Raw genomic sequence first — 40,909 nt, 5'->3', positions numbered from 1 at the left:
TATATCATTATTTTCACTGTTTTAAATGACTACTTTTAGTATACAAGTTTCCTCTTCACTTTTCTCTTTTACTTCTTAATTAACTCTTCTTCCTTCTTAATTCCTATAGTCAAAGTTATTCCATTAACCTTTTCTACTTCTCTTATAATCTTTCCATTTAAAAGATCAATAACAGGACTGCTTACACATCTTACTCCTGTAATTTTTTCTACAAAATCACTACCTTCATATTTATTGTGGTAAAGACTTATTTCTTCTTTTGTGAAAAATTTAAGTTCTGCATTAAGAGTTTCTCCTAAATTTAAAATAGCTTTTTCACCTTTTTTTAAATCTATTGAACCTATAGTTTCTACACTTAATGGATTTATATTTAAGCTTTCTAATCTATCTAAGACTATTTTTTCTAGCTTTTCTGGTTCTGTATCTCGTCTGCAACCTATACCTAGTATAATGTTTTTTCTTATAAGACATAAAACATCATCTCTATTTATATCTCTATTAGTTACAGCTAGTGTCCAAGGTTTTATTTCTTTAGTTTCTATATAGCCTTTAGGAAGATTTATCTTTTCTTTTTTATCATAAAAATAAACTTCTTCCTCATTTACAAGACGGCTTGCAAATACTTTAGCCTTTTTTAATGAGTCTATAGTCAAATTATTTTCTAAAGCTATTATGTCTGGTGCATCTTTGCCCATATTATCTGTAGCTGTAGTTATAACCGGTGTATTATTTAAGAATTTAGCAATTTTAGATGTTAAATAATTTCCGCCTCCTAGGTGTCCTGAAAGAAGGCTTATTGTAAAGGTATTACAAACATCTACTACAATTACACAAGGATCTTTATCTTTGCTTTCCATAAGACCATTTATAGCTCTAACTGCAATTCCTGTAGACGAGACAAAAACTATTCTTTCATAATTTTTAAAAGCTTTTTTTGCCTCTTCTCCAAGTTTAAAACTTTCCATTTCTGATTTTAAAACTAAATCTCCATTAAATTCTTTAGCTAAAGATTTTGCTATACTATCACCCTTTTTAGTTACACTTATAATACAAAGCATTACTCTATTCCTTTTCTAAACATATGAGTAAATTTCTTATCATATAGAAGACTTTTTTCATATTCACAGTCTATAAAGTCTCCAACTAAAATTTGAGCACATTTAGTTATTCCACAAGCTTTAACTTTTTCACTTATATCATCTAATGTTCCAATTAGTATTCTCTCATCTTCCCAAGTTGCTCTTTCTACAACTGCTATAGGAACATTTCTTCCATATCCACGTCTAAGCTTTTCTACAACTTTATCTATCATACTTATAGATAAGAATAATGCCATTGAAGCTCCAATACTTGCAAGTCTTTCTAAATCTTCAGTTTCTGGTACTGGCGTTCTTCCTTCAACTCTTGTTAAAATAACTGTTTGAGTTACTGATGGAAGAGTAAATTCTTTTTTTATAGTTGATGCTGCTGCTACAAAAGAACTAACTCCTGGTACTACTTCATAAGAAATTTCAAGTTTATCTAGTTCATCCATTTGCTCTTTTATAGCACCATATATTGATGGATCTCCTGTATGAAGCCTTACAATAATTTTATCTCTGTTTTTCTCCATAACATCTATAACTTCTTCTAAAGTCATTTTTGCTGAATTATAAATTTCTGCTTCATCTTTGCAAAAATCCATATGTTCTTTCGCTACTAATGAACCTGCATATATAACAATATCTGCTTTAGAAATTATATCTCTTCCTTTAACAGTAATTAAATCTACATCTCCTGGACCTGCTCCTATAAAATAAACCATTTTAATCTACTCCTTACTAGCTAAAATTAATGACATATAGTCTCTACATTTTAGTATTTCCTCTTTATCTTCTAAAATAAGCTGACCTTCACGTCCTGCACGACTTACATAAACATAATTAAATCCTTTTTCTTCTAAAAGATTTAAGACTTCTTCTTCACGCTTGTACACTTTCATTATAACTACGTATTTTTCATCAGTTATTTCATGTACCTTAGTAGCTGGCATTACAGTTAATCTATTATCTCCAACAACTAAAGTTCTTCCTACAATACTAGCTGATGCACAAAAAGAAGTTATTCCTGGTACTGTTTCTACAGTAAAATTTTTTTCTTCCATTTGCTTTAAAAGATGAATATATGTGCTATATACAAAAGGATCTCCTATTGTTAAAAAGCTTACATTCTTTCCTTCTCTAAGCTTTTCTTCAACTAAATCATAGGCTTCCTTTACTTTCACTTCTTTGTTTTTTCCACCCATAGGAAAATGTTTTATAAAAACTTCTGTTCCTTCTTTTATATACTCTTTAACTGTATTTAAAGCTATACTTTCTCCACCTTCAGTTCCTGTTGGTGCAACTATAACCTGACTATTTTCTATAGCACGAACTCCTTTTACAGTAATAAGTTCGCTATCTCCAGGTCCTACACCTATTCCATATAATTTTGCCATAATCCTATTCTCCTTTAACGCATTTAACTATATAAATTGGATTTAATCCAATCATCATATAGCTTTGTCCTCTATTTTTACTTATATTTACTAAAGATACATCTATTTTATATCCTAAAGATTTTACCTTCTCCATTGCTATATAGGAGTTATTTAATGTTATAAAATTCATAACAAGAGTTCCTGAAGGTTTTAAAATATTATGGCATCTTTCAATGATTCCTTCTAAGTCTCCACCAGAACCTCCTATAAAAATAGAATCGAAAGTATTCTCTTCATTTTTATATCTATCTAAAATTTCTATAGCTTCTCCTTTATCTAAAACTATATTTTTGCAATTAAACTTTTCTATATTTTTTTCTGTAGTTTCTATTGCAGGTAAATCTCTCTCAATAGAATATACAGTTCCTTTGTTTGCTATAAGAGCAGCTTGAACAGTTATAGTTCCAGTTCCTGCTCCAACATCTAAAACCTTTGAGTCTTCTCTAAGGTCCATTTTCCATATAGCTAAAGCTCTTATATCCTCTTTAGTCATAGGACAATCTCCTCTTAGAAATTCATTATCCTTTATTAAAATCATATTTTTTTCCTTTCATAGCTTAATTTATTGGGTAGCTCAGGGCATATTCACCCCACGGGCACAGATTCAAGCATTCTTCGAACGTTTGGACTTGTCAGAGGTGAACAAGCCCTTTACCTCTTCTCTCTTACTTCTTCTCTATTAACTCAATCATAAGAATACTCATATCACTAAACTCTTTATCTATAAAATCTTGTGGTTTCCCAAAGACTAATTTTTCATTTTCATAAGAAAGATTCTCTCCGATATAGATATTACATTCTAAATCTAAAAGACTTTCACATAACTTGTTTGGTGTGTTCTTCTTGTCACAAAGCCAAATACTTAGTTTATTTTCCTTTATTTTGTCTATAAAAGAATCTTCTCTTGCATGCATACTTCCTGTATAAGCAAAGCTCCAAGGTTTGTTTAATTTACTTGTCATATACTGAAAAGCACTAAGTCCTGGAATAACTTCCACTTCTTTTGTTGTCTTTTTATTTATATAAGAAGATACTCCAAAAAATGTAGGATCACCTGACGCAACTACTGCAATATCTCCATTAAATTCTTCTACTCTCTTTATTATTTCTAAAAGACTTTCTATTTTTTCTTTTTTATTATCTATAAAATCCACTGCATCTATAGCCCTAGAAAAACCTATAATCTTGTCTACTTTTTCTAAAGTTTTTATAGCTTTTCCTAATATATAGTCCCTATGCCCTGGACCTATTCCAACAACATAAATCATACTTTTCTTTCCTTTTCGATAAACTTATTTTTATATTGAAATTATATCTTTTAATTAGCATTTTATTTTAATTACTTTTAAGTAATTTTATTTTTCTATATCTAATTATCCACTAAATCTAAAGAATTATATAAAATGTTATACGCTGAATATCCACTATACATTACTGCATGACATTTCACTTCATCATATATATAAATAGTCATTCTCTTTTTAATTTTTTCACCTATATTAAAATATAATTCTTCAAAACCTTCTCCTAAAAGTTTTACAGCACCTTCACTTGTTTTTTCTTCCATTACTTTAGATACAAAATTTTTATCATAACCTAAAAGAAATAATTCAAGAGCTATAACTTCGAGTCTTACATCTGCTACACGACTATGGGTATTAAAACATCCATAAGCTACTTTACTAAGTTTTCCTATATGTCCAACTAAAATTATCTCTGAAACTTCCATAGCTTTTGCTTTTTCTAAAGAAAAGCCCACAAAATTTGAAATAATAACAATTTCCTCTTCTTTAAATCCTAAATCTATAGCACACTTTTCACCTATATTTCCAAAGGTTAAAACTATTCTTTTATTCTTTTTTGCTTTTTGTTTTATTTCTATATTAATAGATTCCTTTATTGCATCTTCAGACATTGGAACTACTATACCTGTTGTTCCAAGTATTGATATTCCACCTTCTATTCCTAGCCTTGGATTAAAAGTTTTTTTAGCTATTTCACGTCCTTCTGGTACAGATATCTTTATAGAAATTCCTTTATCTTTTGGTAAGACTTCTAGAACTTCCTTCTGTATCATCTTTCTTGGAACAGGATTTATAGCATATTCTCCTTTTCCTATAGATAATCCATCTCTAGTTACAAACCCAACTCCTTCTCCACCGGTTAAAAAGTATCCTCTCTCTTCTTTTTTTGCAGTAGAAAAAATAGCTATTCCATCTGTAGCATCTATGTCATCTCCTCCATCCTTTAAGATAGATACAGACACATAATCATGGCCTCTTTCTATAGAATTTATCTTAAGATTTAATCTAATTCCTTTTGGTGTATCTATTTCTATAAACTCTAAATCTATATCAGGATTAAAAAGCATAAATGTAGCAGCTTTTGAAGCTCCTGCTGCTGTTGAACCAGTAGTATACCCACATCTTAATTTTTTCCCATCAGCTTCAATATATAAATCTAACATTTTATCTATCTACGCACATATACATTAGAGCATTTACAATAGCTGCTGCCACTGTGCTTCCACCTTTTCTTCCATTTATAGTTATATAAGGTATATTTAATTCTTCTAAATTTTCCTTACTTTCTGCTGCTCCTACAAATCCTACTGGAACTCCAATTATAAGTTTTGGATTAGCTTTTCCTTCTTTTATAAGTTCTTTAAGTTTAAAAAGAGCTGTTGGTGCATTACCAAAAACAAAAATATCTACATCTTCCTTTGCTGCCATCTCAACAGCTGCCATAGAACGAGTTATTTCTCTCTCCTTAGCTTCCTTATGAACTCTATCTTCATTTACATAGCAAATTACATTACTATCTAACTTTTTAAGAGCCATTTTATTAATACCAGAAAGAGCCATATTAGTATCAGTATAGATTTTAGCTCCTCTTTTTAAAGCTTCTTTTCCCGCTTCAATAGCTTTAGGACTTATATCAACCAAAGTCTTATACTCAAAATCAGCAGTTGTATGAATAACTCTCTTTACAATCTTTAATTCCTCTTCTGAAAAATTATGTTCTCCCATTTCCTCTCCAATAATTTGGAAACTTCTATTTTCAATATCCATTGGATTTTTTATATAACTCATTTTTTTACCTCTTCTCTAATCTTAAAATATATTTTAAAAACTCCATATTACTAAAGAAATGAATATGTGGATACCCAGCTAAAGTATTCTTTTTTTCATATCCACATTTCCAAGTTTTCAATGTTCCTGTATAATTTTCTTTACTTATATTAAATACAGGTTCTTCATGCGTTTCAGTTTTTGATTTATGAAACTCATGACACTTTATCTTCATATCATTAAAATCTATTTCTGCATAACCAAAATTATTTAATTTTTCTGTCATATATGATTTTCCATTAAAGAATCCAACCATTTCAAAATCTTCTATTTCCTCAGTTAAATACATAAGACCACCACATTCTCCATAGCAAGGAAGTCCCTTCTCTAACTCTTTTTTTATAGAATTTAACATAGTTTTATTTTTTGATAATTCTTCTTTAAAAACTTCAGGATAACCTCCACCTATATAAAGAAAATCTAAATCTTTTGGAATGCTTTTATCTTTTAATGGACTAAAGTAAGTTACTTTACCTAAAGCTTCTAAACACTCTAAGTTTTCTTTATAGTAAAAATTAAATGCTTTATCTAAAGCTACACCTATTTTAAGTCCCAAGTTTGGAACTTCAAAGCTCTCATTTTTTTCTTTCCATTTAATATCTTTAAATGCTTTATTGTAATCTTCTTTTTCATTTAACTCTTTAAAATTTTTAAATGCATTATTATCTATTTCATTTGACTCTTCTTTTAAATCAACTTCTTCAAACGCTTCTATTAAACTATTCATATCTATATTTTCTTCTATAAGCTTTGCACAAAGCTCTATTTTCTCATCTAAATCTAAAACCTCAACACTTTGAACTAATCCTAAATGTCTAGATTTTAAACTTAAATCTTCTGTAGATGGAATAAATCCAAAAACTTTTATATTTAAATTTTCTTCAACTAATTTTTTCAATAAAATATAATACATTTTATTTACATTATTTAAAACTATACCTTTAATATTTGCATTTCTAAACTCTATTAAACCTTTAAGTTCTGCACAAAAAGTTAAGCTTTGTGCCTTTGGTGAAAGAACTAAAATAATTGGAGCATTATTTAAAGCCTTTGATGTACTATAGGTAGAAAAATCATCACTTATCCCTTTTCCATCATAAAGTCCCATAACACCTTCAACTACAGCAAAATCTCCTTTACCTCTGTTAAAAGCTTCTTTAAATCCCTCTTCTCCCATTAAAAATAGATCTAAATTTCTTGAATCTTTTCCTGTAACTCTTTTATGAAATGCCGGATCTATATAATCAGGTCCTGATTTAAACCCTTGAACATCATATCCTCTATTTTTAAGGGCCTTCATAAGACCAATTGTAAAAGTAGTTTTTCCTCCACCACTTTTATTAGATGACAAGACTAAAATTTTCATTTTGCTTCCCTTTCTTTGTTTCTCCAACACCTTTAAACGTATCATTTATAGTATTATGAACTCTATTTACATAAAGCTTTCTAAAATCTTCAATCTCTCCAAGTCCTTTTAAGAAAAGATTTACCTTTATTCCTTCACTTTCTAATATAGTTTTCCATGAATCTTCTTCATCTGATGCCATATCATTTAAAACATGATCTCCACATACAACCATTAAAGGTAATAATAAAACTTCATTTATATTTCTTCTCTTCAATCTTTTTATCACACTATCTAAAGTAGGATGTCCTTCAACAGTTCCAACAAAAGCATTATCATATCCTTCTTCTTCTAAAACTACTTGAAGGCAGCTATAAGCTGAACTTGCAGGATGAGATGTTCCATGTCCAAAGAAAACTACATTTTCATGGCTATCTAAAATATCTTTTATAGATTCTATAAATAAAGAATAATCAAAATCTACATCTTCTATTCCTTGATAATAAAGTATTGGTCTTCCAACTTTTAAGCTTTTGAATTTATCTTTAAAGTTTGCTTGTACATTTTTTATATAATCAAATTCTTCACCTGGAATCATGTGAAGAGGTTGCATTATAACTTCTTCATATCCTTCATTATATAAATCCCTTAAAGTTTCTTCTGGTGTATTTACATGAATACCATAAACTTTTTCCATTTTATTTATAATCATATGTGCTGTAAATGCTCTAAAATGATCGTACTCTGGAAACTCTCTCTTTATATCTTCTTCAATTTTTTCTATTGAATTTTTAAGTGCTTCTTGATAACTTGTCCCAAAACTTACAACTATAATTGCCTTTTTTTTCATCATTAAAAACCTCTTTCAAATTTTATTATCTGCCATTTTAGCTACTTACCCTTAAATCTTCTTAGGAGAATTTTTAATCTTAAAGACTCTACCCTTTAAATTCATATAAACATTAAAAAAGCACCCTAAATTAGGGTGCTTTAAAGAATATCTATCAAATTTAAAATTTTCGAAATTTAATAAATTAAAATTCCTTCTCTTCCCTCCGAAGTATGGCTATTTTTTATATTAGGCAGGTCTCCTGACTTATGCTTCATCCTCTGCTCCGTCTTCCCAAAATTTAATTTCAGTGACATATTAGAGCTTCGTCCACAATTACAGTAGCGGGGGCTGTAATGGATTTAAACCATTTTCCCTTTTAATTATATTTATTAATTTTCTTTTTTATTATCATATAAACCTAATATTATATTTAATTTGTATATTTATTATATACTCCATATATTCTAAAGTAAAGAAATCTTCTATTCATATTTAACTATAAATTCAATAGAATCCTCTTCTATTTTCCTAATAAATCCATTAAAGGAGTTATTTTTATTTTCTAGTTTACTTAGCATATAAATCTTTCCAAGTATCTGCTCCAACTGCTCCATTAGCTGATAAATTTTTTGCTATTTGAAAAGCTTTGATTTTACTTTCAGTTACAGCACCAAAACTTCCATCTGCGTTAAATGGCGCTAAAGAATAGCCTTTGCTTATTAATCTTTTTTGTAATACTAATACTAAAGTTCCTTTATCTCCTCTTTTTAAAGTTTTACATGTTTTTAAAGTACTATCTCCAAATAATCCATCAACTGTAAGCTTTGCTCCAAGGCTATTTAATGCTTTTTGTAATTCCATTACTTCATTTCCTGAAATAGAAACCTCCCATAATTTTTTTGTTACTGGTTTTACTACAGGCGTTGGTGTTGGATTCACTACTGGTTTAGATGGAGTTCTATAATCAATTAATATTTTTAATTTAAATTCATTTGCATCACATGGTGAAATAACTCCTGAAACCTTTTCCTTATCTGTATATTGGAAACCTACCCAATTGTCCCAAATTCGATTTGTTCCTGGTATAGTTACACCATAATGAGCTATCCACGACATATATTTCTTTAATCTTGAATCTAATTTTGTATTAGCAAAAGATGTATAAGTGTAAACAACACAATTATATCCACTTAATCTTTTAAATTCATCTAAGAAATCTAAACATCTATCTGTAACAGCTCTTGCTCCTCTGTTTAAGGTATCAGTTTCAATATCTAAAATGGGATATACATGAATTTTTTTGTTCTTTATAATACTCCAAAAAAATTTAGCTTGATCTTTTGGATCTGATTTTTCACTCATAAAATGATACATTCCAATTTTCAAATTAGTTTTTATAGCTTTTCCGTAGTTCATTTCTAAGCTTGGATCTATAAAGCCTGTTCCTTCACTAGCCTTTAATATAACTACATCATATCCACTATTTTCAATTTTATTAAAATCTATATTTCCTTGCCAATTACTTAAATCTACACCTTTCAGATTTTTATTACTTCTGCTATCCATATTTTTAGTCTCCTTTTAATATACGTTGAGTTTATGCTTCTATATATTAAATGTTATTTCTTCTATTTTCGTTACCTAATTTATATTAAATATTAATTTTATTCTTCTTAATTTAAATCTTTAATATTTTTAAATAAAGCTTTTTATAACTTCTTATACACAAAAAAAGAGATTGTATAAAACAATCTCTACATTTAAAATATCTTAAAAAGATATCTTTCTTTATTTAAAATTTTAATATTAATTTTTTAATTTAAATCTATATTAAAACAACTTTTCTCTCTTCTTTTATTTCTTCTTTTTTCTCTTTTTTCTTCATTTTTTCTATTACTACTTTTTCTAAATCTTTATCTGTAGAAACTATTCTCTTAGCACCTACTACTGTTATATTTCCTTCTTCAACAAGTACAGTTCTTTCCTTTACTATTGATCCCGATCCAATTATTGCATTGTGTATAATAGAATATGGTTCTATTACTGCATTTTCAAGAACAACTGAATTCTCAACTATAGCTCCTTTTCCTACTTTAACATTTGAAGATAGGATACTTGTGTCAATACATCCATCAATTTCACATTCATCACCTAGTATACAATTTTTTATTATTGCAGTTCTACCTATTTGACATCTTTCATATTCTGACATATTTGCTGATGAAATTTTCCACTTATCATTTTTATCATTTACGCTAAGCTCACATTCATTACTTAAAAGATCCATGTTTGCTTGCCAAAGACTTTCTACTGTCCCTACATCTCTCCAATATCCTTTAAACTTAAATGCTACCATTTTTCTTCCTGTGTTAAGCATATCTGGAATCACATCTTTTCCAAAATCATGACTTGAAAAATCTAACATTTCGTCTTTTATTAAATATTCTTTTAATGTTTTCCAACTAAATATATATATTCCCATAGATGCAGTATTACTCTTTGGTTCTTTTGGTTTTTCTTCAAAAGAATGAATTGTAGTATCTTCATTAGTATTCATAATACCAAATCTACTTGCTTCTTCTATTGGAACTTCTAAAACAGCTATTGTTGCATCTGCCTCTGTTTTTTTATGATGATCTAACATTTCTGTATAATCCATTTTATAAATATGATCTCCTGAAAGAATTAAAACATATTCTGGATCATATTTATCTATATATTCAATGTTTTGAAATACAGCATTAGCTGTCCCTGTATAACAATTATCTTTATCTTCTTCTGTATATGGTGGTAAAAAGCTTACTCCTGCTTCATCTACCTTTTTTAAATCCCATGCTTCCCCATTTCCAATATGCTTATAAATAGCTTTTGGTTTATATTGTGTTACAACACCTACTGTATCTATTCCTGAATTTACACAGTTGCTTAATGGAAAATCTATAAGTCTATATCTTCCTCCATATGGAACCGCTGGCTTTGCTAATTTTTCTGTTAAATATCCCAGTCTTGTTCCTTGCCCTCCTGCTAATATCATTGCTACTATTTCCTTATTATTTTTCATAAATTAACCCCTCTCTAATACTCTCTTTGTATCTATCAATAATTTTTCTTAATAACCCTATTTTCTATTATCTTATTTCTTTATATATACCCATATATTTTAATGATGAATTACTCCAACTATTATCATTCATCATACATTTTTCAACTAAATTTACCCATTTTTCTTTTTTATTATAAACCCTTAAAGCTTTCCAAATACAATCTCTAAGTTCTAATGAACTATAATTTTGAAAACTAAATCCATTTCCTAATTCTTTATATTTATCATAAGCTTCTATAGTATCTTTTAATCCACCAGTCTCTCTAACTATAGGAACAGCACCATATCTTAATGCAATAAGTTGCCCTAACCCACAAGGCTCAAACTTAGATGGCATTAAAAACATATCTGCAGCTGCATATACTTTATGAGCCATTTCATTATTAAACATAATTAAACTTCTTACTTTGTCTCTATTGTTATTCTCTAGTTCTCTAAAATAATTTTCATATTCTACTTCACCATTTCCTAATAAAATAATTTGTACATTTTGAGACAATAACCAATCCATGCTTTCCTTTACTAAATCTATTCCTTTTTGCCATGATAATCTTGATACTACTGCTATAACTGGAATATCTTTATTGCTTTCAAGCCACAACTCTTTTTGTAGTCCTTCTTTGTTTAACTTTTTCTTATCTATAGTGTTAGCATTATAATTTTCATAAAGAAACTTATCATTTTTCGGATTATATTCTTCATAATCTATTCCATTTAATATCCCTACTAAATCTGATCCTTTTTCACTTAATAATCCTTCCATTCGCTCCCCATACTCTGAAGTTTTAATTTCATTTGCATAGGTATTACTAACAGTTATAACTTTATCTGAATATACAATTCCTCCTTTCATATAACTTATCCCACCATAAAACTCTAATTTTCCATTATAAAATTGCTCTAAATTATATCCAAAACAATCTTCTAAAGTTTCTTTATTAAAGTTTCCTTGGAATAACAAATTATGAATTGTATACGCAAACTTTATTTTTTCATATCCTTCTTTAAATTTATATTCAAGATTATATAAAACTGGTATCATTCCCGTTTGCCAATCATTACAATTAACTACCTCTGGAAACCAATTTATTTCTTTTAATAATTCAAGCGATGCTCTACTAAAAAATGCAAATCTTTCATTATCATCATTATACCCATAAGCTTTTTCTCGTTTAAAATAGTCCTCATTGTCTATAAAATAGAACTTTACCCCATCAAGTTCTAAGGTCTCGATTCCACAATAAACATTTTTATATCCTACATTTATAAATATATATTTTATATGTTGAATTTTTCTTTTCAACTCTTCATCTATAATTGTATATTTAGGTAAAATAACTCTTACATCATTTTCTCCATTTTTAGCAAGCTCCTTACTTAAAGCTCCAACAACATCGCCTAATCCACCAGTTCTTATAAATGGATGAACTTCTGATGCTATAAACAATAACCTCATCATTTTTCCCCTTTCTTCCCCTTAAGTACAATTGCTCCCATCGGTGGAATTGTTACTTCTACAGTAAAATTGCTTTTATGATGCACCTCCTCTTTTACTACAATGTCTCTATCCATAACTTTTCCTGAACCACCATACTCTAATCTATCAGTATTAAATGCCTCTACATAATTAGCATCATTTGGAACTCCTACTTTATAACTTTCGTAATAGTTTGGTGTAAAGTTTAGTATAAATATAAAATTTTCTTCATTTTCACCTTTTCTTACAAAACTATATATACTTTGATCACCATTATCTGCATCTATCCATTGGAATCCATCTACTTCGTGATCCTTCTCCCATAATTCTTTATTATCTAAGTAAAATTTATTTAATTCTGAAACGAACTTCTTTGTTTGTCTATGCATTTCATGATTCTCTAATAAACTCCACTCTAATTCTTCATACTCTCTCCATTCAATAAATTGTGCGAACTCTGAACCCATAAATAATAGCTTCTTTCCTGGATGTCCTATCATATAAGTCATATACGCTCTAAAGCCTGCAAACTTATTGAAATAATCTCCCCACATTTTATTTACTAAAGATTTTTTCCCATGAACTACTTCATCATGAGATATTGGTAAAACAAAATGCTCACTATAGTTATACATCATGGCAAAATTCATATTATTGTGTTTATATTTTCTATAAATAGGATCAGCCTCTACATATTCTAAAGTGTCATTCATCCACCCCATATTCCATTTAAAGTGGAATCCTAATCCACCATCTTCAATTTTATGTGAAATCTTATTAAATGTTGTTGATTCTTCAGCACACAAAATTACATTCTTAAATTTATCTAATAAAATACTATTTAACTCTTTAAAGAAATCGACTCCATAATAGTTAATGTTAGTTCCATCACTATTTGCAAACCATTCACCATGCTTTCTATCATAATCTAAGTAAAGCATGTTAGTTACGGCATCAACTCTTAATCCATCTATATGGAATTCTTTAAGCCAATATATTGCATTTGAAATAAGAAAACTTTTTACTTCAGGTTTTCCTAAGTCAAAATTTAAAGTTCCCCATCCTTTATTTTGAGCTTTCCATCCTTCTTCATATTCATAAGTTGCACATCCATCAAAATAAGCTAGTCCATGTTCATCTTTACAAAAATGTCCTGGAACCCAATCTAGCAATACTCCAATTCCTGCTTTATGCAATTCATTAATAAGCATTTTCAATCCATCTTCATCGCCATACCTACTAGTAGGACTATAATAACCCGTTATTTGATATCCCCATGATTCATCAAGTGGATACTCCATTAAAGGCATTATCTCTACATGTGTATAATTCATTTCTTTTAAATAGCTTGGCAATATTTTTGCTAACTCCTCATATTTAAGGAAGCCACCATTCTCATCTTTCTTCCATGATCCTAAATGAATTTCATAAATATTCATTGGCTTTTTATAAATATTTTCTTTTTTTCTTCTCCACCATTTCCTATCTGTCCACTTATAGCTACTTTTACTTGTAACAATAGATGCAGTATCTGGTCTTAATTCAGATTTTCTTGCATAAGGATCTGCTTTTAAAACAAACTCCCCATCTTGCTTTCTTATGGCAAACTTATATTTAGCACCCTTACTTACTCCTTTAATAAAATTAGAGTAAATTCCTCTATCTGTAATTTTACCTAATAAAAATTCCTCTCTAATTTCCCAATCTGAAAAGTCTCCTACTACATAAACTTCACTAGCTTTCGGTGCCCATACTGTAAATCTTACCCCTCTTTTCTTTTCCTCTACTTTAATATGTGCTCCCATAAACTCATAAGCTAAAATATGATTTCCTTCGTGAAAAAGGTATTTATTGTATTCTGTAATCATTCTATCTCGCTCCTTGTCCCTTTTATAAACAGATTAAATTGTTATGTAAACATCAATCTATCCATATTATAACAAATCGTGTCATTTTTTACCATAAAAATATGAAATAAATATTAAAAAATAAAGTAGCATTTTACTACTTTATTCTCCAAGCTTCTTTTTTATTTTATTAAACCCACTGTTTCCTGTGCGATCATAAGCTCTTCATTTGTTGGAATTACATATAATTTGACATTTGAAGTCTCTTTTGAAATTTCTTTTATTTTTCCACGCACTTTATTTTTTTCCTCATCAATTTCAATTCCTAAAAATTCCAACTCTTTTACACAGGCCTCTCTCGTTTCTGGTGAATTCTCTCCAACACCTGCTGTAAATAAAATTACATCAACACCTCCCATATTAACAATAAATGATCCAATTTCAGCTCTTATTCTATAATGGAAAATATCCAAAGCCAATTGTGCTCTTCTATTCCCACTCTCTGCCGCTTTTTCTATATCTCTAAAATCAGAACTTACTCCTGATATTCCAAGTACTCCTGATTTTTTATTCAATGCATCTGAAACTTCTTCTATTGTATATCCACAATTTTCAACTAAAAATGGAATTATTGATGGATCTATATTTCCAGATCTTGTTCCCATTGGTATTCCTGCAAGCGGAGTAAATCCCATAGTTGTATCTATACATACCCCATTCTTCACTGCTGATATACTTGCCCCATTTCCTAAGTGACAGCTTATTATCTTTAATTCACTTATGTCTCTTCCCATCACATCTGCAACTTTATTTGCTACATACTTATGTGATGTTCCATGAAATCCGTACTTTCTAATTTTATGATCTTCATATAATTTATAATCAATTGCGTAGATATATGCTTTTTCTGGTAGCGTTCCATGAAAAGCTGTATCAAAAACAACTATCATTGGTGTTTTTGGCATAAGATTTTGACATGCCTTTATACCAATAATATTTGCTGGATTGTGTAGTGGTGCTAGTATACTACATTGATTTAAATATTCTAAAACTTCTTCTGTTACTATAACTGATTTTGAATACTTTTCTCCACCATGCACAACTCTATGTCCAACTGCAACTATCTCATCCATACTCTTGATAACGCCTACATTTTCATCTGTTAACGTTTGTAATACAACTTCAACAGCATCTTGATGATTTTTCATCTCTTGCTCTACTATATATTTTTCTCCTAATTCACTTTTTTGAATTAATTTCGCCCCCGTTATTCCAATTCTTTCTACAATACCGCTAATTAAATCCTTTTCATTTCTCATATCAATTAGCTTATACTTTAGTGATGAACTTCCACAATTAATTACAAGTATTTTCATGTTTTATCTTCCTCCATTTTTTACAAACAACTTTTTCTATTTTTCTCCATGGTATAATATTAAAATCTTTTAAATAATATGTCAATAAAAATAGTATTATATTGTGTTTTTATTAATTTTTATAGTGTATTTTAATTTTTATTTCAAAATAATTCAATAATTTCAAATTTTCATTCTATTTTAATTTTATTTCCACTTCTAACTATTCTAAAAACCTCTTTCTACCTGTGTTATATCAAATTGTTACTTTTGTTTTTATTTTTCACATTTGTTAAGTTTTTTTACTTTTTTTTACTTTATTTTTCTTCTATTATGTTTCTTAAACGCATTTCTATTAAAAAAATTTAAAATTTATAAATTCTACTTTTCTCCAAATTATTTAATTTATAATCTAATATAAACCATCCTAAATATTTTTCTATATATTTACTTCCAATCCCTTTAAATCTAATCATCCATCTACGAATTTTCACTAGAACATTATCTTTTTTAAATTTTTCTATTACATTATAATTATATTTTTTATTCTTATTATGTTTTTCACTAACTAAAACCATATATCTATTATAAGTTATGTACAATATAGACATCGGATGTAATATTTCATTTATAGCTTTTTCAACAATTTTTAATCTTGGTGTGCCTACCGATGTAATTTTAGGGTTAGTTCTTTTATTTGTATCAAAAGGAACAATTATCTGTATTTTTTCTCTTCTTTCAGTAACAATTTTTCTTTGACCTTTAAAATTCTCTTTTGTTATATAATCAACTGCCTCAACTAAACCATTTAATAAATTTTTATTATTACTTTTATACAATATATTTAAAATTTTATGCCTCCACAAAAATGCTGTTACTATGCTTATATTCATTTCTTCTGCACATTCTCTTAAAGTTTTATTTTCATACATCAATCTAGAAAATTTTTTTATATTCTCCTTCAACTTTTTAGAGCAATGCATTAACGTTTTAGTTGTTTCAGTAAAAATCTTTCCACATCCCTTACATTTATACCTTTGATTTCCGTTATATTTTCCATATTTTCCATGATCGCTATTGCTGCAATATGGACAATTAACTATATCTTTCATAATATTCACCTCATACAAATTATTGACGTCTTTTCTCTTTTATAAACAACATCCTTCTAATATATTAAAATAAATATCAATCATAATTTTTCTCCTCAAAATTGCTCTCTCAGTCTGCTCATCCATCTCTTAACTTCCTCTTTTAAAATACTTATTAACATTTTAATTTAACAGTATTTTTGGGTTAGCCAAGTCTTTATCAACATTTTAATTTAACAGATTCTTATAAAAAATTTATATTTTCAAGCTCAGATTTTCAACATTTTTATATAACAGAGTCCTATACTTTCATTCTTATTAATCTTCTTATCCTCATTCTTATTAAACTCCTCTATTTTCAATCTTATTAAATGACTTCTATAATAACAATTTTTATATAACTCCTGTTCCTCTCCCTTCCTACTGCTACACTACATATCCCCTGAGCAATTTTTTCTCCATAGCAACACTTCATACTTTTCTTATAAAATTTCTTTATATTTTAACTGAAACACATTTATCTAGTTATTATTTTCCATCTTAATTAAATATCATTTAATCGTCTATCCTAATAATTGTTTATTAGATAAGTAATCAAAAAAAGCTAGTAAAATCAAATTTTACTAGCTTAATATTTTATATTCTATTTAAAAAAGTTTACAAATATAGTTATTATTCCTGAATTCACAAAATCTATAAATAAGCATCCTACTATGGGCACTACAATATATGGTGTATTAGCAAATCCATATTTATTAGTAAGAGCATCCATATTCGCAACAGCATTTGGTGTTGCGCCCATTCCAAATCCACACATTCCTGATGCAAAAACCGCTGCCTCATAATCTTTTCCCATAACTTTAAATGTTAAGACATAAGCAAATAATCCCATTAAAAGTGTTTGTCCAATTAACATGATTAACATTGGTAATGCTAAATCAAATAATTCCCATAATTTTAATGCCATTAATGCCATTGCTAAAAAGAAAGAAAGACTTATACTTCCTAATACCTCTATTTCTTTTTCTACTAGTTTCACTTTTTTAAAGTCACAAATATTTCTAATTATTGCGGCTGCCATCATAGCGCCAATATATGATGGAAATGTTAATCCTATTTTTTGAATTACCAAAGAAATACATGAACCTATCCCCATAGCTATAAATATCCATGAAACGCCTTGCATAAGTCTACTTTGACAAAGAATTGCTTTATCATCTTCATGAAAATCACTTAATGGAATTCCTTTATCTGTTGCCTCTTTCGGTGTCTTTATCATTCTTCTTTCTATTAATAATTTAGCTACAACACCTCCTAAGAAACTACCTGCTATAAGTCCAAACGTTGCTGCTGCAAAAGAAACTGATGTTGCGCCTTTAATTCCCATACTTTCAAATAAGGGACCAAACGAACCTGCTGTTCCATGTCCACCAATCATTGGAATAGATGCTGTAGATAACCCTAACAACGGATGTAATCCAAATACTTTTGCAAGAACAACGCCTAATATATCTTGACAAATAACTAACGCTACTGCTAGTCCTAAAAATATCCCTACCTTTATACCACCTTTTTTTAAGACTTTTACACTAGCTGTAAATCCTACCGTTGTAAAGAATGCAGTCATAAAAATTGATTGTAAAGTAGTGTCTAATTCAATGGTTGCAATATTTGTTATTTTTAATATAAGGACTAAAATTGAAAAAATCAATCCTCCTATTACTGGAGCTGGTACACAATATTTATTTAAAAACTTTATCTTAGCTCTAAGAATTTTTCCTAAATAAAACATACATGTTGCTATTGCCATTGTTTGAAAAATATCTAATTTGATATGCATTAAAAAACTCCTTCCTCTTATATATTCATATGTTATTTTTTTATTTTACATTATTTTATTTTTAATTACAAATTTCTACATTATTTCTAATCTTCTTCATATTAACAAAAAAAGTCTAGAGATTTATAATCTCTAAACTTTTTTTACTTTAAAACACATTTTTATATTAAACTCACTAAATATCTAAAGAATTCTGAAATTTGTGGTGTTAAAACTATTGTCGCTACACCTAATCCACAAACAACTACATATATAAATATAAGTACAATCTTTTCCCATTTTTTTAATGCATGTTCTTTAGGCAATGCTTTCCATCCAAGAGCTAATAAAAGTCCTAATACTAAAGGTAGTAATAATGTATTTAAAACTTCAACTCCTAATGTTAATGGCACTAAAGGAACTCCTGATAAAACTACTATTCCACCTACTATCATTGCTCCACAATAAATTGCATAAAATACAGGTGCTTCTCTCCATGTATTATCTAAACTACATGGTGTATCAAATAGTTCTCCAAATCCCCATGATGCTGCAAGCGATACTACAATTGCTGCAATTAATGCTGCTCCTGAAATTCCAATTGCAAATATTACTTTTCCTCCAACATTTCCTAAGAACGGTGTTAATGCTTCACTAATTTCTTGTATTGAATTTAATGATGCATTTGGATTGTGCTTTCCTATAGTTGCTGCAACAGCTATTATAACTACTACAACCACTAATTGAGTTACTACAGATCCAACTGCTGTATCTATCTTACTATACTTCATATCTTCTTCAGTAAGCTTTTTATCAACTACTGCTCCTTGTTGATAGAAAACCATCCATGGCATTATAACAGCACCAACATTTGCTGCAATTAATAACCAATACGCTCCATTATTAAGTGGCTGTGGTCCAACTAAACTCATCATTACTTGATGATAATCAGGATGAGCAACTATCATAGCTGGTATAAAAACTAATTCAAAAAGTCCAACAACAATTGCTACTCTTTCAACAGTTTTATATTTTCCAGTTGCACTTAGTAAAATTAAACATACAATTACTAATGGAACCATTATCCATTTAGATACACCAAATAAAAGTCCAACTCCCATCATTCCTGAGAATTCTGTTATAAGTGCTCCTACTGTTGAAACAAATAAAGCAACAACGGCAATCCAAGCCCAAGCTTTCCCCATATGTTCCTTTATTAATTCCCCATGCCCTTTACCAGTTGTTATTCCAAGTCTTGTAGTTAACTCTTGCACAAAATAAAGCATTGGTACTAATATTAAATTTAAAAGGATAAGTTTATATCCCCATTGTGCTCCTGATTGAGCTGCTGTTATTATTGATCCTGCGTCTGTATCTGCAAGCATTACTGTTATTCCAGGTCCCATGGCTGCTAAAAGCATCCAAAAACTTCTTTTTCTTCTTTTTCCCTGGAATTCATCATCCATCTTTAGTGTCTTCATTTGTGTTTCTCCTATTCTTTAAATACTTGATTTAAAATTCCTTTTGATAATTATTATCACTTGCTTATACTAGCACTAATTGATATTTAGTGTCAATTGAATAAATGCACTTTTAATAGTATCTCCACATTTTAAACTTTTATTTTATATTATTCTTTTCTAATACATTTTTTCATCATTTTGCATCTATTTTTGAATTAAATTTAAATTTTTTGAATATTTTGTTACAAAATAATGTATTTTATGTTATTATATATTCATGGATATATTAATTTTTACAAAAAGGGGACAAGACTTATGATGAATTTTAACGATTATAAAGATAACTTAATTACAAATGATACTTTTGCACCTGGTTTAGACAGAATTTATTCTACTTTAGATATTATTTATAAAGATCAAGAACCTGCTAGCTATAAACTATTTAATATTAATCAACCTTTATTTAATAGACATTCTTTAGAAGGTTTTTCAGTATATAAAAATACTACTTCTAATCTTTCTCATAATCATATAGTAAGTTTAGGATTTTCAGAACTTTACGGTAATGTTCAGAGTTTTATGAGAGAAAAATCAAAATTAGGTTATGAATTAACATATAGAACTACAAAAGAATCCGAGGATGATTTAAAGGATATTCTTATGGCTATTGAAAATATTTATAAATATAATAAATCAGCTAGTATAAATTTAACTCAAGATAGCTTTATTGATTATAGAGAAACAATAGATTCCGATTCTAAATTTGCTGGATTTTTAGTAGTTAGAGATAAAGAACTACAAAGCATCCATACTGAACATGGGATTGTTGATTTTCTACAACTACATCCAATTGATAGTTGTACTTTATCTACTTTAAAAAGTGGAAAATTTAAAGTTACAGATATTATTGATGTATTAATAGAAGATAATCCTCTTTTAATATGTAGTTAAAATATGATATAGATTTATTTCAAGAGGGTTGATTCTGCAATCCTCTTGTTTTTATTTATTTTTAATAATTATCTATTGATAATTATTATTCTTAGTGTTATAATTAATTCATACTAAATCACTAAGATATGAAGGAGGAATTTTTTATGATAAAAGATAAAAAAAATTTTGAAGATTTTGACCAAATATTTGAGGAAGAAAAGGTTGTAAATTCTACTAACCCTTGTGATCCATCACATCCTGATTATCCTTGGGTTCCTTGTGGAATCGATAAGAAAAACACTAAATAACGCTTTCATAATTAAAATTAATATAAAATAATTCAAAAGCTCTTGTATTTAACTATCTAAATACAAGAGCTTTCCCATTTAAAATATTTTATTTAATTTTTCTTTTTCCAACTTTCTTTTTTACATGCAAAAATAATTATTGGAATTATTATACTTAATAATGTTCCTATTACTTGGAATGCTATATAGAATGTATGTTGATTTTCTCCAATTACTGATGGTGGAATTAAACTTACTATTATAGTTAATATAACCCCAAACAATGCAAGTAATGCTATAATCCACATAACCCCATTTCCTTTTGCACCTAATCTAAATGCTCTATTTACCTCTGGTTTTGAATATCTTAATTTTATTGCTGATGCACATATTAAAATATATACAACACAATATAAAATAGTCGTAACCATTGTTATCATAAAGAATACTCCATTAACATTTGGAATTGCAACATATGCTAATGCTAGTAATGAAACTACAATCGCTTGAATTATAACAAAAGTTGTTGGTATATCTTTTATATTTCTCTTTTGAAATACTTTTGGAAGATTTCCATCTTCTGCAACTTTAATCATAGCTTTTGATGGACCTAATACCCACGCACTCATCTGCCCAAGTACTCCAACTAATATCATTAATGCAATAATATTTTGGAATATAGTTGGTAAATTAAATGCTTTTATGTATACTGCAAAAGGCTGTAATATATTTGTTAACTCAATTTTCCCTTGTGGTATTGCGTTTGATACTGTAAGCCCTGCTATTAAATTTACAACAACTAATGCTATTACTGATGCTATTACTGCTATAGGATAGTTTTTCTTAGGATTATCAATATTATTTGCATGCACTGATGATATTTCTACTCCTGCAAATATAAATATTATTCCTGAAAAATATGTTAATGTTCCTAAATTACTAAAATCAGGTATTAATTTACTTGCTTCAAAATGTCCTAGATATCCATGTGGAGTAATTCCAAATTTCGCTGCATAGGCTATTCCTAAAATAACTAATAATACGAAAGGAATATATACTCCTATTAATGCTCCAAACTTTCCAACTATTTTTACCATATCAAATTTGAAATTAAGTAATGTAACTCCCCAAAATGATACTAGTAAACATATGAATACAAATATATTATTTTGTGATAATTCTGGCATTCCTATAACATATCCTAATATAACTCCTACAGTAGTACCTACCATAGTCATACCTGTCATCATTTGTACCCATAAAAGCCATGAAGTAACAAAACTCCATTTTTCTCCAAAGGCTTCCTTTACCCAAACTTGCGGGCCACCTTCTTCTGGCCATCCTGTTGCAAGCTCTGCTGCAATAAGTGCTATTGGTATTGCAAATATAACAACTGCTGCAACTACATATGTTATTTCTGTCCATCCATTAATTGCAAGAGTTGGCACACTTCTTATACTTCCAAAGAAAGCCATTGTAATTCCTATAAGCTGAAATAACGTTAGCTTTTTACTTTTTCCCATAATACTTCATCCTTCCATTATAATTTTATTTTGTAGTTTTAATCTTTAAATTATCTATTCATAAGCTTTTAACTACTCATTAATTATTACTAATATTATTATTCTTTGTCAAAGGAAATAATTTTAACAATTTATTAACATTGACATATTTTATATTTTCATTTCTTTATCTTTTAATTTAATATTATTTTTTCTTTGCCCTGATTTATTTTCATTTTTTTAATTTTTCTCTATTTAATATTATTTTTTTATTCTTTTATCAAATTTATCACTTTTTATTTCATTTTTTTAATTTATTTTTGTTCCATGTCTCTTTCTTATATCTTCTCCTTTTATTAAATTAATTCATTATTCATTAATCTTTTTTCATTATTACTGTCCTATATTTTCTATCTTATTTTTAATTTTCATATAAATAAAGTACATGATTTAAAAACCATGTACTTTATAATTAATATTTTTATTTTAAATACTTATTTTATAATTCATATCCTTTAGATTCAGGATTATAATGATATATATCTTCTTTATTATCTTCTTTTAATACTATAATTTCTTCTATCCCATCATTATCTTCATCTAAAATTTTCTCAATTTCCTTGCTATTTGCATTTATTTTAATAGCACTTTTCAATTCCTCTGTTTCCGCATGTTTTATAAGAATATATGCTTCACCATCTTTTTTTACCAAATCTAATTGTTCCCAAATCCCATCATTATTTATATCATATAATTTTGAATATTCAGTTTCAAATCCTTCTATATTTAAATCCTTATTTTCTTCTACTTCAAAGTATTTAGGTATAACTCCCCCTTTTATTCCATCCTTAGAATCACATCCTACAAACATAGTTGCAATAGCAGAAATACTTAGTACTAATAATAATCTCTTTCTCATAAATCCCCCTCCATAAAACCATTCTCTTTTTATTCTATGTAGATTTTACTCCCCTGTTTAATTTTACATTAAATGTATCAATTGTTCAATAAATACATTTAATTATTTTGCTAATTTATACAAAGCATTCGTATAAATCTCTAAATTTGTCATTAAATCTTCTAGTTCCATATATTCATTTTTATTATGCGCTATTCCTTTTTGTCCAGGAAAAGATGGTCCAAAAGCTACGATATTTTTAAAAACTTTCGCATAAGTTCCACCAGTAGTAGTAACTGGAGTTCCATCAAATCCTGTTGCTTCTTCATAGCTATCTTTTAATATTTTTAACATTTCACCATCTTTAGGAAATAAAACAGAATCCATTCTTCTATTTTCAGTAAGTGTATTTCCTTCTTCCATTACGCTTCTTATTATCTCTAAAATATCTTCATATTTATAAGAAATAGGATACCTAAACACTACAGATACACCTATTTTATTATCCTTTTTTACTATTCCATATGGATTAATTACAAGTTTCCCTGAAATTTCATCCTCACATTTTATTCCGTTCTTCTCCATGTTATGATTTTCATGAAACTCTTTAGCTACAAAAGCAAAAAACTCTTTTAAATTTTCCGATAGTTCCATATTTTTAAGTCTATCTACTAATTTAGTAACTGCATTTACTCCAAATTCCGGTGCATTTCCCGGTGCTTTTTCTCCTATATCTCCAAATAAATTCCCATCAATAATCAATTTACATTCGCTAGGAACAACATTATTTACAAAGTCACTATCAATTAATACATTTTCTATTATATCTTTACTCCAAATAGTTATATCTAATATTCCTCTTTCTCCATATACTGCTGGATACTTGCAATCTGGTGTAAACCCCATTACTGGAAGTTTTTCTTCTTTTAAATAATATGGAATATCTTTAAATCCCGTTTCTTCGTTAGTTCCAAATATAACTCTTATCTTCTTATTTATATCTAAATTCATATCTTTTATTATTTTCATTCCATGAAGACAACACATAATTGGTCCTTTATTATCTAATACACCTCTTCCATATAATCTTCCATTATCCATAGTTAACTTAAATGGATCATAGTCCCAATTTTCACCTGCTTCTACTATATCTAAGTGTCCTAATGCACAAATATATTCATCAGATGAATCTTCTTGTCCATATTCTGCATATCCAATCACATTATCTATATTTTTTACTTTAAAGCCCATTTCTTTTGCAATTTCTAATGCTTTTTCTAATGCCCTCTTTGGCTCTTCTCCAAATGGAGCATTTATACCTTGCTTTCCTTCAATACTATTAATCTCTACAACTTTTTCTATACTTTTTAAAAGTTCTTTTTCTTCTTTTTTAATTCTTTCCTTAAACATATAATTCCCTCCAATCATTTAATTTTTTAAAATCATTTTTCTAGAAACATAGCCTTAAGAGAATCTTTTTCCCTCAAGGCTATCTTTGTATTTATAAATCAAATTTTTCTTTTATAAAAATACTTTTCCTTTATTCTTATAAACTCTACTTCTAAATTAATTATCTTTTAATCAAATGTTATTGGTTCATGTATTCTATTTAAATATGCTTCTAACCATTCTTCTGAAGCCACTTCATAATCTGTCTTTCCATTCACTTGTTTTTTGCATATATATACTGTTGGCTCTTCTGTTTCTGAAACTACAGAGAATGAAAATCCTTCTATGTTTGTAGCTACTCCCCATTCACCTTTATTATTTAAAGCTATTAATGAAAGATCTCCAGATTTTCCACGCCTTTTTGCAAGCTTATCATTTAATTCTTGAACTGCTTTATCACAAGCCTCTTGTGGGTGCATTCCTTCTTTCATAAGTCTAACTATTTCATAAGAAATACATCCCTTCATTAAATCTTCTCCAAGACCTGTTGCTGATGCACCTCCAACTTCACTATCACAATAAAAACCTGATCCTGAAATTGGTGAATCTCCAACTCTTCCAGCTTTTTTCATAAATAATCCACTTGTTGAAGTTCCTGCTACCATTTTTCCTAATTTATCTACTGCTATCATTCCTACAGTATCATGTCCATTATATGGACTTAATCCTTTTTCAACAGTTTCTTTAAACTTTTTTTGATAATGAAGTTTTGCTCTATCCGTTAGCATATTTACTCTTTCAAAACCTTCTTTATGTGCATACCTTTCAGCTCCTGCTCCAACTAAGAAGCAATTAAATCTTTCATGACTTAGTTTTCTTGCTATACTTATAGGGTTTTTGAAATCTCTTATACCTCCAACAGCACCAATTGATAGAGTGTCACCATCCATATATGCTGCATCTAGTTCAACTTCACAATTTTCATTAGGAAGTCCACCATACCCAACTGATTTATAGAAAGGGAAATCCTCAACGCATTTTATTGCTCTTTCAATTGCATCCCCTGCAAATCCATCTTTTTCTAAGTCTTTACTAGCTTCAGTTATACCTTCAACTGCCATTCTCCAAGTTGCTATCATTGCCCATTTCATTTCATATACCCCACTTTTTTTTATTTTAGAAACAAACTTCTTTTTTGAAGCTTTCTATTTCTTCTTTATTTGCAAGTTTACTTGCCATTTTACATATATTTTCTATTGATTGATTCAATCCTATGCCACCTTTTTTAGGTGTCTTTACTATTATTACTTTTTCTTTATACTTTTCCATCGCTGGATTTTCTGTAGACATTGCTGCAAATGCTGGTATATCAGAATTATTAGATATTTCTTCTGCTATACTTCCAACCATTTCTCCAAAGTTTGGATAATGAAGTGCTGGCCCACAAACTACTACATCTGCTCCTAACTTCTTTACCATAGCTGTGAATTTCTTCTTTACTTCATCTTCATTTTCATTATAATATCCATCACCACAATATAATGTAGCTTCTATATTCATCCCTAACTCTTTAAAATAAGGTTCCATCATTTTCCCTGGACCTATTACTGATTTTTTTCCTGCTGGTTTTAAATCTGCATTTTCATCACTGCCCATACCAGCTTGTACATGATTTAATATTAATATAACTTTTTTCATCTTTCTTTCTCCTATTATTTATTTTAGAGTTCCTCATAACTCTTTTATCCCTATTATTTTCTTAAATCATATTCTAAATTTTTATTTTAAATTATAAATCTAAATCATCAAAGTCTATATCATCATCTTCTTCTTCACTATTTGCTACAACTTGCTCTTCTTTTAAGTATTGATTATCTATTGCTTTAATAAATGGTATATATAAAAATACTCCTAATGCCATTAATAATATTTGAAGAACTGATCCTTGCCACCCTGAAACTAAAAATCCTGAAATAACTGGAGGTGTTGTCCATGGAATTTGCACTCCATTTGTAAATGGTACGAGACCACTTGACATTGCAAAATAAGAAATGATTATGTTTATTGTTGGTATAACTATAAATGGTACTAACATTATTGGATTTAACATTATTGGTAATCCAAATATTATAGGTTCATTTATTCCAAATACTCCTGGTAATAATGAAAGTTTCCCCATCTTAGTAACCCTTTGACTTTTACATACAAGAATAATTGCAATTAATAATGAAAGTGTACTTCCTGCTCCTCCAAATGTTGCAAACATATCTTGGAATTGACCTGTAATTATATTTGGTATTGGTTGTCCTGCTTGAAAAGCTTCTAAATTTTCTACTGATAAAGCTTTTAATACTGGATTAAATACTGCTCCAACAACACTTGATCCATTAATTCCAAAGAACCAAAATCCATGTAAGAAAAGATACGCTATAATCATTGCAGGTAATGTATTTCCAAGTTTTAATAATGGTACTTGTAATAACTTAAATACAAAGTTATGAACTGTTTCATAAGCAGTGTATGCAAATATATAGTTTATTAAGAAAAATACTACTATAACTATTCCTGCTGGTATTAATGCTTCAAAAGATTTTGCAACTGTAGGTGGAACTCCTGCTGGAAGTTTTATAACCCATCCTTTTTTTATAATCTTTGCAAAAAGAACTACTGAAGTTAATGCCACTATCATTCCTAAGAATAAGCCTTTTGATCCAACCCAATCTAATGGAATTCCTTTAACTATATATGATGTTTCTTCACCCTTTGGTATAAAATTAATTTTATATGGTGTAACTATAAAAAATGCTACTAGCGCTGTTGCTGATGCTTGAATTGCATCTATATCTAACTGTCTTGCTAAACTATAAGCTATTCCCACAATGGCTAAAATCGCCATAATATCAAAAGTTGCTGCTACTGGTGTTGTAAGTTTCGCAGACCATCCTTCTCCTAGGAACTTTGCAACCCATTCATTCCATCCTGGTATTGGAAAGTTTGCTATAAGTAAAAATAAGGATCCTATTATTAGTAACGGTGTTGATATTAAAAAACCATCTCTTATTGCTATAAGATATTTATTTCTTCCAATAACCTCTGCCATTGGCATTAAAATATTTTCTAATTTTTTCATTATTGCATTCATATTTACCTGCTCCCTTCAAAATGTCACAATTCCCCCTAAATTTATATCTAAACTTTTATTTTCCTTGTGACTTTTTTATCATTTTTATTGCTGTTTTTAATACTTTTTCTCCATCCATCGCTCCATATGCTACTGGATCTATTGCTGCTACTGGTATATTTAATGGATTACATGTTTCTTCCATTTTTCTAAGCATAAATCTTACTTGTGGTCCTAATAAAACACAATCTGGTTTCTCATCTTGTATCATTGCATGTGCTTTTACACATGGGTTAGCTTCTATATGAATATTTAGATTATGCTTTTTTACTACCTCCATCATTTTTGAAACTAAAAGACTTGTTGACATTCCTGCATCGCAGAATAAAAAGATTTTTTTCATATCATTACACTCCCTTATTAATTTTATTTTTTATTTTCTTACTTAATTTTATAAGCAACTTATATGCCAACCTTCTTTATTCTCCTTTTTTAGCCATTACAAACATTTTTTTCTTATTTTTTGTTGATTAAATGTTTACAATGTCCTAAAATAATACATATAAACTACAAAATATAGCTTCATTAACACACTATTTTTTATTTTTAATACACTTAATGGATGCTTATCTTCTTTTGCTATACATTAAATATATTTTAAACTTCGCTATATTTTAAATTTAAGTTTTGAGGTGATTATTCAATGAAACGAATCCAATTGGTTTTTAATACGGTGAAAGAGTTAGATGCAGGAAAAGGCGTAACTACATCTGATATTTCTACTAAGCTGAATATCGAGCGTGCAAATATTAGTAAAGATTTAAATCTTCTAGTTAAAGATGGCTCTTTATTTAAAAACTCATCTAGACCAGTAAAATACTATCTGAAAAATCCTAATAATATAGATTTTACTCAAAAATCATCTTTAGATAGACTCTCTCTTTTATTTCCTTCTTTAACAGATCCATGCAAACTTGCAAAAACAGCAATTCTTTATCCACCTAACGGAATGAATTCTCTTATTATTGGAGACACAGGTTCTGGGAAATCTATGCTTGCAAAATTTATGCATGATTACGCTTCTACTATATTTGAAAAAGATATGCCTTTTTATCATTTTAATTGTTCTGATTTTGCTAATAATGTTCAACTTTTAAGTTCTCATCTATTTGGAGTTAAAAAAGGAACTTTTACTGGCGCTACAGAAGATAGAATTGGTCTTATTGAAAAAGCAAATGGCGGGATTTTATTTTTAGATGAAATTCATAATCTTCCTAATGAAGGACAAGAAATGCTTTTTATTTTTATGGATACAGGAACTTTTAGACGTTTTGGAGAAGTATCTAAGACTATTACTTCGAAAGTTAGAATAATCTGTGCAACAAACGAGGATATAAATAAAACTCTTCTAAGTACTTTTCTTAGAAGAATTTCAGTAAAAATCAAAATGCCCACTTTAAAAGAACGTCCTTTAGAAGAACGTCTTACTTTGATAGAAACTTTTTTAAAAGAAGAAAGTGCCATTCTTGATACGCCTATATATGTATCTTATAATGCAATGCTTTGTTTTCTTTCATATGACTGTCCTTTTAATGTGGGACAACTTAAAAATGATATTAGACTTTCCGTTGCAAATGCTTACACAGATTATATTATTAATAACAAGAAACTTATAAAAATAAATAGTCCTGATTTAACACATGAAATTCAAAAAAACTTAAGTAAATCTCTTTTAAAAGAAAAATTACTTTTAGAAAATCTTCAACCACAAAATAGATATTTTATCTATGATAAAAATAGTCAAATAACTAGTTATTATTTCAAACATAAAACTCAAAAATTATTTAAGGCTTTTAAATCGCTAATTAATCGTATTGATATTTTAATTGGTATGAAAGACTTATCTATTGATAAGTTAAATGATGCTCTCCACTCATATATGCAAGTTTTGAAAGATTGTAGCGATAATTATAAGTTTAATTTTACATATTCAACTTTTGATGAAGTAAATGCAAAACTAATTAATTTTGATCCAAATCTTGATAAACTATTTAAACTTGCTATGCTTGAAAATCTTTTTAATATTCATCTAGATTTTATTTATGATAGAATGAGCCTTATTTCTTTAGATAACTTAAAGTTTAAAGAAAAATTTAAAGCCTCATTTCCGAAAGAATTTTACTTAGCAGAAAAATATACTGAAATTATTGAAGATACCTTAAACCTTTATATGCCATCCTCTGAATTTATAGTTATATTATTAATTACTATATATTTATATAATTCTAATCTCTTATAAATATATAAATTTTACTCAGTATATTGTTTTATATACGCATAAAAATAAAGACAGCTTTTCATAAGGGGTTGAAAAGTCTGCCTTTATTTTTTTGTGATAAATGTTGTTCAACCATTTTCAATTTTCTATCTATATTAATTTACTTGCTAGCTATTTAACTAATTTTCCTAATCATTTTATTTATATCAAGAGTTTCTTTTATTTCCTTTTCTTTAAAACTCTCTTCTTCTTTTATAATATCTAATATACTCTTATTCTCTGCTAATGCTTTTTTTGCTATATATGCAGCTTTTTCATATCCAATCGTTGGTGCTAAAGCTGTTACTATTCCTATACTATTTTCAACTAAATCCTTGCATCTTTCTTTATTAGCAACTATACCCTTTATACAATTTTCAGTTACTGTATTTAATCCATTTTTTAATATATTAATCGATTGGAATACATTTAAAAATATTATTGGATAAAAAGCATTTAATTCAAGTTGTCCTGAACTTGTTGCAAGAGTCACTGTTGTATCATTTCCAATTATCTGAAAGGATATTTGCTTTAATAATTCTGGCATTACAGGGTTAACCTTTCCTGGCATTATAGATGATCCATTTTGTTTACTTGGAAGAATTATTTCTCCAAAACCTGTTCTTGGCCCTGATGACATAAGTATTAAATCACCTGCTATCTTGCTTAAATTTATCCCACATACTTTTAAATCAGACGATACTTTTGCAATTAAATCTAAATTTTGAGTACTATCTATTAAATCTTCTGCTTGCTTTATATCTAACCCACTTAATTCTTTTAATGTACTACATACATTTTTTATATACTCTGGATGGGCATTCATTCCTGTTCCTATAGCAGTTCCACCTAAATTAACTTCTAAAAGTCCTTTTAAATCTTTTTCTAATCTCTTTATGTCTCTCGAAATAGCTCTTCCAAAAGAAATAAATTCTGAACCTAAACTCATAGGGACTGCATCTTGCATTTCTGTTCTCCCCATTTTTATTACATCCTTAAATTCTTCACCCTTTTCCATTAAAGCAGACTTAAAATTTTCCAACTCTTTTAAGCAATCATTTAACAAAAGATAACAATTTATAAGACCTGCTGTTGGAATAACGTCATTAGTAGATTGTCCCATATTAACATGATCATTTGGGTGAACAGGATACTTTTCTCCTTTATTATATCCAAGTGATTCATTCGCAATATTTGATAAAACTTCATTCATATTCATATTCATTGAAGTTCCTGCTCCACCTTGAATAGGATCTAATATAAATTGATCTAAAAATTCTCCCTCTATGATTCTATTACAGGCTCTCACTATTGCAGTCATTCTTTTTTCATCAAGTTCCCCTACATTATAGTTTGTTATAGAACATGCTTTTTTTACTAGTGCCAAAGATTTTATAAAAGAATCCTCTAATCTCATTCCACTAATTCTGAAGTTTTCACACCCTCTTAAGCTCTGAACACCATAGTAAGCACTATTTGGTACCTTTTTACTTCCGATTGAATCCTTCTCTATTCTATACTCCATTAATTTATCCTCCCACAAATACCCTTTAATTAATTTTTATATTTTCTTACTTCTTTCTTATAGCAACTATTGTGCCATAAAAGAAAACCTCCCTTTTATCACCTTTATAAATTTAGATATACAGAAAACTATATTTTTATAAATTAATAACACAGTTCGTTTTTATTTCTATACAAATAATTAATTCATCAAAACCTTTTAATACATATTCTTGCTCTTTTTAATACAGATATAAATTTTCATTATAATTTTTTATATCATATATCAATTATCTATTCTAAAATATATATTAAAAATTAATTATTTATAAAAAAACTACTATAAAATAAGTAAAAACTATTTTATAGTAGTAATTTTTAATATATATCCTCTTCTTTTATAAGTGTTAAATCTTCTTTAGTTAATTCTTTTTTCTTATATATTCTTTTTGCCATATTCATTTGAATTTTTTCATAAACTTCTTCTATATAACGCCCATTATTTAAAGTGTTTTCTTCTCCAAGATATTCCTTTATTTTTTCTAATGTTATAAGATCTAAAGTATATCCACCATTTTCAAGCTTTCCAAGTAATATATCTGTTAACTCTTCTAAAGAATAATTTTTAAATTCAATATTATGCTTAAATCTTGCTTTTAAATGTGGATTCAAATCTAATAATTTTTGAATACCTTCCTTTTCACCACTTAATATAATTAAAATATTATCCCCATATATGTCTATTCCCTTTGCTATTTCATTTATAGCTTCTGTCCCAAAGTCACCTTCTGATATATTTAAAAGATTTTGTGCATCATCAATATATAAAACTCCACCTACAGCTTCTTTTATTTTTTTTCTTGTCTTTATAGAAGTTTGCCCTATATAAGATGCAACTAAATCTCCTCTTGTGACTTCAACTATATTTCTTGTTTTTAAAATTCTATTATTATAAAAAAGTGTTGATACAGTCTTAGCTATCATGCTTTTTCCTGTTCCTACTCCACCTTTAAAAACCATATTATTTAAACTTGCTTCTACAAATAGTCCAAGTTTTCTTCTTTCATTATTCATAGATAATCTTGCATTTAAAAGAGTTAAAAATTCTTTTATATCTTTTTTTCCAACAATCTTTTCTAGTTCATCTTTTAAATTTGTTTTATGTACAATTCTTTGTTCATCTATATCTTCTTTTATTATTAAATTTAAACCTTCTTCTCTTTTTTCTTTTACAATCCTTAAGCTTTGCTTTCTTATAACATCTTCCACAAGATTTCTTATCATTCTTCCATTACCAGATGCTCGATCACTTCTAAGTAACATTTCTTCTATTCTCTTATTTAAAAATTCCTCTAAGTTATCTTCTAAAATAAAGCCTCGCTCTTCTATCATATTAAAGAATATCTTTTTAAGCTCTTCTAAATTATAATCATTGAATTCTATCTGAAAAGAAAATCTAGATTTTATTCCCATATTAGTTTCCATAAAATCATTCATTTCCTTTTTATAACCTGTAAGAATTACTACTACTTCATTTCTATAATCCTCAATAAGCTTTACTATAGTATTTATTGCTTCCATTCCTGACTCGTCCATCTCTCCATTATAAAGAGAATATGCTTCATCAATTATAAGAACTCCGCCTAGTGCACTTTTAAAAACTTCTCTAGTTTTTTTAGCTGTTGCACCTTGATATTGTCCAACTAGCATACTTCTATCAACTTCAACTATCTTTTCTTCTCTTAAAATTCCAAATTCTTTAAATAGCTTACCTATAAGTCTTGCAGCCATTGTTTTTCCTGTTCCAGGGTTTCCTGTAAAAATCATATTTAAAGCTTGTGTATCTTCCACGTTAACATCATTTTTTCTTCTAAGTTCCCTAGCTAAAAGAATATTATGTTGTTCTTTTATTATATTTTTAACATTTTCAAGCCCTATAATTCTATTCAACTCTTCTTCTATATCTATACTTCCATTTTTAGAATCTTTATGTATTCCTTCACGGTTAAATCCTTCTTTATTAAAACCATACTTATCATAGCCATCTTTAGTATATCCATTCTTAGGAAAAACTTGATTAAAACTTAATCCCTCTTCATTTTTCCCAAATGCATCAAACCCAAATTCATCATAATAAGTTCCATTTTTATGTATTCCTTTTTCATCAAAGCCATTTTTATCATATTTATCTTCACTCATTTTTATTTCACCAATCTTTTTTAAGTTTTATTCTATTGTAACATATTAACCTCTCAACTCTTCACTCCATTTAACATTAATTTTATATATGCTTTATATCACTAAAACACTACATTCTACTTTTATTATATACGCAATAAAAGTAGCTAGATTTTAATATATCTAGCTACTTCTAAATTTTTTAATTAGCTTTTTCAAATTGACTATAGTATAAAGATGCATAAAAACCATTTTGCTCTAATAAAGCTTTATGATTTCCTCTTTCTATAATATCTCCATCTTTTACAACTAATATCATATCTGCATTTTGAATAGTTGATAATCTATGCGCTATTACAAAGCTTGTTTTATCTTTCATAAGCCTTGATAAAGCTTTTTGAATTTCTACTTCTGTTCTCGTATCAACACTTGAAGTTGCTTCATCTAATATCATTATACTTGGATTAGTTAACATAGCTCTTGCAATAGTTAAAAGCTGTAACTCTCCTTGTGATATATTAGCTGATTCACTTGATATAACTGTATCATATCCATGCTCTAAAGTACGAATAAAATGGTCACAACAAGCTAATTTCGCAGCTTTAACAATATCTTCATGTGTTGCATTCATATTACCATAGGCTATATTTTGAGCTATTGTCCCTTTAAATAACCATGTATCTTGAAGTACCATTCCAATATTTCTTCTAAGTTCATTACGTGGAATATGAGTTATATCAGTTCCATCTATTAAAATTTTCCCTCCATTTAACTCATAAAATCTCATAATTAAGTTTATTAATGTAGTTTTCCCCCCACCAGTTGGGCCTACAATAGCTACCATTTCATTTGGTTTTACTTCAAGCTTTAAATCTTTAATTAAAGTTTTTTCTTTTGTATATCCAAATTTCACATTTTCAAAATTAACTTTTCCTTCACTTATCCATTTTTCTTCTAATATACATTCTGTATCTTTAACTTCTTCCTCTTCATCTAGCAATTCAAAAACTCTTTCTGCCCCTGCAATAGCTGATTGCAATGACATAATAACATATGATGATTGAGTAACAGGCTCTGAAATTTGATTTACATATTGTAAAAATGCTTGAATTCCTCCTAATGAAAGCCCACCATTAATTGTCATAATTCCACCTATAATAGCTGTGGCAATAAATCCTAATTGACTTAAAAATCTTATAATAGGATATATAGTAAAATCAACAAATTGAGCTTTTCTATTTGCTTCAAACTGTTTTTTATTAAGTTTTGCCATATCCTCTATAGTGTCTTTTTGCTTGTTAAATACTTTAATAACTGTATTTCCTGAATACACTTCTTCAACCTTTGCACTTAACTCTCCCATAGCAGCAAAATTTTCTCCATAATATTTCTGACTTAATTTTGCTACATAATTAGTAGCAACCATACTAATTCCTATAAAAATAAATATTAATAAAGATAACTTTACATTTAAAATAAGCATTACTACTACAGTAAATAAAATCGTTAAAATAGATGATATAAACTGTATAAATCCAACTTGCATAACTTGAGATACTTTTTCAAGATCTGTAGTTACTCTACTCATTACATCTCCTGTTTTATGAGAATCAAAATACTTAAGTGGTAATTTATTTATCTTACTACTTATTTCCTTTCGCAATGAATATGTTAAATTTTCTCCTACACTTGCTATAATATATTGTTGAATATATGCTAATAAACTATTTATAAGAGTAACAGCTATTAAAAGTACTATTGGTCCTATAAGGGCCTTTGTAACTACTTCTACTATATTCATACTTCCATCAAAACTTCTAATACTACTTAGTAAACTATTAATTGCCTTTCCCACTATTAAAGGCATAATGGCATAAGCTGCACTTCCAAGTAATGCACAAATTCCAACAATTAATAATTTTTTCTTTTGATTTTTTAATCTCTTTCCTAACCTTTTGACCGTTCTCTTCGTATCTTTAGGTATATCTTCATTAAATTCTTGTAAATCAATATCTTTTTCCATAAAATCTCCTTTCCTATATATTCATTTGACTTTGTGCAATTGCTTTATACACATCACAGTTTTCCATTAACTCATCATGTTTTCCAATTCCAACTAATTCACCTTCATTTAAAACAAGAATTTTATCTGCATCCATAATAGTACTTACTCGTTGTGCTATTATTATTTTAACTGCATCCTTTATATTCTCTTTTAAGGCTTTTCTAAGTTTTGAATCTGTTTTTAAATCCAGTGCTGAAAAACTATCATCAAAAATATATACATTTGCCTTTCTTACAAGTGCTCTCGCTATTGCTAATCTTTGCTTTTGACCACCTGAGAAATTAGAACCTCCTTGTGATACTGAAGAGCCTATTCCTAATGGTAATTTATTAATAAAATCCTCTGATTGAGAAATCTCTAAAGATTTTTTTATCTCATCCATTGTTGCATTTTCATTTCCCATTTTTAAATTACTTTCAATATCTCCACTAAAAAGCAATGCTTTTTGAGGTACATACCCTATCTTATTTCTTAAATCTTCTTGTGAAAAATTCTTTATATTCATTCCTTTTATAGATATTTTTCCTTCACTAATATCATGTAATCTTAAAATAAGACTTGCAATAGTACTTTTACCTGAACCAGTACTTCCTATAATTGCAAGAGTTTCACCTTCATTACATGAAAAAGATAAATTTTTAATAACTGGCTCTTCTGCTCCTTTATAATAAAAAGATACATTTTCAAAGCTTAACTCTGAAGTCTCTTTATCAAATTCTTTATTTTTAAGCTCTAAATCTTGAATCTCTGGATTAATTTCTAAAACTTCCTCAATACGATTAATACATGAAAACATTTTTGGTAAAGTAACACTTGTTGATGTAGCAAGAATTAAATACCCAAGAGTAACAATTGCATATTCTATAACTGCTGTTATTTCTCCTATCTCCATTATGTTCTTCATAGAAAATAATCCACCAAGCCAAAGTATTGATACCATGGCAATCCCAATAATTAACCATACAATTGGGTTAAGTATTGCAAATAATTTATTTAATTTAATCATATCTGTTGCATAACTTTTAAATGAACTATCTGTTCTAGTTTCTTCATATTTTTCATTTCCAAAAGCACGAATTACTCTTATTCCTGTAATATTTTCTCTAATTACTCCATTAATAGCATCAAGTTTCTTTTGCACTTTCGTAGAAATAAACATGGATTTTTTTATTATTACGAAAGCTAAAGCTAAAAATATCACTATTGATATAATCAGCACCATTGCTAATGTTTTGCTTGTATTCCCTGTCATAATTATTGAAGATACAATTAAAAATGGTGCTGGAATTATAAGCTGTAATGCTAACCCAAAAGTTTGTTGTATTATTGCGATATCCGATGTTGTACGAGTAATCATGGAAGAAACTCCTATTGAATCAAAATCGTGAATAGATAAATCCTGACTTTTACAAAAAAGCTTATCTCTCATTTCATATCCAAGACTTGCTGCTAAGTCAGCTGAATAATAACTTCCTAAGGATGCTACAATTGTCGTAACTACTAAAACTATAAACATCATAAACCCAATTTGAATAACTTTATCCATATTCCCTTTTAAAATACCATTATCTACAATATTAGCAATTAAAAAAGGAATTAATAATGTTCCTACTGCCTGTCCTAAAAGTAAGCTCAAAGTTAATATAGTTTTACCTTTCTTTTCTTTTAGGAACTGCTTTAAATATTTCATTTTTTACCTCCAATATATAAATAAGTTTGTATAAATTCTCTATAACGTGTATTATAAACCTTAAAGTAACTCTAAGGTCAATAGTTTAAATATAAAATTTGGAGGTAAATATGAAAAACAAATTACATATGACAATTAGTGAGTTTTCTCACATAACTGGTATTAAGCCTGAAAATCTAAGGTACTATGATCAAATTAAACTATTATCTCCTGATTGTCGTGGAGATAATGGATACCGTTACTATACAAGAAGTCAACTTAATACTGCATATCTTATAGTCTCTTTAAGAGATATTGGTATTGGTATTGATGAAATACGTAGATATGTTCAAAGTCGTACTCCTGAAAAATTATTTTCCTTATTTAATACTCAACGAGCACAGATATTAAATGAAATAAAAAAACTTCAGGTAACTTTAGAAATTATGAATCTTTATACTACTATGGCGAGTACTGCTCTTACTCATAAAGAAAATGAAATTTTTATAGAAAGAAAAAAGAAAGAACCTATTTTGCTCGGTCCTGTAATTTTAGATAAAACTAGTGATGACTCATTTATCTCTTTTTATGATTTTGTTTCTGAAAAAGGTTTTAATTTAGGATATCCTCTAGGAGTTATTGTAAGTAAAGAAAACCTTCAAGATAATACTCCATTGCTTCCATTAAAATATTACTTTAAAGTTGAAAGTAATGAAAACTCCTATAAGCCTGAAGGTGATTATGCTGTAATTTATGGTAGATGTGCTTATGGTGAGTCTGATTATTTATATGAGAAATTATTTTCTTTCATAAAAGAAAATAATCTTATAATTTGTGGTAATGCTTATGAAGAATATCCTCTAAATGAACTTTCCATTTTAGATGAAAATAAATATTGTGTAAGAATAGAGATTATGGTTTCTCCTTCTTCACTATAAAAATAAAATAATTTTATTAAAGCCATAAAGTATCTATAATACCTTATGGCTTCTTAATTATGGATAAACTTCTCATTTAGTATATTACTTATTTTTATGCTTTATTTTATCTTGAACAATTAAAAATACTCCTAATCATATTATAAAAATTGGTATTAAAAGTGCTATTGATATCGGTGCTTCATATGCACACCTCATAGCGTCTGCATAACAAACTCCTTGCTCTTTCATTTCTAAATACTTAATAACTTTTAACCCATATAATTCTAATGACAACACTATACTACTTAATATAATTGCTACATACCCTAAAATCTCTTTTTTCATACTAACCTCGCACATTCTTCAATATTATCTAATCTATAATATATTCCTAATTCTATAATAAGTGATTTTCTATCCTTACTATTATATAATTCAAATTATTTTTTCATATACCTCAAACCATTTTAATCCATATTTTTCTAATCCTAAATCAATAGTATCTATATATTTAAATCCACACTTCTCATAAAGTTTTATTGCAAGTAAATTATTTTCATATACATCTAATCGAAGTGATTTAATATTATTCTTAACACCATATTCTTCAGCAAACTTAATTTATTCATTCAGATCAAGGAGTTCACTATACTAGCCCTAAATTTCAGAAGCTTCTTTTAAAATATACTATCGTACAATCTAGTCTAGATGTGGTAACTGTTAGGATAATACCCCATAGAAATCGTTTTCTAGGCGTATGAAAGATGAATTAGATTTTAAATATTGTACAATATTTATTAAAGTTAAAATAGCTATTAAAAATTATATAAATTATTATAGATATCAAACTGGATTAGAAAAGCTAGCTCCAGTTCAATAGGGAAATCAGCTTTTAGCTGCATAGCCTTTTTTAAAATATCCTTGCCATAGGGTCAACTTTACCTTTTTGATATGGCCTTTTCCCATATTCTTAATTTTTTTAGTCTCATTCAGATTAGTACTTTCTACAAAAGTACTAATCTCTTTATAAGTTTGAATATTAAAACTTTAAATATACTCTCTTTTTATAAGAAAACTGCAATAAAGCATTTATCTTTATTGCAGTAACTAACATTTTTAAAATTATTTTTATAAACTTCTAGTCTCTTCTGTCTCGACAATCTTTACATATTGGGAATTCTATTTGGAATAGCATTGATATACAACATATAGAATGACATTCTATATCAAAATCTGCAATCCATCGTCCCATGTTATTTAGTTTTTGAACTTGAAGCTGATAAGGTCTTCCACCTTCAAAAACATCACCAATTTGTACCACTGTACCGCTATTAACATTAAATAATCTTGCATTTTCATCATTAATGCATAAGCTCATTAATTTTAAGGAAACAGGACTTTGAATATATAATTGGTCTTCTACTGTTGGTTTATTTCTTGGTGCTTCATAACAAAATTCTCCATAATTACCATATACAAGAGTAAAGCCTATGTCATCGCCTTTACTAGCAATTGCACCTCTCACACATTCTGCTTCTGAATGTGCAAATTTTTTAGCAAATATTTTAACTTCTCCTTGAATTTCTATTGTTTTCTCTATATCCCATGGGCATTCCATTTCTTTTTCGCTTACTCTAATATTATTCTTAAATTCTATTTTTCCATTTCGTTGTTGTAATTCATCCATTTTTTTATCCTTCTTTCAAATATATTTTTATTCTTTTTCAAATGTATTTCTCACTTGTAATATATTCACATTCTTATTTTTTTGTTCCCTTTTAAACATTTTTTCTTGTAATATTTCTTTTTTCATCCTTCTTTCAAATGTGTTTTTCACTCATAATATATTCATATTCTTATTTTTTTGTTCCCTTTTAAACATTTTTTTCTTGTAACATTTCTTTTTTTACAAAATATTATATATTATATTATATTTATATTTATATGGAGGTTACTTTATGGCACTTATAAACTTTTCTGGAAGTATCGGAGATTCACTTAATAATATCCACCTTCCACCTATAGACAATAGTCAAATCCAAGAATCCAATACATCTTCAAAACCAACTAATCTTAATAATCAAGAAAATAACTTAAATATTTCTATTCTTGAAAAAGAAAATCAACTTTCAAATCTAAATACTTC

At 28.1% G+C, this 40,909-nt stretch carries 35 protein-coding genes, 2 pseudogenes and 1 riboswitch; of the genes and pseudogenes, 6 read left to right on the top strand and 31 right to left on the bottom strand.

From position 1 onward, the window contains the following. Positions 1-68 precede the first annotated feature (68 nt). From cbiG to Q0W06_RS12225, 17 genes are all read right to left on the bottom strand, one after another. Entirely contained in the window at positions 69-1,058 is a 990-nt protein-coding gene (gene cbiG / locus Q0W06_RS12305) for a cobalt-precorrin 5A hydrolase (protein ID WP_297635901.1), read from the bottom strand. Then, positions 1,058-1,804: a precorrin-4 C(11)-methyltransferase gene (gene cobM / locus Q0W06_RS12300; RefSeq protein ID WP_297635898.1), complete on the bottom strand. Its 747-nt coding sequence runs from the start codon at positions 1,802-1,804 to the stop codon at positions 1,058-1,060. The genes cbiG and cobM overlap by 1 nt, the downstream gene beginning before the upstream one ends. A gap of 6 nt (positions 1,805-1,810) precedes the next feature. Beyond that, positions 1,811-2,476 (bottom strand): cobalt-factor II C(20)-methyltransferase, encoded by a 666-nt coding sequence (locus Q0W06_RS12295; RefSeq protein WP_297635895.1) that lies wholly within the window; start codon positions 2,474-2,476, stop codon positions 1,811-1,813. A gap of 4 nt (positions 2,477-2,480) precedes the next feature. Beyond that, complete coding sequence (gene cbiT / locus Q0W06_RS12290; protein WP_297635892.1) at positions 2,481-3,056, bottom strand: precorrin-6Y C5,15-methyltransferase (decarboxylating) subunit CbiT; 576 nt, start codon at positions 3,054-3,056, stop codon at positions 2,481-2,483. 127 nt (positions 3,057-3,183) lie between these two features. Then, positions 3,184-3,786 (bottom strand): precorrin-6y C5,15-methyltransferase (decarboxylating) subunit CbiE, encoded by a 603-nt coding sequence (gene cbiE / locus Q0W06_RS12285; RefSeq protein ID WP_297635889.1) that lies wholly within the window; start codon positions 3,784-3,786, stop codon positions 3,184-3,186. 101 nt (positions 3,787-3,887) lie between these two features. Then, on the bottom strand, positions 3,888-4,985 hold the full coding sequence (gene cbiD / locus Q0W06_RS12280) for a cobalt-precorrin-5B (C(1))-methyltransferase CbiD (protein ID WP_297635886.1): 1,098 nt from the start codon (positions 4,983-4,985) through the stop codon (positions 3,888-3,890). Position 4,986: 1 nt separating this feature from the next. Then, positions 4,987-5,610: a precorrin-8X methylmutase gene (locus tag Q0W06_RS12275; protein WP_297635883.1), complete on the bottom strand. Its 624-nt coding sequence runs from the start codon at positions 5,608-5,610 to the stop codon at positions 4,987-4,989. A 4-nt stretch (positions 5,611-5,614) separates the two neighbouring features. After that, on the bottom strand, positions 5,615-7,015 hold the full coding sequence (locus tag Q0W06_RS12270) for a cobyrinate a,c-diamide synthase (protein WP_297635880.1): 1,401 nt from the start codon (positions 7,013-7,015) through the stop codon (positions 5,615-5,617). Continuing rightward, entirely contained in the window at positions 6,990-7,847 is an 858-nt protein-coding gene (locus Q0W06_RS12265; RefSeq protein WP_297635877.1) for a sirohydrochlorin cobaltochelatase, read from the bottom strand. Before Q0W06_RS12265 ends, Q0W06_RS12270 begins: the two co-directional genes overlap by 26 nt. Before the next feature lie 210 nt (positions 7,848-8,057). Beyond that, positions 8,058-8,263: riboswitch (cobalamin riboswitch) on the bottom strand. A 130-nt stretch (positions 8,264-8,393) separates the two neighbouring features. Continuing rightward, a complete protein-coding gene (locus Q0W06_RS12260; protein ID WP_297635875.1) occupies positions 8,394-9,392 on the bottom strand; it encodes a GH25 family lysozyme in 999 nt (332 codons plus the stop codon). Positions 9,393-9,651: 259 nt separating this feature from the next. After that, entirely contained in the window at positions 9,652-10,887 is a 1,236-nt protein-coding gene (locus tag Q0W06_RS12255; RefSeq protein WP_297635873.1) for a glucose-1-phosphate adenylyltransferase, read from the bottom strand. Between the two features lie 67 nt (positions 10,888-10,954). Next, complete coding sequence (gene glgA, locus Q0W06_RS12250) at positions 10,955-12,385, bottom strand: glycogen synthase GlgA (RefSeq protein ID WP_297635907.1); 1,431 nt, start codon at positions 12,383-12,385, stop codon at positions 10,955-10,957. Continuing rightward, positions 12,385-14,274, bottom strand: a complete 1,890-nt coding sequence (gene glgB, locus Q0W06_RS12245; RefSeq protein ID WP_297635870.1) for a 1,4-alpha-glucan branching protein GlgB — start codon at positions 14,272-14,274, stop codon at positions 12,385-12,387. Before glgB ends, glgA begins: the two co-directional genes overlap by 1 nt. Positions 14,275-14,435: 161 nt before the next feature. After that, complete coding sequence (locus Q0W06_RS12240; RefSeq protein ID WP_297635867.1) at positions 14,436-15,629, bottom strand: acetate kinase; 1,194 nt, start codon at positions 15,627-15,629, stop codon at positions 14,436-14,438. 344 nt (positions 15,630-15,973) lie between these two features. Then, on the bottom strand, positions 15,974-16,720 hold the full coding sequence (locus tag Q0W06_RS12235) for a hypothetical protein (RefSeq protein WP_297635864.1): 747 nt from the start codon (positions 16,718-16,720) through the stop codon (positions 15,974-15,976). Between the two features lie 622 nt (positions 16,721-17,342). Beyond that, positions 17,343-18,539: a sodium/glutamate symporter gene (gene gltS, locus Q0W06_RS12230; RefSeq protein ID WP_297635862.1), complete on the bottom strand. Its 1,197-nt coding sequence runs from the start codon at positions 18,537-18,539 to the stop codon at positions 17,343-17,345. A gap of 161 nt (positions 18,540-18,700) precedes the next feature. Beyond that, the gene (locus Q0W06_RS12225) at positions 18,701-19,999 is read right to left on the bottom strand and encodes an Nramp family divalent metal transporter (protein WP_297635860.1); all 1,299 of its coding nucleotides are present in this window, start codon (positions 19,997-19,999) and stop codon (positions 18,701-18,703) included. Positions 20,000-20,296: 297 nt separating this feature from the next. Between Q0W06_RS12225 and Q0W06_RS12220 the strand changes: the two genes are divergently transcribed. Together Q0W06_RS12220 and Q0W06_RS12215 are read left to right on the top strand one after the other, a co-directional pair. Next, positions 20,297-20,932, top strand: a complete 636-nt coding sequence (locus Q0W06_RS12220; protein ID WP_297635858.1) for a suppressor of fused domain protein — start codon at positions 20,297-20,299, stop codon at positions 20,930-20,932. 146 nt (positions 20,933-21,078) lie between these two features. Beyond that, positions 21,079-21,222 (top strand): hypothetical protein, encoded by a 144-nt coding sequence (locus Q0W06_RS12215; RefSeq protein ID WP_297635856.1) that lies wholly within the window; start codon positions 21,079-21,081, stop codon positions 21,220-21,222. Positions 21,223-21,314: 92 nt separating this feature from the next. On the opposite strand, the gene tyrP is transcribed toward Q0W06_RS12215, so the two are convergent. The 7 genes from tyrP to Q0W06_RS12180 all read right to left on the bottom strand — a co-directional run bounded on the left by tyrP (position 21,315) and on the right by Q0W06_RS12180 (position 28,514). Continuing rightward, positions 21,315-22,724, bottom strand: coding sequence for a tyrosine-tyramine antiporter (gene tyrP, locus Q0W06_RS12210; RefSeq protein ID WP_297635854.1), 1,410 nt, complete (start codon positions 22,722-22,724; stop codon positions 21,315-21,317). A 478-nt stretch (positions 22,725-23,202) separates the two neighbouring features. Continuing rightward, complete coding sequence (locus Q0W06_RS12205; protein ID WP_297635852.1) at positions 23,203-23,622, bottom strand: hypothetical protein; 420 nt, start codon at positions 23,620-23,622, stop codon at positions 23,203-23,205. A gap of 102 nt (positions 23,623-23,724) precedes the next feature. Further along, entirely contained in the window at positions 23,725-25,011 is a 1,287-nt protein-coding gene (locus Q0W06_RS12200) for a Sapep family Mn(2+)-dependent dipeptidase (RefSeq protein ID WP_297635850.1), read from the bottom strand. 167 nt (positions 25,012-25,178) lie between these two features. Then, complete coding sequence (locus Q0W06_RS12195) at positions 25,179-26,141, bottom strand: N(4)-(beta-N-acetylglucosaminyl)-L-asparaginase (RefSeq protein WP_297635847.1); 963 nt, start codon at positions 26,139-26,141, stop codon at positions 25,179-25,181. Between the two features lie 25 nt (positions 26,142-26,166). Further along, positions 26,167-26,688 (bottom strand): GrdB-related putative oxidoreductase, encoded by a 522-nt coding sequence (locus Q0W06_RS12190; RefSeq protein WP_297635844.1) that lies wholly within the window; start codon positions 26,686-26,688, stop codon positions 26,167-26,169. A gap of 91 nt (positions 26,689-26,779) precedes the next feature. After that, complete coding sequence (celB, locus tag Q0W06_RS12185) at positions 26,780-28,132, bottom strand: PTS cellobiose transporter subunit IIC (RefSeq protein ID WP_366516780.1); 1,353 nt, start codon at positions 28,130-28,132, stop codon at positions 26,780-26,782. A gap of 55 nt (positions 28,133-28,187) precedes the next feature. After that, complete coding sequence (locus Q0W06_RS12180) at positions 28,188-28,514, bottom strand: PTS sugar transporter subunit IIB (protein ID WP_297635842.1); 327 nt, start codon at positions 28,512-28,514, stop codon at positions 28,188-28,190. A 300-nt stretch (positions 28,515-28,814) separates the two neighbouring features. On the opposite strand from Q0W06_RS12180, the gene Q0W06_RS12175 reads away from it, so the two are divergent. Then, a complete protein-coding gene (locus Q0W06_RS12175; protein ID WP_297635839.1) occupies positions 28,815-30,410 on the top strand; it encodes a sigma 54-interacting transcriptional regulator in 1,596 nt (531 codons plus the stop codon). Between the two features lie 154 nt (positions 30,411-30,564). Here Q0W06_RS12175 and Q0W06_RS12170 read toward each other — a convergent pair whose 3' ends face one another. The 4 genes from Q0W06_RS12170 to Q0W06_RS12155 form a co-directional block, all read right to left on the bottom strand. Continuing rightward, on the bottom strand, positions 30,565-31,953 hold the full coding sequence (locus Q0W06_RS12170; protein WP_297635836.1) for an aspartate ammonia-lyase: 1,389 nt from the start codon (positions 31,951-31,953) through the stop codon (positions 30,565-30,567). A gap of 356 nt (positions 31,954-32,309) precedes the next feature. After that, positions 32,310-34,130, bottom strand: coding sequence for an AAA family ATPase (locus Q0W06_RS12165; protein WP_297635833.1), 1,821 nt, complete (start codon positions 34,128-34,130; stop codon positions 32,310-32,312). Positions 34,131-34,311: 181 nt separating this feature from the next. Further along, positions 34,312-36,132 (bottom strand): ABC transporter ATP-binding protein, encoded by a 1,821-nt coding sequence (locus Q0W06_RS12160; RefSeq protein WP_297635830.1) that lies wholly within the window; start codon positions 36,130-36,132, stop codon positions 34,312-34,314. Positions 36,133-36,145: 13 nt separating this feature from the next. Then, positions 36,146-37,864, bottom strand: coding sequence for an ABC transporter ATP-binding protein (locus Q0W06_RS12155; RefSeq protein WP_297635827.1), 1,719 nt, complete (start codon positions 37,862-37,864; stop codon positions 36,146-36,148). 110 nt (positions 37,865-37,974) lie between these two features. On the opposite strand from Q0W06_RS12155, the gene Q0W06_RS12150 reads away from it, so the two are divergent. After that, positions 37,975-38,781, top strand: coding sequence for a MerR family transcriptional regulator (locus tag Q0W06_RS12150; RefSeq protein WP_297635825.1), 807 nt, complete (start codon positions 37,975-37,977; stop codon positions 38,779-38,781). 135 nt (positions 38,782-38,916) lie between these two features. Here the strand turns inward: Q0W06_RS12150 and Q0W06_RS12145 are convergent, their stop codons facing one another. Then, positions 38,917-39,108, bottom strand: a complete 192-nt coding sequence (locus Q0W06_RS12145; RefSeq protein ID WP_297635822.1) for a hypothetical protein — start codon at positions 39,106-39,108, stop codon at positions 38,917-38,919. A gap of 90 nt (positions 39,109-39,198) precedes the next feature. Continuing rightward, a pseudogene (locus Q0W06_RS12140) lies at positions 39,199-39,378 on the bottom strand (GNAT family N-acetyltransferase); the annotation flags it as partial. A 139-nt stretch (positions 39,379-39,517) separates the two neighbouring features. Between Q0W06_RS12140 and Q0W06_RS12135 the strand changes: the two are divergent. Next, positions 39,518-39,643 (top strand): annotated as a pseudogene (locus Q0W06_RS12135) (IS3 family transposase); the annotation flags it as partial. Positions 39,644-39,901: 258 nt separating this feature from the next. Here Q0W06_RS12135 and Q0W06_RS12130 read toward each other — a convergent pair. Next, positions 39,902-40,450, bottom strand: a complete 549-nt coding sequence (locus Q0W06_RS12130) for a hypothetical protein (RefSeq protein WP_297635819.1) — start codon at positions 40,448-40,450, stop codon at positions 39,902-39,904. Between the two features lie 271 nt (positions 40,451-40,721). On the opposite strand from Q0W06_RS12130, the gene Q0W06_RS12125 reads away from it, so the two are divergent. Further along, on the top strand, positions 40,722-40,909 hold a 188-nt coding region (locus Q0W06_RS12125; protein ID WP_297635816.1), incomplete at its 3' end, for a hypothetical protein.

The organism is uncultured Clostridium sp., assembly GCF_947072515.1.
GTDB lineage: Bacteria > Bacillota > Clostridia > Clostridiales > Clostridiaceae > Clostridium.
The sequence above is the reverse complement of the archived record's forward strand: the minus strand, read 5'-3'. Positions and strand labels throughout refer to the sequence as shown.

What these genes read in the sequence shown, in the direction of transcription:
- cbiG (WP_297635901.1), bottom strand. Translation starts at nt 1,058, where the DNA reads ATGCTTTGTATTATAAGTGTAACTAAAAAGGGTGATAGTATAGCAAAA.
- cobM (WP_297635898.1), bottom strand. Translation starts at nt 1,804, where the DNA reads ATGGTTTATTTTATAGGAGCAGGTCCAGGAGATGTAGATTTAATTACT.
- Q0W06_RS12295 (WP_297635895.1), bottom strand. Translation starts at nt 2,476, where the DNA reads ATGGCAAAATTATATGGAATAGGTGTAGGACCTGGAGATAGCGAACTT.
- cbiT (WP_297635892.1), bottom strand. Translation starts at nt 3,056, where the DNA reads ATGATTTTAATAAAGGATAATGAATTTCTAAGAGGAGATTGTCCTATG.
- cbiE (WP_297635889.1), bottom strand. Translation starts at nt 3,786, where the DNA reads ATGATTTATGTTGTTGGAATAGGTCCAGGGCATAGGGACTATATATTA.
- cbiD (WP_297635886.1), bottom strand. Translation starts at nt 4,985, where the DNA reads ATGTTAGATTTATATATTGAAGCTGATGGGAAAAAATTAAGATGTGGG.
- Q0W06_RS12275 (WP_297635883.1), bottom strand. Translation starts at nt 5,610, where the DNA reads ATGAGTTATATAAAAAATCCAATGGATATTGAAAATAGAAGTTTCCAA.
- Q0W06_RS12270 (WP_297635880.1), bottom strand. Translation starts at nt 7,015, where the DNA reads ATGAAAATTTTAGTCTTGTCATCTAATAAAAGTGGTGGAGGAAAAACT.
- Q0W06_RS12265 (WP_297635877.1), bottom strand. Translation starts at nt 7,847, where the DNA reads ATGATGAAAAAAAAGGCAATTATAGTTGTAAGTTTTGGGACAAGTTAT.
- Q0W06_RS12260 (WP_297635875.1), bottom strand. Translation starts at nt 9,392, where the DNA reads ATGGATAGCAGAAGTAATAAAAATCTGAAAGGTGTAGATTTAAGTAAT.
- Q0W06_RS12255 (WP_297635873.1), bottom strand. Translation starts at nt 10,887, where the DNA reads ATGAAAAATAATAAGGAAATAGTAGCAATGATATTAGCAGGAGGGCAA.
- glgA (WP_297635907.1), bottom strand. Translation starts at nt 12,385, where the DNA reads ATGAGGTTATTGTTTATAGCATCAGAAGTTCATCCATTTATAAGAACT.
- glgB (WP_297635870.1), bottom strand. Translation starts at nt 14,274, where the DNA reads ATGATTACAGAATACAATAAATACCTTTTTCACGAAGGAAATCATATT.
- Q0W06_RS12240 (WP_297635867.1), bottom strand. Translation starts at nt 15,629, where the DNA reads ATGAAAATACTTGTAATTAATTGTGGAAGTTCATCACTAAAGTATAAG.
- Q0W06_RS12235 (WP_297635864.1), bottom strand. Translation starts at nt 16,720, where the DNA reads ATGAAAGATATAGTTAATTGTCCATATTGCAGCAATAGCGATCATGGA.
- gltS (WP_297635862.1), bottom strand. Translation starts at nt 18,539, where the DNA reads ATGCATATCAAATTAGATATTTTTCAAACAATGGCAATAGCAACATGT.
- Q0W06_RS12225 (WP_297635860.1), bottom strand. Translation starts at nt 19,999, where the DNA reads ATGAAGACACTAAAGATGGATGATGAATTCCAGGGAAAAAGAAGAAAA.
- Q0W06_RS12220 (WP_297635858.1), top strand. Translation starts at nt 20,297, where the DNA reads ATGATGAATTTTAACGATTATAAAGATAACTTAATTACAAATGATACT.
- Q0W06_RS12215 (WP_297635856.1), top strand. Translation starts at nt 21,079, where the DNA reads ATGATAAAAGATAAAAAAAATTTTGAAGATTTTGACCAAATATTTGAG.
- tyrP (WP_297635854.1), bottom strand. Translation starts at nt 22,724, where the DNA reads ATGGGAAAAAGTAAAAAGCTAACGTTATTTCAGCTTATAGGAATTACA.
- Q0W06_RS12205 (WP_297635852.1), bottom strand. Translation starts at nt 23,622, where the DNA reads ATGAGAAAGAGATTATTATTAGTACTAAGTATTTCTGCTATTGCAACT.
- Q0W06_RS12200 (WP_297635850.1), bottom strand. Translation starts at nt 25,011, where the DNA reads ATGTTTAAGGAAAGAATTAAAAAAGAAGAAAAAGAACTTTTAAAAAGT.
- Q0W06_RS12195 (WP_297635847.1), bottom strand. Translation starts at nt 26,141, where the DNA reads ATGAAATGGGCAATGATAGCAACTTGGAGAATGGCAGTTGAAGGTATA.
- Q0W06_RS12190 (WP_297635844.1), bottom strand. Translation starts at nt 26,688, where the DNA reads ATGAAAAAAGTTATATTAATATTAAATCATGTACAAGCTGGTATGGGC.
- celB (WP_366516780.1), bottom strand. Translation starts at nt 28,132, where the DNA reads ATGAATGCAATAATGAAAAAATTAGAAAATATTTTAATGCCAATGGCA.
- Q0W06_RS12180 (WP_297635842.1), bottom strand. Translation starts at nt 28,514, where the DNA reads ATGAAAAAAATCTTTTTATTCTGCGATGCAGGAATGTCAACAAGTCTT.
- Q0W06_RS12175 (WP_297635839.1), top strand. Translation starts at nt 28,815, where the DNA reads ATGAAACGAATCCAATTGGTTTTTAATACGGTGAAAGAGTTAGATGCA.
- Q0W06_RS12170 (WP_297635836.1), bottom strand. Translation starts at nt 31,953, where the DNA reads ATGGAGTATAGAATAGAGAAGGATTCAATCGGAAGTAAAAAGGTACCA.
- Q0W06_RS12165 (WP_297635833.1), bottom strand. Translation starts at nt 34,130, where the DNA reads ATGAGTGAAGATAAATATGATAAAAATGGCTTTGATGAAAAAGGAATA.
- Q0W06_RS12160 (WP_297635830.1), bottom strand. Translation starts at nt 36,132, where the DNA reads ATGGAAAAAGATATTGATTTACAAGAATTTAATGAAGATATACCTAAA.
- Q0W06_RS12155 (WP_297635827.1), bottom strand. Translation starts at nt 37,864, where the DNA reads ATGAAATATTTAAAGCAGTTCCTAAAAGAAAAGAAAGGTAAAACTATA.
- Q0W06_RS12150 (WP_297635825.1), top strand. Translation starts at nt 37,975, where the DNA reads ATGAAAAACAAATTACATATGACAATTAGTGAGTTTTCTCACATAACT.
- Q0W06_RS12145 (WP_297635822.1), bottom strand. Translation starts at nt 39,108, where the DNA reads ATGAAAAAAGAGATTTTAGGGTATGTAGCAATTATATTAAGTAGTATA.
- Q0W06_RS12130 (WP_297635819.1), bottom strand. Translation starts at nt 40,450, where the DNA reads ATGGATGAATTACAACAACGAAATGGAAAAATAGAATTTAAGAATAAT.